The sequence below is a fragment of the Tatumella saanichensis genome (assembly GCF_000439375.1).
Taxonomy (GTDB): Bacteria; Pseudomonadota; Gammaproteobacteria; order Enterobacterales; family Enterobacteriaceae; genus Tatumella; species Tatumella saanichensis.
This window is the reverse complement of record NZ_ATMI01000054.1, coordinates 57,672-115,342: the sequence shown is the minus strand read 5'-3', so window position 1 is coordinate 115,342 and position 57,671 is coordinate 57,672. Positions and strand designations below refer to the sequence as shown.

General features: G+C 52.1%; 52 protein-coding genes, 11 tRNA genes and 5 other RNA genes (3 of these 68 running past the window's edge). 42 read left to right on the top strand and 26 right to left on the bottom strand.

Annotated features, from left to right (window positions below; translation table 11 throughout):
• Window positions 1-2: a 2-nt sliver of an apolipoprotein N-acyltransferase gene (gene lnt, locus DW47_RS0115430; RefSeq protein WP_241430779.1), read on the bottom strand. The gene continues 1,576 nt to the left of window position 1, outside the view; just 2 of its 1,578 coding nucleotides fall inside the window; the start codon is cut by the window's left edge — 2 of its three bases fall inside, at window positions 1-2; the stop codon falls past the left edge of the window.
• A protein-coding gene (corC, locus tag DW47_RS0115425) for a CNNM family magnesium/cobalt transport protein CorC (protein WP_029687328.1) crosses the window boundary here: on the bottom strand, window positions 1-852 show its 5' portion. It extends 30 nt beyond the left edge of the window; 852 of the gene's 882 nt are visible here — the first part of the coding sequence; its start codon is at window positions 850-852; its stop codon lies off the left edge, out of view. Before corC ends, lnt begins: the two co-directional genes overlap by 32 nt.
• Before the next feature lie 81 nt (window positions 853-933).
• Window positions 934-1,416 carry an rRNA maturation RNase YbeY gene (gene ybeY, locus DW47_RS0115420; RefSeq protein WP_029687327.1) on the bottom strand — a complete coding sequence of 161 codons (483 nt, stop codon included), beginning with the start codon at window positions 1,414-1,416 and terminating at the stop codon, window positions 934-936.
• Between the two features lies 1 nt (window position 1,417).
• Window positions 1,418-2,470 (bottom strand): PhoH family protein, encoded by a 1,053-nt coding sequence (locus DW47_RS0115415; RefSeq protein ID WP_029687326.1) that lies wholly within the window; start codon window positions 2,468-2,470, stop codon window positions 1,418-1,420.
• 176 nt (window positions 2,471-2,646) lie between these two features.
• A complete protein-coding gene (gene miaB, locus DW47_RS0115410) occupies window positions 2,647-4,071 on the bottom strand; it encodes a tRNA (N6-isopentenyl adenosine(37)-C2)-methylthiotransferase MiaB (protein ID WP_038027651.1) in 1,425 nt (474 codons plus the stop codon).
• Between the two features lie 175 nt (window positions 4,072-4,246).
• Here miaB and ubiF point away from each other — a divergent pair, with 175 nt between their 5' ends.
• Window positions 4,247-5,419 carry a 3-demethoxyubiquinol 3-hydroxylase gene (ubiF, locus tag DW47_RS0115405; protein ID WP_029687324.1) on the top strand — a complete coding sequence of 391 codons (1,173 nt, stop codon included), beginning with the start codon at window positions 4,247-4,249 and terminating at the stop codon, window positions 5,417-5,419.
• A gap of 91 nt (window positions 5,420-5,510) precedes the next feature.
• On the opposite strand, the gene DW47_RS0115400 is transcribed toward ubiF, so the two are convergent.
• From DW47_RS0115400 to nagB, 12 genes are all read right to left on the bottom strand, one after another.
• Window positions 5,511-5,585, bottom strand: a tRNA-Gln gene (locus DW47_RS0115400).
• 42 nt (window positions 5,586-5,627) lie between these two features.
• Window positions 5,628-5,702 (bottom strand) — tRNA-Gln (locus DW47_RS0115395).
• Window positions 5,703-5,708: 6 nt separating this feature from the next.
• Window positions 5,709-5,785, bottom strand: a tRNA-Met gene (locus DW47_RS0115390).
• A 19-nt stretch (window positions 5,786-5,804) separates the two neighbouring features.
• Window positions 5,805-5,879, bottom strand: a tRNA-Gln gene (locus tag DW47_RS0115385).
• A gap of 21 nt (window positions 5,880-5,900) precedes the next feature.
• Window positions 5,901-5,975: transfer RNA gene (locus DW47_RS0115380), tRNA-Gln, on the bottom strand.
• A gap of 26 nt (window positions 5,976-6,001) precedes the next feature.
• Window positions 6,002-6,086: transfer RNA gene (locus tag DW47_RS0115375), tRNA-Leu, on the bottom strand.
• Window positions 6,087-6,092: 6 nt separating this feature from the next.
• A tRNA-Met gene (locus tag DW47_RS0115370) sits at window positions 6,093-6,169 on the bottom strand.
• Between the two features lie 274 nt (window positions 6,170-6,443).
• The gene (asnB, locus tag DW47_RS0115365; protein ID WP_029687323.1) at window positions 6,444-8,108 is read right to left on the bottom strand and encodes an asparagine synthase B; all 1,665 of its coding nucleotides are present in this window, start codon (window positions 8,106-8,108) and stop codon (window positions 6,444-6,446) included.
• Window positions 8,109-8,428: 320 nt separating this feature from the next.
• Window positions 8,429-9,181, bottom strand: a complete 753-nt coding sequence (locus DW47_RS0115360; RefSeq protein WP_029687322.1) for an HAD-IIA family hydrolase — start codon at window positions 9,179-9,181, stop codon at window positions 8,429-8,431.
• A 32-nt stretch (window positions 9,182-9,213) separates the two neighbouring features.
• Window positions 9,214-10,434, bottom strand: coding sequence for a DNA-binding transcriptional regulator NagC (gene nagC / locus DW47_RS0115355; protein ID WP_029687321.1), 1,221 nt, complete (start codon window positions 10,432-10,434; stop codon window positions 9,214-9,216).
• Window positions 10,435-10,441: 7 nt separating this feature from the next.
• Window positions 10,442-11,590 (bottom strand): N-acetylglucosamine-6-phosphate deacetylase, encoded by a 1,149-nt coding sequence (gene nagA, locus DW47_RS0115350; RefSeq protein WP_029687320.1) that lies wholly within the window; start codon window positions 11,588-11,590, stop codon window positions 10,442-10,444.
• A gap of 67 nt (window positions 11,591-11,657) precedes the next feature.
• Window positions 11,658-12,458, bottom strand: a complete 801-nt coding sequence (nagB, locus tag DW47_RS0115345; RefSeq protein ID WP_029687319.1) for a glucosamine-6-phosphate deaminase — start codon at window positions 12,456-12,458, stop codon at window positions 11,658-11,660.
• A gap of 334 nt (window positions 12,459-12,792) precedes the next feature.
• Here nagB and nagE point away from each other — a divergent pair, with 334 nt between their 5' ends.
• Both nagE and glnS read left to right on the top strand, forming a co-directional pair.
• Complete coding sequence (gene nagE / locus DW47_RS0115340; protein WP_029687318.1) at window positions 12,793-14,826, top strand: N-acetylglucosamine-specific PTS transporter subunit IIBC; 2,034 nt, start codon at window positions 12,793-12,795, stop codon at window positions 14,824-14,826.
• Window positions 14,827-14,977: 151 nt separating this feature from the next.
• Entirely contained in the window at window positions 14,978-16,645 is a 1,668-nt protein-coding gene (glnS, locus tag DW47_RS0115335) for a glutamine--tRNA ligase (RefSeq protein WP_029687317.1), read from the top strand.
• Window positions 16,646-16,720: 75 nt separating this feature from the next.
• Here glnS and DW47_RS0115330 read toward each other — a convergent pair whose 3' ends face one another.
• The 6 genes from DW47_RS0115330 to DW47_RS0115300 all read right to left on the bottom strand — a co-directional run bounded on the left by DW47_RS0115330 (window position 16,721) and on the right by DW47_RS0115300 (window position 21,468).
• On the bottom strand, window positions 16,721-17,224 hold the full coding sequence (locus tag DW47_RS0115330) for a SemiSWEET family sugar transporter (RefSeq protein ID WP_084689082.1): 504 nt from the start codon (window positions 17,222-17,224) through the stop codon (window positions 16,721-16,723).
• Window positions 17,221-18,633: a D-arabinitol 4-dehydrogenase gene (gene dalD, locus DW47_RS0115325; protein WP_029687315.1), complete on the bottom strand. Its 1,413-nt coding sequence runs from the start codon at window positions 18,631-18,633 to the stop codon at window positions 17,221-17,223. The genes DW47_RS0115330 and dalD overlap by 4 nt, the downstream gene beginning before the upstream one ends.
• Window positions 18,634-18,833: 200 nt before the next feature.
• Window positions 18,834-19,280, bottom strand: a complete 447-nt coding sequence (fur, locus tag DW47_RS0115320; RefSeq protein WP_029687314.1) for a ferric iron uptake transcriptional regulator — start codon at window positions 19,278-19,280, stop codon at window positions 18,834-18,836.
• A 322-nt stretch (window positions 19,281-19,602) separates the two neighbouring features.
• On the bottom strand, window positions 19,603-20,133 hold the full coding sequence (gene fldA, locus DW47_RS0115310; RefSeq protein WP_029687313.1) for a flavodoxin FldA: 531 nt from the start codon (window positions 20,131-20,133) through the stop codon (window positions 19,603-19,605).
• A 134-nt stretch (window positions 20,134-20,267) separates the two neighbouring features.
• Entirely contained in the window at window positions 20,268-20,543 is a 276-nt protein-coding gene (gene ybfE / locus DW47_RS0115305) for a LexA regulated protein (RefSeq protein ID WP_029687312.1), read from the bottom strand.
• A 145-nt stretch (window positions 20,544-20,688) separates the two neighbouring features.
• Window positions 20,689-21,468, bottom strand: coding sequence for an alpha/beta fold hydrolase (locus DW47_RS0115300; RefSeq protein ID WP_029687311.1), 780 nt, complete (start codon window positions 21,466-21,468; stop codon window positions 20,689-20,691).
• A 238-nt stretch (window positions 21,469-21,706) separates the two neighbouring features.
• On the opposite strand from DW47_RS0115300, the gene seqA reads away from it, so the two are divergent.
• From seqA to aroE, 9 genes are all read left to right on the top strand, one after another.
• The gene (seqA, locus tag DW47_RS0115290) at window positions 21,707-22,252 is read left to right on the top strand and encodes a replication initiation negative regulator SeqA (protein WP_029687308.1); all 546 of its coding nucleotides are present in this window, start codon (window positions 21,707-21,709) and stop codon (window positions 22,250-22,252) included.
• Between the two features lie 29 nt (window positions 22,253-22,281).
• Window positions 22,282-23,922, top strand: coding sequence for a phosphoglucomutase (alpha-D-glucose-1,6-bisphosphate-dependent) (gene pgm / locus DW47_RS0115285; protein WP_029687307.1), 1,641 nt, complete (start codon window positions 22,282-22,284; stop codon window positions 23,920-23,922).
• A gap of 142 nt (window positions 23,923-24,064) precedes the next feature.
• Window positions 24,065-24,868 carry a YbgA family protein gene (locus DW47_RS0115280; protein WP_152473190.1) on the top strand — a complete coding sequence of 268 codons (804 nt, stop codon included), beginning with the start codon at window positions 24,065-24,067 and terminating at the stop codon, window positions 24,866-24,868.
• Window positions 24,865-26,307, top strand: coding sequence for a deoxyribodipyrimidine photo-lyase (gene phrB / locus DW47_RS0115275; protein WP_029687305.1), 1,443 nt, complete (start codon window positions 24,865-24,867; stop codon window positions 26,305-26,307). Before DW47_RS0115280 ends, phrB begins: the two co-directional genes overlap by 4 nt.
• Before the next feature lie 8 nt (window positions 26,308-26,315).
• Window positions 26,316-27,059: a type 2 GTP cyclohydrolase I gene (locus tag DW47_RS0115270; protein WP_029687303.1), complete on the top strand. Its 744-nt coding sequence runs from the start codon at window positions 26,316-26,318 to the stop codon at window positions 27,057-27,059.
• Window positions 27,060-27,279: 220 nt separating this feature from the next.
• Window positions 27,280-27,936, top strand: coding sequence for a 5-oxoprolinase subunit PxpB (pxpB, locus tag DW47_RS0115265; RefSeq protein ID WP_029687302.1), 657 nt, complete (start codon window positions 27,280-27,282; stop codon window positions 27,934-27,936).
• Window positions 27,930-28,859: a 5-oxoprolinase subunit PxpC gene (gene pxpC / locus DW47_RS0115260; protein ID WP_029687301.1), complete on the top strand. Its 930-nt coding sequence runs from the start codon at window positions 27,930-27,932 to the stop codon at window positions 28,857-28,859. The genes pxpB and pxpC overlap by 7 nt, the downstream gene beginning before the upstream one ends.
• Complete coding sequence (pxpA, locus tag DW47_RS0115255; RefSeq protein ID WP_029687300.1) at window positions 28,856-29,590, top strand: 5-oxoprolinase subunit PxpA; 735 nt, start codon at window positions 28,856-28,858, stop codon at window positions 29,588-29,590. Before pxpC ends, pxpA begins: the two co-directional genes overlap by 4 nt.
• Before the next feature lie 135 nt (window positions 29,591-29,725).
• Entirely contained in the window at window positions 29,726-30,580 is an 855-nt protein-coding gene (gene aroE, locus DW47_RS0115250; RefSeq protein WP_029687299.1) for a shikimate dehydrogenase, read from the top strand.
• A gap of 51 nt (window positions 30,581-30,631) precedes the next feature.
• Here the strand turns inward: aroE and DW47_RS0115245 are convergent, their stop codons facing one another.
• Window positions 30,632-31,915, bottom strand: a complete 1,284-nt coding sequence (locus DW47_RS0115245) for a citrate synthase (RefSeq protein WP_029687298.1) — start codon at window positions 31,913-31,915, stop codon at window positions 30,632-30,634.
• Between the two features lie 580 nt (window positions 31,916-32,495).
• Between DW47_RS0115245 and sdhC the strand changes: the two genes are divergently transcribed.
• The 28 genes from sdhC to DW47_RS17135 all read left to right on the top strand — a co-directional run bounded on the left by sdhC (window position 32,496) and on the right by DW47_RS17135 (window position 53,495).
• The gene (gene sdhC / locus DW47_RS0115240; RefSeq protein ID WP_029687297.1) at window positions 32,496-32,885 is read left to right on the top strand and encodes a succinate dehydrogenase cytochrome b556 subunit; all 390 of its coding nucleotides are present in this window, start codon (window positions 32,496-32,498) and stop codon (window positions 32,883-32,885) included.
• Window positions 32,879-33,226 carry a succinate dehydrogenase membrane anchor subunit gene (gene sdhD / locus DW47_RS0115235; RefSeq protein WP_029687296.1) on the top strand — a complete coding sequence of 116 codons (348 nt, stop codon included), beginning with the start codon at window positions 32,879-32,881 and terminating at the stop codon, window positions 33,224-33,226. Before sdhC ends, sdhD begins: the two co-directional genes overlap by 7 nt.
• Complete coding sequence (gene sdhA, locus DW47_RS0115230; protein WP_029687295.1) at window positions 33,227-34,993, top strand: succinate dehydrogenase flavoprotein subunit; 1,767 nt, start codon at window positions 33,227-33,229, stop codon at window positions 34,991-34,993. It begins immediately after the preceding gene.
• A gap of 17 nt (window positions 34,994-35,010) precedes the next feature.
• Complete coding sequence (locus DW47_RS0115225) at window positions 35,011-35,724, top strand: succinate dehydrogenase iron-sulfur subunit (RefSeq protein ID WP_029687294.1); 714 nt, start codon at window positions 35,011-35,013, stop codon at window positions 35,722-35,724.
• Window positions 35,725-36,106: 382 nt separating this feature from the next.
• Entirely contained in the window at window positions 36,107-38,914 is a 2,808-nt protein-coding gene (gene sucA / locus DW47_RS0115220) for a 2-oxoglutarate dehydrogenase E1 component (RefSeq protein WP_029687293.1), read from the top strand.
• A gap of 15 nt (window positions 38,915-38,929) precedes the next feature.
• On the top strand, window positions 38,930-40,147 hold the full coding sequence (odhB, locus tag DW47_RS0115215; protein WP_029687292.1) for a 2-oxoglutarate dehydrogenase complex dihydrolipoyllysine-residue succinyltransferase: 1,218 nt from the start codon (window positions 38,930-38,932) through the stop codon (window positions 40,145-40,147).
• A 66-nt stretch (window positions 40,148-40,213) separates the two neighbouring features.
• Complete coding sequence (gene sucC, locus DW47_RS0115210; RefSeq protein WP_029687291.1) at window positions 40,214-41,380, top strand: ADP-forming succinate--CoA ligase subunit beta; 1,167 nt, start codon at window positions 40,214-40,216, stop codon at window positions 41,378-41,380.
• Window positions 41,380-42,255 carry a succinate--CoA ligase subunit alpha gene (sucD, locus tag DW47_RS0115205; RefSeq protein ID WP_029687290.1) on the top strand — a complete coding sequence of 292 codons (876 nt, stop codon included), beginning with the start codon at window positions 41,380-41,382 and terminating at the stop codon, window positions 42,253-42,255. Before sucC ends, sucD begins: the two co-directional genes overlap by 1 nt.
• Window positions 42,256-42,995: 740 nt before the next feature.
• Complete coding sequence (cydA, locus tag DW47_RS0115200; protein ID WP_029687289.1) at window positions 42,996-44,564, top strand: cytochrome ubiquinol oxidase subunit I; 1,569 nt, start codon at window positions 42,996-42,998, stop codon at window positions 44,562-44,564.
• A 16-nt stretch (window positions 44,565-44,580) separates the two neighbouring features.
• Window positions 44,581-45,720 (top strand): cytochrome d ubiquinol oxidase subunit II, encoded by a 1,140-nt coding sequence (gene cydB, locus DW47_RS0115195; protein ID WP_029687288.1) that lies wholly within the window; start codon window positions 44,581-44,583, stop codon window positions 45,718-45,720.
• A gap of 13 nt (window positions 45,721-45,733) precedes the next feature.
• Complete coding sequence (gene cydX, locus DW47_RS17160; RefSeq protein ID WP_071846664.1) at window positions 45,734-45,838, top strand: cytochrome bd-I oxidase subunit CydX; 105 nt, start codon at window positions 45,734-45,736, stop codon at window positions 45,836-45,838.
• Window positions 45,838-46,137 carry a cyd operon YbgE family protein gene (locus tag DW47_RS0115185; protein WP_029687287.1) on the top strand — a complete coding sequence of 100 codons (300 nt, stop codon included), beginning with the start codon at window positions 45,838-45,840 and terminating at the stop codon, window positions 46,135-46,137. The genes cydX and DW47_RS0115185 overlap by 1 nt, the downstream gene beginning before the upstream one ends.
• 242 nt (window positions 46,138-46,379) lie before the next feature.
• Window positions 46,380-46,784 (top strand): tol-pal system-associated acyl-CoA thioesterase, encoded by a 405-nt coding sequence (ybgC, locus tag DW47_RS0115180; protein ID WP_029687286.1) that lies wholly within the window; start codon window positions 46,380-46,382, stop codon window positions 46,782-46,784.
• Window positions 46,781-47,467, top strand: a complete 687-nt coding sequence (gene tolQ, locus DW47_RS0115175; protein WP_029687283.1) for a Tol-Pal system protein TolQ — start codon at window positions 46,781-46,783, stop codon at window positions 47,465-47,467. Before ybgC ends, tolQ begins: the two co-directional genes overlap by 4 nt.
• 14 nt (window positions 47,468-47,481) lie before the next feature.
• A complete protein-coding gene (tolR, locus tag DW47_RS0115170) occupies window positions 47,482-47,910 on the top strand; it encodes a colicin uptake protein TolR (protein ID WP_029687282.1) in 429 nt (142 codons plus the stop codon).
• Window positions 47,911-47,936: 26 nt separating this feature from the next.
• Window positions 47,937-49,307, top strand: a complete 1,371-nt coding sequence (gene tolA, locus DW47_RS0115165) for a cell envelope integrity protein TolA (protein ID WP_029687280.1) — start codon at window positions 47,937-47,939, stop codon at window positions 49,305-49,307.
• 115 nt (window positions 49,308-49,422) lie between these two features.
• Entirely contained in the window at window positions 49,423-50,718 is a 1,296-nt protein-coding gene (gene tolB / locus DW47_RS0115160; protein WP_029687279.1) for a Tol-Pal system beta propeller repeat protein TolB, read from the top strand.
• 43 nt (window positions 50,719-50,761) lie between these two features.
• Window positions 50,762-51,283 (top strand): peptidoglycan-associated lipoprotein Pal, encoded by a 522-nt coding sequence (gene pal / locus DW47_RS0115155; RefSeq protein ID WP_029687278.1) that lies wholly within the window; start codon window positions 50,762-50,764, stop codon window positions 51,281-51,283.
• A 9-nt stretch (window positions 51,284-51,292) separates the two neighbouring features.
• Window positions 51,293-52,072, top strand: coding sequence for a cell division protein CpoB (gene cpoB, locus DW47_RS0115150; protein WP_029687277.1), 780 nt, complete (start codon window positions 51,293-51,295; stop codon window positions 52,070-52,072).
• Window positions 52,073-52,237: 165 nt separating this feature from the next.
• A tRNA-Lys gene (locus DW47_RS0115145) sits at window positions 52,238-52,313 on the top strand.
• A 46-nt stretch (window positions 52,314-52,359) separates the two neighbouring features.
• Window positions 52,360-52,435, top strand: a tRNA-Lys gene (locus DW47_RS0115140).
• A 39-nt stretch (window positions 52,436-52,474) separates the two neighbouring features.
• A tRNA-Lys gene (locus DW47_RS0115135) sits at window positions 52,475-52,550 on the top strand.
• Between the two features lie 34 nt (window positions 52,551-52,584).
• Window positions 52,585-52,660, top strand: a tRNA-Lys gene (locus DW47_RS0115130).
• A gap of 44 nt (window positions 52,661-52,704) precedes the next feature.
• A non-coding RNA gene (locus DW47_RS17155) (RtT sRNA) lies at window positions 52,705-52,827 on the top strand.
• A gap of 44 nt (window positions 52,828-52,871) precedes the next feature.
• Window positions 52,872-52,994, top strand: a non-coding RNA gene (locus DW47_RS17150) — RtT sRNA.
• 44 nt (window positions 52,995-53,038) lie between these two features.
• Window positions 53,039-53,161, top strand: a non-coding RNA gene (locus DW47_RS17145) — RtT sRNA.
• Between the two features lie 44 nt (window positions 53,162-53,205).
• A non-coding RNA gene (locus DW47_RS17140) (RtT sRNA) lies at window positions 53,206-53,328 on the top strand.
• A 44-nt stretch (window positions 53,329-53,372) separates the two neighbouring features.
• Window positions 53,373-53,495, top strand: a non-coding RNA gene (locus tag DW47_RS17135) — RtT sRNA.
• A 112-nt stretch (window positions 53,496-53,607) separates the two neighbouring features.
• Here the strand turns inward: DW47_RS17135 and DW47_RS0115125 are convergent.
• Window positions 53,608-54,795 carry an MFS transporter gene (locus DW47_RS0115125; protein ID WP_029687275.1) on the bottom strand — a complete coding sequence of 396 codons (1,188 nt, stop codon included), beginning with the start codon at window positions 54,793-54,795 and terminating at the stop codon, window positions 53,608-53,610.
• A 157-nt stretch (window positions 54,796-54,952) separates the two neighbouring features.
• Between DW47_RS0115125 and DW47_RS0115120 the strand changes: the two genes are divergently transcribed.
• Window positions 54,953-55,561: a TetR/AcrR family transcriptional regulator gene (locus DW47_RS0115120; RefSeq protein WP_029687274.1), complete on the top strand. Its 609-nt coding sequence runs from the start codon at window positions 54,953-54,955 to the stop codon at window positions 55,559-55,561.
• A 75-nt stretch (window positions 55,562-55,636) separates the two neighbouring features.
• Here DW47_RS0115120 and DW47_RS0115115 read toward each other — a convergent pair whose 3' ends face one another.
• Window positions 55,637-57,094, bottom strand: coding sequence for an AlkA N-terminal domain-containing protein (locus tag DW47_RS0115115; protein ID WP_029687273.1), 1,458 nt, complete (start codon window positions 57,092-57,094; stop codon window positions 55,637-55,639).
• A 158-nt stretch (window positions 57,095-57,252) separates the two neighbouring features.
• Between DW47_RS0115115 and DW47_RS0115110 the strand changes: the two genes are divergently transcribed.
• Window positions 57,253-57,671, top strand: the 5' portion of a protein-coding gene (locus DW47_RS0115110; protein ID WP_029687272.1) for a methylated-DNA--[protein]-cysteine S-methyltransferase. 64 nt of this gene lie beyond the right edge of the window; 419 of the gene's 483 nt are visible here — the first part of the coding sequence; the start codon lies at window positions 57,253-57,255; the stop codon falls past the right edge of the window.

The window sequence follows — 57,671 nt, the reverse complement described above, 5'->3', positions numbered from 1 at the left end:
ATCTTCCGGGATCCTGACATGAACCTGTAGGATACGGCGGCGGTCAGCCATGGCGACCTTAAACTGATAGTTATCGATGGTGATACTTTCACCTCGGGCGGGAAGATGACCGAAGTTCTGCATCACTAGGCCGCCGATAGTGTCGACTTCTTCATCACTGAAACTGGTGCCAAAGATTTCGTTGAAGTCTTCGATAGGGGTCAGTGCGCGCAGTGAGTAGCTGTGGCGGCTGAGCTGGCGGATATCGCTGCTATCTTCTTCATCGTATTCATCTTCAATTTCACCGACGATCAGTTCCAGAATATCTTCAATGGTCACTAGGCCAGAGACGCCACCAAATTCATCGATGACAATCGCCATGTGATAGCGCTGCGAGCGAAACTCTTTCAGCATCCGGTCGACACGTTTACTCTCCGGCACGACCACCACTGGGCGGAGCACATCAGCGATACTGAACGGCTTTGAGTCACTGCGCATAAACGGCAGTAAATCTTTGGCCATCAGAATACCTTCCACATGATCTTTGTCTTCACTGATCACCGGGAACCGTGAGTGGGCGGACTCAATAATCACATCCAGGCACTCATCAAGGCTTTGGTTTTGTTTTAGGGTGATCATCTGAGAACGCGGGATCATAATATCCCTGACCCGCTGTTCGGCGATTTCCATCACGCCTTCCATCATGTCGCGGGTATCCTGGTCGATCAGCTCTTTTTGTTCGGAATCGCGGATTAGCTCCAGTAATTCGTCACGGTTTTGAGGTTCACCGTGGAACAGCTGATTAAGCAGTAAAGAAAAGAATCCCTTTTTACTGGCGGGGGTATCGCTGTTTTGTGAATGGTCATCGCTCATGGCGTATTTTTTTTGTTCTCTCTATCAGGGGAAGTGTTGCTGCCAGGGGAGGTCACTGGCAGCCTGTTGCTGAAAAGGCACTCAATCGTTAAGTGCTTTCTCTGAAATGTACGGGTCAGTATAGCCCATAGCAAGCATTATCTCAGTTTCGAGGCCTTCCATTTCTTCGGCTTCGTCATCCTCGATATGGTCATAGCCCAGAAGGTGCAGGGTACCATGCACCACCATATGTGCCCAGTGGGCCTCGACGGGTTTGCCCTGTTCTGCGGCTTCGGCCTCAACCACTTGGCGGCAGATGATCAGGTCACCCAGTAAAGGGAGATCCTCAATACCCGGTGGAGCTTCGAACGGGAATGAGAGCACATTGGTCGGCTTATCTTTACCGCGATAGGTGAGGTTCAGCTCGTGGCTCTCGGCTTCATCCACCAGACGAATGGTCACTTCACTCTCTGGCTGAAAAGGCGCCACCGCTGCTGTCAGCCAGCGCAGGAACTGCGCTTCATCCGGTAATCCCTGTGTGTGTTCACAGGCATGCTGTAAGTCGAGGGTAACAAGACTGCTCATATCAGGTATTCTCCTGCCCGGCAGCCAGTGCCGCGCGTTTACGCTCTTCTGCCGCTTGGTCGCGGCGTTTTTGGTCAGCTTCCTCCCAGGCTTCATACGCCACCACGATGCGCGCTACCACCGGATGGCGGACCACATCTTCGCTATGAAAGAAGTTAAAACTGAGTTCCGGCACTTCGGACAGCACTTCAATGGCGTGTTTCAGGCCGGAGCGGGCATTACGCGGTAAGTCGATCTGCGTGACGTCACCGGTGATCACCGCTTTTGAGTTAAAGCCAATACGGGTCAAGAACATCTTCATCTGTTCGATGGTGGTGTTCTGGCTCTCATCGAGAATAATAAAAGCATCATTGAGGGTTCGGCCACGCATATAGGCCAGCGGGGCGACTTCAATGACATTACGCTCAATCAGCTTCTCCACTTTTTCAAAGCCGAGCATTTCAAACAGTGCATCGTACAGTGGGCGCAGATAAGGGTCGACTTTCTGACTTAGATCCCCAGGCAGGAAGCCCAGCTTTTCACCGGCTTCAACTGCTGGACGAGTCAGCAGAATACGTCTCACTTCTTGGCGCTCAAGGGCATCCACCGCGGCCGCTACTGCCAGATAAGTCTTACCGGTTCCCGCTGGACCAATACCAAAGGTAATATCGTGGTCGAGGATATGGGCAATATAACTGGCCTGGTTCGGGGTACGCGGCTTAATCACGCCACGGCGGGTTTGGATGTTCACCGCTTTACCGTAGTCAGGCACACTCTCAGCGCTCTGCTCTAGGACGCCACTCTCTTTAATCGCCAGATGGATATCCTGTGGGTCGATATCTTTGCTCTGACCGCGCATCGGTGCGGTATCCACATAGAGTTTTTTCAGGATCTGTTCTGCCGCCGCCACACAGAGCGCTTTACCGGTCAGGGTAAAACGGTTATCACGGCGATTGATTTCAATGCCGAGCCGACGTTCTAACTGTTTCAGGTTATCGTCAAACGGGCCGGTAAGACTCAGTAGGCGTTGGTTATCGGCAGGTTCCAAGGCAATGTCACGGGTTTCGATATTCAAAGTAATCCTCTAGGTCGCTAAGGGCCGGTTAGTCAGAATCAGGGTATCCGGCGGCAACATCGGGCCTGCCGCAGAAAGTCTCTTCTGAGGGATATCGGGGCAGATTATTAAAAATCCACCCCTTTCAGCGTAGCAAATTTACCGCCGCACGGGAGGGCAGCGGCAGGAGGAAGCTGTTAAGGCTGATAGACCCCGACGCCGGACTCATTCTCTTTACGGGTACGGGCAATGACAGAGGCCGGAGATTCGGTGACGCGCAGATCCATCTCCTGCTCGGTACGGACCGCTACCCCACGCAGGGAGTTCGGATAAACATCGACAATTTCTACGTCGACAAACTTACCGACCATCTCTGGAGTGCCTTCAAAGTTGACCACACGGTTATTTTCGGTACGACCGGAAAGTTCCATTAGGTTCTTACGAGAGGTGCCTTCCACCAGTACACGCTGTACGGTACCGAGCATGCGGCGGCTCCAGGCCATTGCCTGCTGATTGATACGATCCTGAAGAATATAGAGGCGTTGTTTCTTCTCATCTTCGCTGACATCGTCTGGCAAATCGGCAGCTGGAGTACCCGGGCGTGCCGAGTAGATAAAGCTGAAGCTCATATCGAAGTTGACGTCGGCAATCAGCTTCATGGTTTTCTCGAAATCTTCTTGGGTTTCTCCTGGGAAGCCGATAATAAAGTCGGAGCTGATTTGGATATCCGGACGCGCATCACGCAGTTTGCGGATTATCGCTTTATATTCCAGCGCCGTGTGGGCACGCTTCATCAGTGTCAGAATACGATCAGCACCACTCTGCACCGGCAGGTGCAGGAAACTGACCAGCTCCGGCGTATCGCGGTACACCTCAATGATATCGTCGGTAAACTCGATTGGGTGGCTGGTGGTAAAACGGATGCGGTCGATACCGTCGATGGCAGCCACCAGGCGTAACAGGTCGGCAAAGGTACATACCGATCCGTCAAAGTTTTCACCGCGGTAGGCATTGACGTTTTGGCCCAGCAGATTGACCTCACGCACCCCCTGGGCTGCCAACTGGGCGATCTCAAACAGGATATCGTCGCTTGGACGGCTGACTTCTTCACCGCGGGTGTAAGGCACCACACAGAAGGTGCAGTATTTATTACAGCCTTCCATAATGGAGACAAAAGCACTCGGTCCTTCAGCCCGTGGTTCTGGCAGGCGGTCAAATTTTTCGATTTCTGGGAAACTGATGTCCACCACTGGGCTCTTGTTGCCACGGACGCTGTTGATCATCTCCGGCAAACGGTGCAGGGTTTGCGGGCCAAACACGATATCCACATAGTGGGCACGCTGGCGGATATGATCACCTTCCTGCGAGGCAACACATCCTCCGACACCGATAATCAGGTCCGGATTGTTATCTTTCAGCTTTTTCCAGCGTCCTAATTGGTGGAACACTTTTTCCTGCGCTTTTTCACGGATAGAGCAGGTATTCAGCAGCAGCACGTCCGCCTCTTCCGCATCTTCGGTTAGAGAGTAGCCGTGAGTATTGTTCAGCAGGTCTGACATTTTCGATGAATCGTACTCATTCATCTGACAGCCCCAGGTTTTAATATGTAATTTTTTTGTCATCGAACTGGCCATTGATTCAGTGCAAGGATGTGCAGGCGGCATATTGTAATGCTTTGGTGCTGTTGTGACCAGTGTAGCGGCTTTTCTGTTTGTGACCGTATTTTCCGGTACACTGGTAAGGATTGACATTAACCCGCTCTCAGACGGGCAGTCTGGTCTTGGAAAGGATAATAACATGCAGGAAGATCAATTTGATGTCGTGATTACCGGTGGCGGTATGGTGGGCGCGGCGCTGGCTTGCGGGTTGGCCCGGCATCAGTTTAAAGTTGCGGTGATTGAGCACCAGACTCCGGCCGCTTTTTCGCCGGAAAGTCTTCCAGACGTGCGCATCTCCGCTATTGGCTGTGCCTCAGTGGCATTGCTGAAAGAGTTGGAGGTGTGGCAGGCGATAACCGCCATGCGCTGCGTCCCTTACCGTCGTTTGGAAACTTGGGAATGGGAAAATGCCCACGCTATCTTTGATGCTGATTCTCTGGGATTACCGGAACTGGGCTTTATGGTGGAAAACAGCGTCCTGCAGTGGGCATTGTGGGAAAAAATGCAGCAGCAGGGGATCACCGTGCTCTGTCCTGCCACCCTGAAAAGCTCGCACTATCAGGACGATTCTTGGACGCTAACCTTGGATAATGGACAGCAGATCCGCACTCGGATGCTGGTCGGGGCTGACGGTGCCAATTCTCAGGTGAGACGGATAGCGGGGATCGGTGTCAGTGGTTGGGAATATTCACAATCCTGTATGCTGATCTCGGTGCGTTGTGAGCAGCTTCCCGGTGACAGCACCTGGCAGCAGTTTACACCGTCCGGGCCACGGGCCTTCTTACCGTTGTTTGATAATTATGCGTCATTAGTCTGGTATGACAGTGTTGAGCGTATTCGCCAGTTATCCAAAATGCCCTCGGCTCAGCTGACCCAGGAGATTGCCGCGCATTTTCCGGCACGCCTCGGCAAGGTTGAGGTCTTAAGCGCAGGATCTTTCCCACTAACACGACGCCATGCCAGCCAGTATGTCCGTCCTGGGCTAGCACTGGTCGGGGACGCCGCCCATACCATTAATCCATTGGCAGGGCAGGGCGTTAATCTGGGCTATCGCGATGTGGATGTGCTGATCGATGTTCTGGCAGAGGCGCGGCAACAAGGTCGCGACTGGTGGCAGTTATCGGTACTCAATCGTTATCAGCGTAAGCGCTATCCGGATAACTTGCTGATGCAAAGTGGTATGGATCTGTTCTATACCGCATTCAGTAACCGCAATCATCCGTTGACGGTCGTCCGTAATCTGGGACTGATGGTAGCGCAACGCGGTGGCTGGCTGAAAAAGAAAGTGCTGAGTTATGCCCTTGGGTTATAAGATACTCTTTGCGCGAAACGGCCTACGGGCCGTTTTTTTATGTTTTTTTTCGGCACAAAGAAAAAAAGCCCACCGTAGTGAGCTTTTAAAATGGCTGGGGTGCAGGGATTCGAACCCCGGAATGCTGGTATCAGAAACCAGTGCCTTACCGCTTGGCGACACCCCAATTGGTGCTTTTGTAATTATGAAACTGGGTGCTACTAAAATTTGGCTGGGGTGCAGGGATTCGAACCCCGGAATGCTGGTATCAGAAACCAGTGCCTTACCGCTTGGCGACACCCCAATAATCTGGTGGCTACGACGGGATTCGAACCTGTGACCCCATCATTATGAGTGATGTGCTCTAACCAACTGAGCTACGTAGCCTGAGTATTGCTGTTCAATGTGGCTGGGATACCTGGATTCGAACCAGGGAATGCCGGTATCAAAAACCGGTGCCTTACCGCTTGGCGATATCCCATTTCATGAGGCACATCGAAATTGGCTGGGATACCTGGATTCGAACCAGGGAATGCCGGTATCAAAAACCGGTGCCTTACCGCTTGGCGATATCCCAGTTGCTGCCTTAAAGATAACGTAAAATGGTGCGGGAGGCGAGACTTGAACTCGCACACCTTGCGGCGCCAGAACCTAAATCTGGTGCGTCTACCAATTTCGCCACTCCCGCATATTATGGTGGCTACGACGGGATTCGAACCTGTGACCCCATCATTATGAGTGATGTGCTCTAACCAACTGAGCTACGTAGCCATAATATTTTGCGTTACCTTCAACGGCGTTGCGGGGCGCATTATGCGGAGTTGGCCCCTGATCGTCAACACCTTTTTTGACGTTTTTTAGCGTAAAAGCGTTGTTTGACTGGTCAGTAACCATAATGATTATTTATTGTGCAGATTTTACGATAAATAGGGGGTTGTCCCTGATAATTCAAAGAAAACCGTGGTAACGCTGATGAATGGGGGAAAGTCACAGACATAAAAAAAGGCCGTGCTGAACACGGCCTTTTCGTCACTAACAATCAGTATTAGTAAGCGGACTGGTGTACGCCTACCGCACGTCCTGATGGGTCATCCATATTTTTAAAGGCTTCATCCCACTCGATGGCTTTGGCAGACGAACAAGCGACAGACGGACCACCTGGTACACATTCTGCTGCGGTTGCCACTGGGAACAGCTCTTCAAAAATTTCACGGTAAAGATACGCTTCTTTCGAGGTCGGCGTATTGTGCGGGAAACGGAAGTGCGCCATTTCCAGTTGCTGATCGGTGATCTGTTCTGCAGCCACCGCTTTCAGGCTATCGATCCAGCTGTAGCCGACACCGTCAGAAAACTGCTCTTTCTGACGCCATGCGACGTTGTGTGGCAGGTAAGAGGAGAAACATTCACGTAGGATGTGTTTTTCCATTTTACCGTTGTTGCCACACATTTTATCTTCAGGGTTAATTCGCATTGCCACATCAAGGAATTTTTTATCCAAGAACGGCACCCGGGCTTCAACTCCCCAGGCAGACATCGCTTTGTTGGCTCGGGCACAGTCATACATGTGCAGGGCGGCCAACTTACGCACGTTTTCTTCGTGGAACTCTTTGGCGTTCGGTGCTTTGTGGAAATAGAGGTAACCGCCGAATACTTCATCAGCCCCTTCACCAGACAACACCATTTTGATACCCATTGCTTTAATTTTGCGAGACATCAGGTACATCGGGGTCGAGGCTCGGATAGTGGTCACATCGTAGGTCTCGATGTGATAAATCACATCACGGATCGCATCCAAACCTTCCTGAACGGTGAAGTTAATTTCATGATGCACGGTGCCTAGCGAGTCAGCCACTTCTTTGGCCGCTTTCAGGTCAGGTGCGCCTTTCAAACCGACGGCAAAAGAGTGCAGCTGTGGCCACCACGCATCGCTCTTATCTTGATCTTCCACACGTTTACCGGCAAAACGCTTGGTCACGGCAGAGATGATCGAAGAATCCAGGCCGCCAGACAACAGGACGCCATAAGGTACATCTGACATCAGGTGGCTCTTCACTGATTCTTCAAGGGCGTTTTTCAGAGCCTCTTTATCGGTTTCGTTGTGAGCAACGTTTTTGTATTCCATCCAGTCGCGTTTGTAATACTGATGGATCTCGCGATCGGTGCTGGACATGTAACTTCCTGGCGGGAATTCACTGATGGTGCGGCATACTGGCACCAGCGCTTTCATTTCTGACGCTGCGTACAGGTTACCGTGTTCGTCGTAACCAATGTATAACGGGATGATACCGATATGGTCACGACCAATCAGCCAGCTGTTTTTCTCTTTGTCATACAGGATAAAAGCAAACATCCCCTGCAGTTCGTCGAGGAAATCGACCCCTTTCTCTTGGTATAACGCCAAGATCACTTCACAGTCTGAACCGGTCTGGAATTCGTAGCGGTCGCTTAATTGCTCGCGCAGCTGCTGGTGGTTATAAATTTCGCCGTTAACGGCCAGCACATGGGTACCGGCGGCGTTGTACAGTGGCTGAGCACCATTATTGACATCAACGATAGATAAGCGTTCGTGGGCGAGGATAGCATTGTCATCAGCATAGATCCCTGACCAGTCTGGGCCACGATGACGCATCAGGCGGGAAAGCTCCAACGCCTTTTTACGCAATTCAACCGGATCGGTTTTCAGATCCAGAACACCAAAAATCGAACACATAATCTACTCCTGAGTCCCTGTAACGGTAATGTTGTTTATAAGATTATTGCGGCCTGTCCGGCGCGATACATAAGAAAATGCGCTATTTCCCCCAACCATTGCAAGCATTTTAACCCCGCAATAAAAAATAGTTGTTGCTGAGGCACTAATGTTAGAATTTATTCAATAAAATGGCTGTTTTTTTAGATGAAAATCAATAAAACCCCAAAGCTGTTTGTTTTTTGCCCGATACTAGAAAAGGGAAGAAGAGTGAGAAATACCGGCCTGTCAGGGAGGGAGAGGGGGAGAACTGCGGCCGGTAGTATTAGAAAGGGCTATGACTAAAACAGGTCAATATCGGCGACTGAAGGATAGATCCAATCTGGGCGGAACGGCATTACATCCACATCGTCGGGGCCGGACACTCCAGAGAGTACGAGGATAGTTTTTAGCCCCGCTTGGAAGCCTGCCAGAATATCGGTACGCAGGTTATCGCCGATGATTACGGTATCTTCCGAGTGGGCATGCATCTTATTCAGGGCTGCCCGCATAATGTAAGGGCTGGGTTTACCCACCACGAACGGGGTACGGCCAGTAATGCGTTCAATACCCGCACAAAGGGCTCCACAGGCGGGGACATAGCCGCGGGCATGGGAATCGGGGTTGGTGGCAATAAAACGCGCCCCGTTGGCCACAAAGCTGGCAGCCTTGTGCATCATCTCCCAGTTAAAGGAGCGGGTTTCACCGACGATCACAAAGTCAGGATTAATATCGGTAATGGTGAATCCGGCTTTGTACAGTTCATGGATCAGCGCACCTTCACCGATCACATAGGCTTTTTTGCCTTCCTGACGGCGCAGGAAATCAGCGGTCGCCATCGCTGAGGTATAGAAGATGGACTCCGGCAGGTTGATCCCGGCAGAGGAGAAACGGTTAGCCAGGTCCTGCTCGGTCTGAGAAGGGTAGTTAGTCAGTACCACCAGCGGTACTTCTTTCTCCAGCAGACCATGCAGGAACTCCTTCGCCCCTTTCACTGGGGTATTGTCGTGCATCAGCACGCCATCAATGTCGCAGATTACGTTTTTAAGGGTCATTAGGTCATTCCGCATCAGTAATAATAGGTCATCTACTCACCGAGTAGATGTTGCAGCAGCAGACCGTTAAGCATCGCCCGTTTTGCCAAGGCAAAGGCACCGATGGCTGAACGGTTGTCGAGACGGGAACGAACCACCGGCAGATTGCGGCGGAAATCGTTTAATGTCTGAGTATCAATACAGCGCTGGATCACCGGAAATAGGATAGCGTCGGCGGCGGTCAGTTCACCGGCCAGCACCACTTTTTGCGGGTTAAACAGGTTAATGCTGATAGCGATCACTTTACCAAGTTGCAGCGCCACGTCTTTGATCAGCAGTTCTGCCAGCGGGTCTCCTCGGTTAGCGGCCTGACAGATATCGCTGATCTGACAGTCGCTCTCTCGCAAGCTGCTGGGATAGCCCTGTTCCAGCAGTTTTTTAGCGCGTTGAATAATCGCCGTATTTGAGGCAATGGTTTCCAAGCAACCAAAGTTACCGCAGTAACAACGCTCGCCCAGTGGATCGACCTGAATATGGCCGATCTCGCCGACATTGCCGTGGCAACCGAGAAAAATATTGCCGTTAATAATAATTCCGGCACCGGTTCCACGGTGGATACGCACCAAAATGGAGTCAGAACAGTCGCGGCTTGCGCCAAAATAGTGCTCTGCTAAGGCCAAACTGCGGATATCGTGGCCGACAAAACCGGGAATTGCGAAACGGCGGGTCAGATTTGCGACCAGAGTCCAGTGTACTTCACCGAGGTGCGGCATAAAACGCACCACGCCTTGGTCAGGGTCGACCAGTCCTGGCAGGATCACGGAGATGGCAATCAGTTCCTGTAAGATATCCTGTTGCGCGGCAATAAAATGGTCGATGGCGTTAAACAGCGCCTCTTCCAGGGCTGGTAGGCTGTCAGCCGGTAGTGGATAATGATGTTCCGCCAGCTGACTGCCGCCAAGGTCGAACAGGGCCACGGTGGTGTCCTGGCGTCCGAGCCGGATCGCGATGGTATGAAAACCCTGATGTTCGCTGATAATCGAGATTGCCCTGCGGCCGCCGGTTGAAGCCTGCTGCTCAACTTCTTTGATCAAACCACGCTCAATCAGTTGGCGGGTAATTTTGGTCACACTGGCCGGCGCAAGCTGGCTGATTTCAGCCACCCGGATCCGGGAAATCGGTCCCTGTTGATCAATAAGCCGGTAGACCGCGGCGCTGTTTAACTGCTTTACCAGATCGATATTACCAATTTGCGTTTGTTTGCCGGTGACCATTCAATGCTTACCTGCTGAAAACCTCGTTACCGTTAACGATGGTTTTAATTATGTCAAAGTTGCGTGTGAAAACCGTCAGGTTAGCGACTTTACCGCGCTGCAGTGAGCCTAGCTGTTTTTCGACGCCGATAGCCCGAGCGGGGTAGAGAGTCGCCATTCGCAGGGATTCGTCGAGAGGGATCCCCAGATGCTCAACACTGTTACGCACCGCTTCAATCATGGTCAGAGAGGAACCACTGAGCGTACCGTTTTCATCCACGCACAAACCGTCCCGATAGTATATGGTTTTGCCGGCAAAAATGAACTGATCAATCTCTGCTCCGGCAGGGGCGGTTGCATCAGTCACCAGGATCAGCTTATCCCCTTTGATGCGCTTGGCATTACGCAGATTGGCGTAATGCACATGTAGGCCGTCGGCGATAATGCCGCAATAGACATCAGGGGAATCAAAGACGGCACCGATAAGCCCCGGAGTACGGCCAGCAAAGGTTGGCATGGCGTTATACAGATGGGTGGCAAAGCTAACGCCAGCGGAGAAACCGGCCATAGCCTGGTCGTAGCTGGCATTAGAGTGTCCGGCAGACACCACAATACCGGCTTGGCTTAAGGCGGCAATCGCCTCCGCGCTGACATTTTCCGGTGCTAGGGTGACCTTGCGCACCGCCGCCGCATTACGACAAATTATCTCTAGCAGTGCGGGGTCACAGGGGCGGATCAGAGCCGCATCATGGGTCCCTTTTTTCGCCACATTCAGCCATGGCCCTTCGATATGCAGACCCAGCGCCTGATGGGGATGCAGAGAAAGCCACTGATTCATGGTGTCGATGGCTTTGATGATCATCTCATCGCTACTGGTGATCAGGGTCGGCAGAAAGCTGGTACAACCAGATTTTTCATTGGCCTGTTGCATGGTGGTCAGGGTCCGCAGACTGAGTGCGTCTAGGCTGTCATTAAACTGCACACCGCCGCAGCCGTTAAGCTGCAGATCGATAAAGCCCGCCGAAACATAGGCACCAGCGGTGTCCACCCGACGAACGGTGGCCGGTAGCTGGTCTGTGGGGCAGATGGCTTCGATCAGGCCGTTATCGATCACCACCGCGTGATCATCCAGCATCTGCATTCCGGTATACACCCGGCCATTGACTAACGCATACATTCGGTTTTCTCCCGGGTTCTTCCCGTTGATCCAGGCTGTACCTGTGATCGTCATTAGACTGGCAAATTTAGGAGGCGTTAATCGCCTCGGCTTCCATTTCGCGGAAGTAATTGACGGTTTTTACTTTCAGCTCTTGGGTGGAGGCGTCGTCACAGACAATAATGCCGCGCGGGTGAAGCTGCAGGCAACTGATGGTCCACAGATGGTTCACATTGCCTTCCACCGCAGCTTGTAGTGCCAGGGCTTTCTGTCGCCCGGTCACCAAGATCATAATTTCTTCGGCATCCATCAAGGTACCGACACCCACGGTCAGCGCATGACGGGGCACTTTATCGACCTCGCCATCAAAAAAACGTGAGTTCGCAACACGGGTTTCCTGGGTCAGGGTTTTGATCCGGGTCCGTGACGCCAGAGAGGAGGCCGGCTCGTTAAAGGCAATATGCCCGTCATTACCGACCCCGCCCATAAACAGATGGATTTTTCCATAGTGGCGGATTTTCTCTTCATAGCGGCGGCATTCCGCCTCGGTGTCTACAGCGTTACCGTCCAGTAAATTGATATTCTCCGGCTGAATATCAATATGGTCAAAGAAATTCTCATGCATAAAATGATGATAACTTTGCGGATGATGTTTGGGTAATCCCACATATTCATCCATATTAAAGGTCACGACATGTTGAAAACTGACCTCGCCGCGCTGCACGCTATCAATCAGGCAGCGGTAAGTCTGTAACGGAGTGCCTCCGGTGGGGAGCCCGAGGACAAAAGGGCGTTCAGCGGTAGGCTGGAAGGCATTAATACGTTGTGTGATATGGCGAGCGGCCCAGCGCGAAACATCGGCGGACGTTGCCAGCGGAAGGAGTCTCATGCATTACCTCATAGGTCCGGAATCAGTCAGCGGTGAGCATGGCCGGTGTCGTCATTAGCCGCTCACCCGACACCATAGCATCCCGATAATCATACTGTAACGATAATTCGCAGAATAAAATAAGTCACCGATTGTTACCAGTGGCATCACTCTTGCAAAGGAAATTATCTTGATGTGTATCACGTAAAAGTGCGATTTAATTTGCGGTGAAAATTAAAATCTTCATACACTCCACTGCACAACGCTGTATCCGACGCTAACAAACCCTGTCTGGCAACGCCAGACAGTACACTAATAAGATGATGGCCTGGTTTATGAGGGGGAATGAGTGAATATATTAAGTTATATGCAGAAAGTGGGGCGGGCACTGATGGTGCCGGTGGCAACACTTCCTGCCGCAGCGATCCTAATGGGCATCGGCTACTGGCTGGATCCCGATAGCTGGGGGGCCGGAAATGCCTTCGCGGCCTTGCTGATTAAATCCGGCTCGGCCATCATCGATAATATGTCGGTGCTGTTTGCGATCGGTGTCGCCTACGGCATGTCCAAAGATAAAGACGGTGCTGCTGCCCTGACCGGTTATGTCGGTTTCTTGGTGGTCACTACTCTCTGTTCCCCTGCCGCGGTGGCCATGATCCAGAAAATCCCCGTTGATCAGGTGCCAGCCGCCTTCGGCAAAATTAATAACCAGTTCGTCGGTATTTTAGTGGGGGTGCTGTCCGCCGAAGTGTATAACCGATTCAGTCACGTCGAGTTGCCCAAGGCTTTCTCCTTCTTCAGTGGGCGACGTCTGGTGCCGATCCTGGTCTCTTTTTTGATGATCTTGGTGGCCTTTATCCTGATGTACATTTGGCCGATGATTTTCGGTGCTCTGGTAACCTTTGGCGAGCATATTCAGAAATTGGGTGCGGTTGGGGCAGGGATCTATGCGTTCTTTAACCGTCTGCTGATCCCCGTCGGTCTACATCACGCCCTGAACTCGGTGTTTTGGTTTGATGTCGCCGGGATCAACGACATTCCAAACTTCCTCGGTGGCGAACAATCTATCGCTAAAGGCACCGGTATCCCAGGGATCACTGGCCGTTACCAGGCCGGTTTCTTCCCGATTATGATGTTTGGCTTACCGGGAGCAGCGCTGGCCATCTGGCGCAGTGCGCGCCCGGAAAACCGCGCCAAAGTCGGTGGTATTATGCTGGCTGCAGCCTTCGCTGCTTTCTTTACTGGCATTACCGAGCCGCTGGAATTCTCCTTTATGTTCGTCGCGCCGGTACTGTTCTTTATCCATGCGGCGCTGACCGGTATTTCGGTGTTTATTGCCGCCCATATGCACTGGATTGCCGGCTTTGGATTTAGCGCAGGGCTGGTGGATCTGGTGCTCTCCAGCCGTAATCCGCTGGCGACCCACTGGTATATGTTGATCCCGCAAGGGCTGGTGTTCTTCGTGATTTACTATGTGGTGTTTCGCTTTACTATCGTCAAATTCGACCTGAAAACGCCGGGCCGTGAGCTGGCGGTATCCGGGGATGAGACGGAAGGTTATGATGAAAACCTAATGCCACAGCAAGACGGTGAATCTGAAACCGAAATGCTGGCACGCCGTTATATCAGTGCCATCGGTGGCTCGCAGAATCTGACCAATATCGATGCCTGTATCACACGATTACGTCTCGGGGTGGCTGACTCGTCACAAGTCAATGATCAACTGGCGAGAAAATTGGGCGCGGCCGGGGTGATCCGTCTTAATCAGCAGAGCGTGCAAATTGTGGTCGGTACCCGTGCCGAAACCATTGCCAGCGCCATGAAAACCGTGCTGGCCAAAGGGCCGATCGCCGCGACAATCGCCCAACCTGCGGTTGCCGAACCGGTCGCGCCATCTCCTGCCCAGTCGGTAGTGAGCACCACAACGCCGGTCGTCGCCACCTTGCTGGCTCCGGTCAGCGGTGAAGTGGTGGCCTTGGAAGCAGTGCCGGATGAGGCCTTTGCCTCTAAAGCGGTGGGTGACGGTGTAGCCATCCGTCCGACAGGACACCTGGTGGTCTCCCCGCTGGCAGGCACAGTAGTGAAAATTTTTGCCACCCGCCATGCTTTCTGCTTGGTGTCCGAGCAGGGGGTTGAGGTAGTGGTACATATGGGGCTGGATACCGTTGCCCTAGAAGGTAAAGGCTTCCGCAGTCTGATCAGCGAAGGGGACAGGGTAATCGCCGGTCAGCCTGTGTTGGAGATGGATCTCGACTATCTGAACCAGCATGCCCGCTCAATGATAAGCCCAGTGGTGATCAGTAATATGGATGAATACAGCGGACTTACTCTGCTGGCAGGTCACCAGGTCGTGGCCGGTGAAACCGCGCTGTTTGAAATAAAAGGCTGATAGCCTCCTCATGATGTGAGGCAGGAAGAGATTCCTGCCTTTTTTTATCGTTGTTTATCAACAAACGGTTGTTTCCCGAGGCCGCTTTGTGGATCATAGCCGGTAACTTTTTTGGGTGATCTGCCCTGATATACGTACTGAGGATCTTGAGATGAGTGAGGCTGAAGCCCGCCCAACGAACTTTATTCGTCAGATCATTGACGAAGATCTGGCGAGCGGTAAGCACCAGAGTGTGCATACACGTTTTCCACCTGAACCTAATGGCTATCTGCATATCGGTCATGCGAAATCTATTTGCTTGAACTTCGGTATTGCCCAGGACTACCAGGGGAAATGCAATTTACGTTTTGATGATACCAACCCGGTAAAAGAAGATGTCGAATTCGTTGAATCCATCAAACGTGATGTGCAATGGCTAGGGTATCAATGGGATACACAGGTTCATTATTCTTCAGACTACTTTGACCAACTGTACAGCTTTGCTTGTGAGCTGATCACCAAAGGGCTGGCCTATGTCGATGAACTGACGCCCGATCAGATCCGTGAATACCGAGGTTCACTGACTGCGCCAGGCAAAAATAGCCCATACCGTGACCGTACACCGGAAGAAAACTTGGCACTGTTTGAGAAAATGCGTGCTGGGGGCTTTGCAGAAGGGACTGCCTGTCTACGTGCCAAAATCGATATGGCGTCCAGCTTTATGGTGATGCGTGATCCAGTGTTGTACCGCATTAAGTTTGCGGAACACCATCAGACCGGCACTAAGTGGTGCATCTACCCGATGTATGATTTTACCCACTGCATTTCCGATGCGCTGGAAGGGATCACTCACTCGCTGTGTACCTTGGAATTCCAAGACAATCGTCGTCTGTATGACTGGGTGCTGGATAACATTACTATCGATGTCCATCCGCGTCAGTACGAGTTTTCACGTCTGAATCTCGAATATGCGGTAATGTCAAAGCGTAAACTGACCCAGCTGGTGGCAGAAAACGTCGTGGAAAGTTGGGATGACCCGCGCATGTTGACTATCTCTGGTCTTCGCCGTCGCGGTTATACGGCAGCGTCACTGCGTGAATTTTGCCGCCGTATCGGCGTGACAAAGCAAGACAATATCGTGGAAATGGCGTCACTAGAATCCTGTATCCGTGATGACCTTAACGAAAATGCCCCGCGTGCTATGGCGGTATTGGACCCGGTTAAAGTGGTGTTGGAAAACCTGCCACAAGGCTACAGCGAAGTGGTGACGATGCCGAACCATCCAAACCGTCCGGAGATGGGGACCCGTGAAGTGGTCTTCAGCCGTGAAGTATGGATCGACCGTGCTGACTTCCGTGAAGAAGCCAATAAGCACTATAAGCGTCTGGTCACTGGCAAAGAAGTGCGCCTGCGTAATGCCTATGTGATCAAAGCTGAGCGTGTTGAGAAAGATGCCAACGGTGAAATCACTACCATTTATTGTCAGTGTGATACCGATACGCTGAGTAAAGACCCAGCTGATGGCCGCAAGGTCAAAGGGGTGATCCACTGGGTTTCTGTAATGGCGGGTGTGAGCGCGGAATTCCGCCTCTATGATCGTCTGTTCAGCGTCCCGAACCCAAGTGCAGAAGAGGATTTCTTGTCAGCGATCAACCCAGACTCCTTGCAGATCCGTCAGGGGTATGTTGAACAGAGCCTGAGCACTGCTGAAGCTGAAGTCTCCTACCAGTTTGAACGTGAAGGCTACTTCTGTGCCGACAGCGTCTACTCTTCTCCAGAGAAACTGGTCTTCAACCGTACCGTCGGGTTACGTGATACTTGGGCGAAAGCCGGAGCCTGAGTCGTGTAATAACGAAAAACGCCACATTGCTGTGGCGTTTTTTTTGACTTTTATCCCCAAAGGCTGCGCTGTGGGTTACGCAGATTGACGTTTCTTCTTCCTGATTTTTTTCAGCGGGATCACTTTTGCTTTTTCCGGGAGGTCAGTGCTCGTGGTCATCGGTGTCTCACCTGGTGTATAGGGGTGCAGACGACGAATACGCGGCCGTAAGATAACCCCTGGCATTGCCCGCAGTTTGCGGCGTAGGCGGTTTTTGCCCGGACGTTCATGGTAAAGCTTAAGCATGATCACCGAAAAGGCCAGCAAGGCAGTCAGACCATTGGCGGTCATGACCGGCACGTCGTGGACCCGATAACCGTACCAAGTCCAGCAGGAAACACCGAAAAACAGGGCCGACCACATACCCAGTGACAGCGCCTTGGTATCGCGGTTACGAACAATGTGCAGCACCTGCAAAAAGAACGATCCGGTGGTCACCCAAGCGGCAACCGTTCCCAGCGCCACCGGCCAAGGCGACAAAAAATAGACCGCTAACAGAGCCAGCATCGCCGTTACCACCACGATATAAATACTTTTCATGGTTTATCATTCTCCAATGCGGCAATTCCCTCGCGGGCAGAGACAACTGCCTGCCTGAGGTCTGCGGTAAATACAGGGTTACCCGCCAAAGAACCAAACAGTTTTGACTCTGCGGCAAAGGCAGCTAACGGATCTTTCTGGCGGTAGATCGAAGCAAAGTCGACACTTTCTCCTGCACGATCCTGATAGCTAAAGGGCAGACTATTATTTGCATAACGCTGCATAAACAAATAATAGAGCGCAATCAGCCGTATCGTAGCCTCGGGAGTCTGCTGTTGTTGATAGCGGGCTTTCAGGGTTGGCACTAGGAACTCGTGTAACTTGGCAATGCTGTCCGATGAGACACGCTGGCAGGTATCTCGCACCCGAGGATTACTAAAACGTTGCAGAACGGTCTGGCAATACTGCTTCAGGTCGAGGGGGGAGTCTTCCAGTGCTGGGATGACATCCTGTTCCACGTAAGCGGTGATCCATTGGCGCACCTCCGGCAGCAGGCTTTGATCGATAAACTCCTTATTGAGCAGACCGCCGGCCCAGGCGATACCACTGTGGCTGGCGTTGAGCACGCGGATTTTCGCCTCTTCATAAGGCAGCACATCCTCGACAAACTCCACTCCAGCCTCTTCTAGGGCAGGGCGACCAGCAATAAAGTCATCGTGGATCACCCACTGACTGAAGGACTCACAGCACACTGGTACCAGATCATCGGTGATATTCTGCTGACGCACCCGTTCAATCAGTTCATCGCCGGTGGCCGGGGTAATACGGTCAACCATTGAGTCTGGGGTACTGACATTGTGCTCCAACCATTCCAGCAGCGGCTGATCCTGGCGGGCGGTCACAAATTCCATCAGTCCGCGACGGAAACTCTGGCCATTACTGCGTAGGTTGTCACAGCAGAGTAAGGTCACTGGACCACTGTTCTTCTCACGGCGGGCGGTCAGTATCTTATACAGAGCACCATACAGGGTAACCGTGTCCTGTTCAGCGGCAAGATCACTTTGTATAGGTGCTGCATTCAGGTCAAGGTGACCCTGATCGTTAAGAAAATAGCCGCCTTCCGTTACAGTGAAGGAAATAATACCTGTTTCTGGACGTGAGCCTTCATTCACCAAGGCGGTGAGCTGGGTATCGTAAGGAAGAACATGTTGTACGGAAGTGATGGTCTGATAGTCTATGTGGCCATCAGGAGAGATAATTTCGAGGGTATAACGCCCTTGTTGACGAGCCAATTGCTCAAGCATTTTCTGTGTGCTGCTGTTACGGATATTGGCCAGAGATATTGACCAACGGCTATCGCCTTTCTGATGTAATTTATTCAGATACCAGCACTGATGAGCGCGGTGAAAGGCACCTGCACCGAGATGCAGCCAGAGGGATTGTTCAGTTCTTTTTGTATTCAAATGCATTCCTTAATCTGTAACAGATAGTCATGATGTTACCGATAAACATAACATGAATACGATTAAGATTAAAATAAGTACAGAAAAGGACCAATGGCGGGCAACTGGAAAAGCACGAAACGGCGAGGAGCAGGCATAAAAAAACCACGTCAGGCGTGGTTTGATTACATCAGGTGGTCAGCGGCCCGGATAAGGGAACGCAGGCATTAGTCGTCGTTATGCAGCCCCTCGTTCTCACGGCAATCGCCTTCGGCGCAGTGACCATATAGGTATAGGCTGTGGTTAGACAGTTTGATACCGAAACGTTTAGCGATTTCACGCTGGCGTTGTTCGATAAACTCATCGCGGAACTCGATCACTTTGCCACAGTCGAGGCAGATAAGATGATCATGGTGCTGCTGTTGTGTTAACTCAAAGACTGACTTACCGCCTTCGAAATTATGGCGTGTCACGATACCTGCATCGTCAAACTGGTTCAGCACACGGTAGACCGTTGCCAGCCCAATTTCCTCACCGATATCGATCAGACGCTTATACAGGTCTTCCGCACTGACATGATGGCAGTTAGGTTCCTGAAGCACTTCCAGAATTTTCAGTCGGGGAAGCGTGACCTTCAGACCAGCCTTTTTCAATGCGGAGTTGTTGTCAGTCATGCAGTTATTGTCCTGTTACTTTTGATAATGACTCTGGCAAGTGCCATGAAGCTCGGTAATGACCTTATTTTTTTGGGTTCATTATAGAACCGATATATCGAAATTGAAACCACGGACCGCCGGACGGGAATGCCTGAAACTGTACCGGTTGACGGCGGGAGAACCGCGGGACATTTTTATAAGCAGCTGAAATTTCCGAGCATTACTGAAGGGAGGGCTACAGCCCTGACTGCCGGAAAACAGTACAAAACCTGCGGGTCATTTACGCAGGTTTTGCGGATGCCGGAGTGAACATTATCACAACTGTGATATAAAAACCTTACTAAGCGTTAAGGATTTCTTTCAGTTGCAGTTCGTCAGAGATCTGCGCAACCCATTGGCTGACGCGCTCATTAGTCAGTTCTGGCTGGCGGTCTTCATCAATGGCTAGACCCAAGAAGTGGTTATCGTCCGCCAGGCCTTTGGAGGCGTCAAAATGGTAACCCGCGACCGGCCAGTGGCCGACGATCACCGCGCCTTTTGGCTCAATAATGTCGCGCAGGGTACCCAGGGCATCACAGAAGTATTCTGAGTAGTCTTCCTGGTCACCACAACCGAACAGGGCAACCAGTTTGCCGGTAAAATCGATCTCTTCCAAGGTTGGGAAAAAATCGTCCCAGTCACACTGTGCTTCACCGTAATACCAGGTTGGGATACCCAGCAGCAGGATGTCAAAGGCATCCAAGTCTTCTTTGGTACTTTTCGCGATGTCGTGCACTTCAGCAACGTCTTTACCCAATTGTTTTTGGATCATTTTTGCGATGTTTTCAGTGTTGCCGGTATCGCTGCCAAAAAAGATGCCTACGATTGCCATGTGGGTATAACCTCTTGAATCTTCAAATCAGATGAATGTAATTTCACTACAGATGCGCGAATAATAGCAGACCCGGCGGTAGGGCGGTACTTGTAAACACGCCGGATTTGTCCCTGAGTGCGCATAGTGGGGAGTCAGCGCTTGTTAAGTTGTGACAGAATAATTTGCTCAATAAGCTCACTACGGCTCATCTGGCGCTCAGCAGCCAGTGAATTGAGTATTTCGACCACATCGCTGTTCATTTTCAGCTCGACTCGCTGCAATCCCCGCACCCGATCCCGTTTTAACTGATTGCGCTTGTTGATGCGCAATTGTTCGTCGCGAGAAAGCAGGCTGGTTTTGGGACGCCCCGGTCGCCGTTCATTGGCGAATAAGTCGAGCGTAGTACGATCCGTATTTTCTTTTGCCATGATTTTTGAAACTGAACATCTGCGGGTATCAGATACCCCGAGCTGAGTGATGAATGAATACGGTTATCATGTTAACAACACACGATAAAATTTTAGCGCGCAATCATACTCCAGTGCGCAGGCAGACGCCAATGTTTAAACACGATTACCCTTCAGCCGCGTGACTGTTAAGGAAACGTTGTACCGCACTGATCACTGCTTGAGGTTTTTCGGCATGTACCCAGTGACCTGCCGCAGCGATGATGTGGGCACGTGCGTGGGGAAACTGTGCTAACAGGGCTTGGCGATAACAGGGGGCGAGGTAGGATGATTCGGCACCACGGATAAATAGCGCTGGCTGCGGGCAAGGTGCAACCGGTTGCCAGCCAGAAATACCGCTATAGTTGTCCAATAATGCGGGGACATTAAACAACCACTCTCCTTGGCGGAAAGATTTTAGTAGAAACTGAACTACCATTTCATTACCGATGAAAGGTAGCATCACTTGGGCTGCCTCTTCACGGGTGGTGATCCCCCTGGCACTGACCGCATTCAGGGCGGCGAAGATATCATCGTGCCGGCGGGTTTCATAGATGACTGGCGCAATATCAATCACAACCAGTCTGCGAACTCGTTGCGGTGCTAATGCGGTTAGCGCCATGGCAATTTTACCGCCCATCGAGTGGCCGATAATATCCACCTGATCTAAGTCATGACTCTCAAGGGTTTGCAACATATCTGCCGCCATGGCGGAGTAGTCCATTGAGGGGGCCCGTGGGGAGAGTCCGTGGTTACGCACGTCGACTTGTAACACATCTCGGTCTGTTTTCAGGGCGCGAGCCAGTATTCCTAGGTTATCGAGACTTCCGAACAGACCGTGGATCAGCAGTACAGGGGGTAATTTTTCACCAACCTGTACAGTTTGCAGTCGACTGTTTAAAATCATGGCAAAGTTCTTAAGGTTGAAACCCTGGCTTAGGGTATTATGGTCAGAGGTTTTATAATGCCGACAGACACTTGCAGCGCAGCGAAACGCGGTGTCTGGCACAATACAGGTGTGATGAATACCTGTCAGGGTGACACTTTATCATCCGCGGATCACTCAGCGCAGCAGAATATCAGATTAATTCCGGTATACTGCTATTGTTCGGAAATTTACATTATCCATTACAGTACGGAAAAAGATGAAAACGATTGAAGTAGACGATGAGCTTTATCGCTATATTGCCAGCCAAACACGTCATATTGGTGAAAGTGCCTCTGATATTTTGCGCAGGATGCTGAATGTTTCTGCACAAACCATCAAGGAAGCGAAAGAAACCCAGGCTGCAGATAGCGAAACACCGTCACTGGCAACGTCGCACAGTGAGTCACGTCCCCAGGATCGTGTCCGCACCGTCCGCGAGCTGTTATTGTCCGATGAATATGCGGATCAAAAACGGGCAGTGAACCGCTTTATGATGGTGTTATCGACGCTTTATCGTCTCAGCCCGCAAGAGTTTCAGGATGCGACCCATACCCTGCAAGGCAGAACCCGAGTCTACTTTGCCGGTGATGAGCAAACCCTGTTACAAAACGGGACTCATACTAAGCCGAAACATATTCCCGGCACCCCGTACTGGGTAATCACCAATACTAACACCGGCCGTAAATGCAGCATGATTGAACACATTATGCAGTCAATGCTGTTCCCTCAGGAACTGGCTGACAAAGTTTGCGGAACGATTTAACCGATCATTAGCGTTAGGGAGAAACGGCAATGGCCAGCCACCCAAGAGCCGGAAAACCGGCTCAGCAGAGCGATCTGATTAACATCGCTCAACTGACATCACAATATTATGTCCTTAAACCGGATCTGTCCGACAGTGACCATGCGGTCAAATTCGGTACCTCCGGACACCGTGGCAGTGCTTCCCGTTACAGCTTTAATGAGACACATATTCTGGCTATTGCGCAGGCAATCGCCGAAGAGCGTCAGAAAAACGGGATCACAGGCCCTTGCTACATCGGTAAAGATACCCATGCCCTGTCCGAACCGGCGATGATTTCGGTGCTGGAAGTCCTGACTGCCAACGGCGTGCAGGTCATTGTTCAGCAGGACAACGGCTATACGCCGACCCCGGCAATCTCTAACGCTATCCTCGAGCATAATAAACACAGCCAGCAATTGGCGGACGGTATTGTGATTACCCCTTCCCATAATCCACCGGAAGATGGGGGCATCAAGTACAATCCGCCAAATGGTGGCCCTGCAGACACCAATGTTACCAAAGTGGTCGAAGCGCGGGCTAACCAATTGATCCAAGATGGCCTGAAAGAGGTGAAACGCTTTACGCTATCACAAGCCGAAACTAGCGGTTTGATCATCAGCAAAGATCTGATCCAGCCTTATGTGGAAGGTTTAGCTGAAGTCATCGATTTTGAGGCGATCAAAAAAGCGAATCTGACCCTGGGTGTTGATCCGTTAGGTGGCTCTGGTATTGCCTATTGGCAGCGGATTGCTGAGCATTATCAGCTGAATATCACGCTGGTCAATGATGCTATCGATCAGACTTTCCGCTTTATGCATCTCGATAAAGACGGTGCTATCCGTATGGATTGCTCCTCTGAATCGGCGATGGCAGGTCTGCTGGCGTTGCGTGAACAGTTTGATTTGGCCTTCGCCAACGACCCTGACTATGACCGCCATGGTATCGTCACCCCAGCTGGTCTGATGAACCCGAACCACTATCTGGCGGTTGCCATCAGCTATCTGTTCCGTCACCGTCCACAATGGGGCGATGAGGTTGCGGTCGGTAAAACCCTAGTGTCCAGTGCCATGATTGACCGTGTGGTTGCTGATCTGGGACGTAAACTGGTGGAAGTCCCGGTAGGCTTCAAATGGTTCGTCGATGGGCTGTTTGATGGCAGCTTCGGTTTCGGCGGCGAAGAGAGCGCCGGTGCCTCCTTCTTGCGTTTCGATGGCACCCCGTGGTCGACCGATAAAGACGGTATCATTATGTGCCTGCTGGCGGCAGAGATCACCGCCGTGACCGGACTCAACCCGCAGCAGCACTATGACGCACTGGCCGCGAAATTTGGCTCACCCAGCTATAACCGTATTCAGGCCTCTGCCACCAGTGCGCAGAAGGCCGCGCTCTCTAAACTCTCCCCAGAGATGGTCAGCGCAGAAACCCTGGCCGGTGACCCGATTACTGCCCGTCTGACCGCAGCACCTGGCAATGGCGCAGCGATTGGCGGCCTGAAAGTGATGACGGAAAATGGCTGGTTCGCCGCCCGTCCGTCCGGCACTGAAGACGCCTATAAAATTTACTGTGAGAGCTTCCTCGGTGCAGAGCATCGCGAAAAAATCGAGAAAGAAGCGGTGGATATCGTCAGCGAAGTGCTGAAAAACGCCTAATCTCTCTACCCAGTCAAACGAGGGGTGCCGTCAGGTGCCCCTTTTTATGCACAAAATAGCAGATAATTCTGGCTCTCTGCCCCTTCCTGGGAGGGCTGCTATACTCTAAACTTGTACAAGTTTTAAAATAAGGTACAGGTTTATGTCACAGTTTCCTCAGATAGCAGTACCCGGAGAACCCCTTTCTACACGGGGCATGGCCTCACTGGCAGCCAATTTGCCACCGGAGTTTCGTTTGCAGACACTGCCTATGTCGGCGTTTCGTAAGCAGCTTACGCCATCGGCGTCACAGCTCAATGCCCTCAATTCACGGCAGAAATTGCTGCGTTGGCCGGTCAGTGGCATCGTTCTGCCGTGCGCTGACAGCAGTGAGGTACTGGAAGCCGAGGTACAACACTCTGAGGAAGACCTGCCGGTGATCACCGAACAGGCACTCTCTTCGCCGCAGTCTCGTCAGCAGTTTATTGAGGCGGTTTCCGCACGGACAGAGTTTGATGCCGTCTGTGCCGATGGCTGTAGCGCCCACGATTTGATCCGTTTTCACAGTCGCTACAAATACCTGCTGCTGTCTCACTCGCAGCCACTATACCGCGAGCTGGGCCCCTTGGTCGCTGACATGGCGTCTTGGCCTTCACCGGCTGCCTTTGCCCTGATGTACCGCCATAAATTAATGGCGCTGTTGCGCTGTCCGCCAACCCGCGAGAATCACACTAATGTGTTGATGCATATCCAAGGGTATTTCCGTCCCCACCTTAGCGGTGAACAGCGTCAAGCGCTGGCGGCAACCATTGATCGTTTTCGATTAGGGGAGCTACCGTTATCTGTGCCGATTGCGGCCTTGAAAGCCTGTTTGGCAGAGTTTCCCCATGAATGGATCGCCTCACAGCGCTACCTGTTCCCTTATCTGTCGTCTGAGGCCGATAAAACGTCTGTGGAGGAAGAATGAAAACTCATCTTGTCTGGCTGAGGAATGACCTCCGTACCTTGGATAATCCGGCCCTGTATGCAGCCTGTCAGGATCCGCAAGCACGGGTCATCGCACTGTTTATCCCCACTGTCAGTCAGTGGCAGCAGCACGGTATGGCGGGTAGGCAGGCGGCGTTTATTCGCGATGGCTTACGCCTACTCAGTGAAGAGCTTCAGCATCTCGGGGTGCCGCTGCTGATCCGTGAAGCAGAGATGTTCAATGATAGTATTGAAGTACTGTATCAAGTGGTGGAGCAGTTTCAGGTTAATGCCTTGTTCTACAACTATCAGTATGAACTGAATGAGCATCAGCGTGACCGCCAGGCTGAGCAAAAATTGAATGAGCAGGGCATTGCTTGCCAAGGGTTTCATGATGGCACCCTAGTGCCCCCCGGCTCGGTACTTACCGGTAAAGGCACCATGTATCATGTCTACACACCGTTCAGTAAAGCACTGGCAGCGAAGTTACGTCAGGAACTCCCCGAGTGCTACCCGGCACCGCAAGGGCGTACTGCACCGAAAGATATCAGTGCCGATAAGGTGCCTGATTTTACGCCAATGGCGGAACATTATGATCAACAGCTGTTCCCGGCAGGGGCACGAGAAGCCTTGCGCCGCCTGCGAGAATTCAGCCTGCACAATGCTGCCGACTATGATAAGCAGCGGGATATTCCGGCCAAAAAAGGAACCAGCGAGTTATCTCCGTATCTGGCTACTGGTCAGCTATCGGCCCGTCAATGTCTGCACCGTATTTTACGGGATAACCCCGATGCACTCAGCGGCGGTAAAGGCGCAGTGTGGTTGAACGAGATTTTTTGGCGCGAATTTTATCGGCATTTGCTGGTGGCTCATCCCCGCTTGTGCCGTCATCAGCCTTATACCGACTGGACCCGTCATATTGAGTGGCGCAAGGATAAAAAGCATTTGTCCGCTTGGCAGCAAGGAAAAACCGGTTATCCGATTGTCGATGCCGCCATGAAACAGTTGAACACCACCGGCTGGATGCATAACCGCCTGCGGATGATTGTCGCCAGCTTTCTGGTAAAAGATCTGCTGATCGACTGGCGGGAAGGGGAGCGTTACTTTATGTCACAGTTGCTGGACGGCGACTTAGCCGCCAACAACGGTGGCTGGCAATGGGCAGCTTCAACCGGCACCGATGCCGCCCCCTATTTCCGTATCTTTAATCCCCAATTGCAGGGCGAACGTTTTGACCCTGAAGGGGAGTTTATCCGTCGTTGGATCCCTGAGTTGGATCAAGTTCCGGGTAAAGCTATCCATGACCCTTGGACATGGGCGAAAAAGCATCAGGTTACGCTGGATTACCCGCAACCGGTTGTCGAACACAAAAAGGTGCGTCAAACTACGTTGCAGGCCTATGAGGCCGCCCGTAAGCAAGGTCAGAACTCAGAGGAATAACAGTACTGATGAACAATATCCAGTTAGAAGCCGTCATTAATCAACAACTGAACAGCAAAACTTTCAGTGATTACGCCCCTAATGGTCTGCAGGTCGAGGGTCGCCCGGAGGTACAGAAAATTGTTACCGGCGTGACTGCCTGTCAGGCATTACTTGACGAAGCCGTCAGGCTGAAGGCAGATGCGGTGATCGTTCATCATGGTTACTTCTGGAAAAATGAAGCGCCGCAAATCACTGGTATGAAACGCCAGCGTCTGCGCACCCTGTTGAGCCACGATATCAACCTTTATGGCTGGCATCTTCCGCTGGATGCACATCCGCAGTTAGGCAACAACGCACAATTGGCGGCGCTGCTAGGTATTCACGTGCAGGGAGAGATTGCCCCGCTGGTACCCTATGGCCGTCTGGATCAGCCGCTGGATGGCGCTGCTTTCGGCCATCTTATTGAGCAGAAATTGGGACGTAAACCGCTGTGGTGTGGCGATAATGCCCCGCAAAAGATTGAGCGGATTGCTTGGTGTACTGGGGGCGGACAGGGCTTTATCGATGAGGCCGCTGACTTCGGGGTGGACGCCTTTATCACCGGTGAAGTCTCGGAGAAAACCATTCATGTTGCCCGTGAGCGTAGCCTTCACTTCTATGCCGCTGGCCACCATGCCACTGAGCGTGGCGGTGTACGAGCTCTGGGAGAATGGTTGGCAGCGGAACAGGGCCTTAACGTGACCTTTGTCGATATTGATAACCCAGCGTAATGCGACTGTTATGGTCTCTGCCTCATCCGCCGCACAGTGGCGGATGATCGCTATATTGCCTCACTGAACTTCCCACCAAAAGATATTTCATTTTCAGTTAATTATTAAAAATGTTGACACAAAACCTGTCGTTACGGATAACGGTAGAGACAAACTTGTGTGCGAAAAGCACCGATTCAGGTAATCGCCCTGAAGGGCGAGGGTTGTACGGAGACAGGTTGTGCAGCAAATCAAATACTATATGTTGGGAGAGCAGGCACTGGTCATGGAGTTATCTCCACCGGTCACCTTGGCCTCGCAGCAAAAAATTTGGGGATTGGTACGCCGACTTGGTAGCCAACCGCAGGTGCGTCAGGCTATTCCGGGTATGAATAATCTGACCGTGATCCTCTGGGATATTCCGGCAGATGCTGAACAGGCTCTGGATCAGCTTCGCCGTGACTGGGAGGGGAGCAGTGCGGATATTCCTGAGTCCCGCACCATTGATGTGCCAGTAATTTACGGTGGCGACGGCGGTCCGGACCTGCAGGAGGTGGCACGCCACAGTCAACTGAGCCCCTCTCAGGTGGTGGAGTTACACAGCAGCGGCCAGTATACGGTCTATTTTATCGGCTTCCAGCCGGGCTTCCCTTACATGGCGGGACTCAACCCGAAAATTCACTGCCCGCGTCGCGCTGAACCGCGTGTTGCTGTGCCTGCAGGCAGTGTAGGGATTGGTGGCAGTCAGACCGGAATTTATCCATTGCCGACTCCCGGGGGCTGGCAGCTGATTGGCCTCGCATCAGTACCGCTGTTTTCCCCTGAACGTGACCCGGCGGTGTTACTGGCACCGGGGGACACTGTGCGTTTTGTCCCGCAAAAGGAGGGCCAATGCTAACGCTCCTTCGGGCCGGAATGGCCACTTCCGTTCAAGATGCCGGACGTTTCAGTTATGGGCAATCGGGTGTCAGCCTCAGCGGCGTACTGGATTTACCGGCGATGAAAACCGCTAACTTATTGGTCGGCAACCCAGAAAGCAGCGCAGTACTGGAAATCACCTTCGGACAGTGTCGTTTTCGTTTTGAACGTGACAGTTGGTTTGCACTGACTGGAGCTGGCTGTCAGGCCGAATTGGACGGTGCGACGGTCTGGACGGGCTGGCGGACCTTTGCCCGCGCCGGGCAGGTATTGACCCTGACCCGGGCTATCCGTGGTGTCCGCAGTTATCTGGCGATTAACGGTGGCTTTGACTTGCCGCAGGTGATGGACTCCTGCAGCACCGATCTCAAAGCCGGATTCGGTGGCTGGCAAGGGCGATACCTCAAAGACGGCGACAGTTTGCCATTACATCCCGCGACGCGGCGTTTTTCGGCTTCTGTTGGCGTCCGCCAGTTATTGTGGGGGAACCGGGTCAGGGTGATCCCTGGACCGGAATACCATGAATTTAGCGCCGAATCACAGCAGGCCTTCTGGCGCACCGGTTGGGTCCTCTCCACACAAAGTAACCGCATGGGTTACCGCCTGCAGGGACGCCAACTCCATCGCCCCGAAGGCCGAGAGCTATTATCCCATGCCGTGTTGCCTGGCACTATTCAGGTGACCAACGGTGGGCAACCGGTGGTACTGATGGCGGATGCCCAGACGACCGGGGGCTATCCGCGGATCGGATCGGTGATCGCCAGTGATCTGTATCATCTGGCACAGATCCGTCCGGGAGAGCCGATCCACTTTGTCCACTGCACCTTGCAGCAGGCCCGTGAGGCCAAGCAGCACCAGCAACATGTACTTGATATGATGAAATGGGGGCTTTCAGAGTCATGAAGATTGATTTAAACGCCGATTTGGGTGAGGGCGCAAGTGGCGACCAGCAACTGTTACAACTGGTGAGCTCAGCCAATATCGCCTGTGGCTTCCATGCGGGCGATGCGCTGACCATGCTACAGTCTGTGCGCTGGGCAAAACAGTACGGGGTCAGTATTGGGGCCCATCCATCCTTTCCGGATCGGCAGAATTTCGGACGTACTGCCATGACATTGCCACCGGAGGAGGTTTATGCGCAGCAACTCTATCAGATTGGTGCACTACAGCAGATTGCCGTCAGCGAGGGAATGACCTTAGCCCATGTTAAACCTCACGGTATGCTCTACAACCAGGCAGCGGTAGAACCACAGCTGGCGGATGCGATCGCCGCCGCGATCCATGCTGCCAATCCATCACTGGTACTGGTGGGACTGGCGGGCAGTGAACTGATCACTGCCGGTCAGCGTTATGGTCTAGTCACCCGCGAGGAAGTGTTCGCTGACCGTGGATATACCGCCTCGGGACAACTGGTGGCACGCAGTCAGCCCGGTGCGCTGCTTAGCGATAGTGCGCAGGCGATAGCGCAAACACTGAGTATGGTGAAGCACGGTGAAGTCCGCGCCATTAGCGGAGAAACCGTCAAGGTCAATGCACAAACGGTTTGTCTGCACGGTGATGGCGAGCATGCCCTGGAGTTCGCCCGTCATTTACGTGATGCGTTCAGCCGCGAAAAGATCGACGTTACTGCCTAACAGGGCTCCCTGCTCCCGGTTTCGTCTGAGCGCGTGACCGGGAAATATTATGATTCATAATATAAAATTTCGGTTGGTTGACAGGGTGACTATTCTGTTTAAGGCTTAAAGAAGTTTCTCAACAAGGAGTTTCTGATGGCCGAACAAGAAAATTTTCTTAGTGAACTGACCGGATCTTTCTCATCCCCCTGTTCCGAAAACCCCACGGTTGCCGTAATGGAAGCCGCCTACCAGCACCAAAATATTCCCGCCCGCTATATCAACTGTGATGTCGGTAAAGCGCAGTTACAGGCCGCTGTGGCCGGCGCTAAAGCCATGGGCTGGCGTGGCTTCAACTGCTCTATCCCGAATAAACAGGCGATCATTGAGTATATTGATGAGTTAGGCACCTCCGCCAAAGTGATCGGTGCCGTCAACTGTGTGATTATTCGTGACGGTAAACTGATTGGTGAGAATACTGACGGTAAAGGATTTGTTGAAGCGCTGATTGAACAGATTGATATTAACGATAAATCTTTATCGCTGCTCGGTGCTGGTGGCGCGGCGCGGGCGATTGCGGTGGAATCCGCCTTAGCCGGAGCAAAATCGATCACCATTATTAACCGAGATAAAGAGAAGGGCCAGGCACTGGCCGATCTGATCAAAGACAATACGTCCGCAGATGCCCATTTTGTCCACTGGACGCCGGGGATCAGCATTGCTGAAGACCAAGACATTTTGGTAAATGCCACCTCTGTTGGCTTAGACGATGCTGAAGCGATGCCGGAAATTGATGCGAATAGCCTGCGATCTGCGCTGTTTGTCGCCGATGTGATCCCTAACCCGCCACAGACCCGTTTGTTGCGCTTAGCAGAGGAGAAAGGCTGTCGCACCCTCAATGGGCTGAATATGCTGGTTAACCAAGGTGCACTCAACCTGACTTACTGGTTTGAGGTGGAGGCCGATAAGGCGCCGATGCGCAAGGTTCTTGAGGACTTATTCACCGGATAACGTGGCCGGACGGTGACAGACTGAAGGTGCCTGCAGGCACCTTCATAAAGGTTATTCAGATAGGTTTGAGGTAAATTCACGCTCGTTATAGCCGGTATACAACTGACGTGGTCGGGCGATTTTCATACCTTCTTCATGCATTTCAATCCAATGAGCAATCCAGCCAACGGTCCGAGCCATGGCGAAAATGACCGTAAACATTGAGGTCGGGATACCCATTGCTTTGAGGATCAAACCGGAATAGAAATCTACGTTTGGATAGAGTTTGCGCTCGATAAAGTAAGGGTCATTGAGGGCGATATGCTCAAGCTCCATGGCCACTTCCAGCAGATCATCTTTCATATCCAATTCTTTAAGGACTTCGTGGCAGGTTTCCCGCATCACAGTGGCCCGCGGATCGTAGTTTTTGTAGACGCGGTGACCGAAGCCCATCAGGCGGAAAGAGTCATTTTTGTCTTTGGCGCGGCGGATAAATTCAGGGATATGCTCAACAGTCTGGATCTCTTCAAGCATGTGCAGGGTCGCTTCGTTAGCACCGCCATGGGCCGGCCCCCAAAGAGAGGCGATCCCTGCGGCGATACAGGCGAACGGATTGGCACCAGAAGAGCCTGCCGTTCTCACGGTCGAGGTTGACGCATTTTGCTCGTGATCCGCATGCAGGATAAGGATACGGTCCATGGCTTTTTCCAACACAGGATTGACCACATACTCTTCGCAAGGGGTGGCAAACATCATATGCAGAAAGTTTCCGGCATAGGAAAGATTATTCTTCGGATACACGAACGGCTGGCCGAGGGAATACTTGTAACACATGGCTGCTACCGTTGGCATTTTTGACAGTAAACGGAAAGCGGCGATTTCACGGTGGCGTTCATTGTTCACGTCCAATGAGTCATGATAGAAGGCAGCCAGTGCCCCAGTGACGCCGCACATTACTGCCATCGGGTGTGAATCGCGGCGGAAACCGTGGAACAACCGAGTAATCTGCTCATGGACCATGGTATGACGGGTTACCGTGGTGCGGAAGTTTTCATACTGTTCAACAGTCGGGGTTTCCCCGTACAGTAGGATATAACAGACTTCGAGGTAGTTAGAATGGGTCGCTAACTGTGAGATAGGATAGCCGCGATGCAACAGGATACCGGCGTCACCGTCGATAAAGGTGATCTTCGATTCGCAGGAGGCGGTCGAGGTATAGCCCGGGTCAAAAGTGTATAACCCACTGTTTCCCAAAGTACGAACATCCACTACCTGCTGACCCAATGTCCCTTCTAGAACATCGAGGACTAACGGCTCTGCACCGTCATGAGTCAGCGTTACTTTCTTGTCTGTCATTTTGGTCTCCTTTAGCGTCGGCAGGTATGCCGCAAACGCCAAATTATGCGTGTTACTCGCTTTTTAAAAAACAGGCACAACTTACCACTCTGTATAACAACGCCAGCCATCCTCTGTGCCGACAAAGTCAATGACATTGCGTCTGTCTGCTGACATTTGGGGTTCAGTTATCATTGCCTTAGCATTTTCTTCCCCAATCAGTTATATAACTTACAGGTCTGGGAAAGTCTATCCCCGTCGCCTAAGCTATCATAATGGTAATACCATCGCATTTGTGAAATATATGTTTTATTTATGTAAAATCGAGGCAAGGCGCGGCATGATGTGCTTATATCGTGATGCGGATCACTATTTTGGCGAAAGATGACCAAACAATTTGTAGGTCAATTGTAATCAGAATGTGATCTCCCTATACTCGCAATAGGTCTCCGGAAATCCTGTGATCAGGAGCCACCCAGCGTTTTTACCCGTCATTTAACACTGGATGTGACTGAACTGGTTTCGTGAAAGTCAGAGAAGTGATGCAGATTTTTGCGTTTCCGGCAGGGCCGGAGGAAGCTAAAATAATAAAGAGCTGTGTGTGGGCAAAATCGTGAAAAAACAAAGACCTGTCAATCTGGATCTGTCGACGATCCGCTTTCCCGTGACGGCAATAGCCTCTATCCTCCACCGTATCAGCGGTGTGATTACGTTTGCTGCCGTCGGTATTCTGCTTTGGTTACTCGGACTTTCTCTCTCTTCCCCTGAGGGGTTTCAACAAGCATCGGCCATTTTTAGCAATCTGTTTGTCAAACTGATCCTGTGGGGCATTGTCACCGCACTGGCCTATCATATTGTCGGCGGTATCCGTCATTTGCTGATGGAAACTGGCGTACTTGATGAAACACTGGCCGCGGGGCAACGTTCTGCAAAAGCATCTTTTATTATCACGATCGTACTAGCGGTTCTGGCGGGGGTTTTAGTATGGTAAACAGCGCATCAGCACTGGGGCGTAACGGTATTCATGACTGGTTACTGCTACGGGGCGCAGCCATCGTGATTGCCCTCTACGTGTTCTTTATTATTGGCTTCTTGATCATTTCAGGGCCACTCACTTATCAGAGTTGGCACGGCTTTTTCTCCCACACCTTTACGCGGGTATTTACCCTGCTGACCTTACTGTCAATTTTGGTCCATGCCTGGATCGGCTTATGGCAAGTACTGACAGATTATATTAAGCAAGTGGCAGTGCGCCTAGTATTACAGGGCCTGATCGTCGTGGCGTTACTGACGTATGTCCTTTATGGAACCATTATTGTGTGGGGTGTGTAAATGAGTTTGCCGGTCAGAGAGTTTGACGCTGTAGTTATCGGGGCGGGTGGTGCAGGTATGCGCGCAGCCTTACAGATTTCTCAGTCAGGACAGAGTTGTGCATTGTTGTCGAAAGTGTTTCCTACCCGTTCACATACTGTATCCGCGCAAGGGGGGATTACCGTTGCCCTCGGCAATACCCATGAAGATAACTGGGAATGGCATATGTACGACACCGTAAAAGGGTCGGATTACATCGGTGATCAGGATGCCATTGAATATATGTGTAAAACCGGCCCAGAAGCGATTTTGGAACTGGAACATATGGGGCTGCCATTCTCCCGCCTTGACGATGGCCGGGTCTATCAGCGCCCATTTGGTGGACAATCTAAGAATTTTGGCGGTGAGCAGGCAGCCCGTACTGCGGCCGCCGCCGACCGTACCGGTCATGCGTTACTGCATACCCTTTATCAGCAAAACCTAAAAAACAAAACCACCATTTTCTCAGAATGGTATGCACTGGATCTGGTGAAGAATACCGATGGCGCCGTTGTCGGCTGTACTGCGCTGTGCATCGAAACCGGTGAAGTGGTCTATTTCAAAGCCAAAGCCACCATCCTAGCGACCGGCGGTGCCGGACGTATTTATCAGTCGACCACTAATGCCCATATCAATACCGGCGACGGTGTCGGTATGGCGCTGCGGGCAGGCGTCCCGGTGCAGGATATGGAAATGTGGCAGTTTCACCCGACCGGCATCGCCGGAGCCGGGGTACTGGTGACCGAAGGTTGCCGAGGGGAAGGCGGCTACCTGCTGAACAAACACGGTGAGCGCTTTATGGAGCGTTACGCGCCGAACGCCAAAGATTTGGCAGGTCGTGATGTGGTAGCCCGCTCGATGATGATCGAAATTCGTGAAGGCCGTGGCTGTGACGGTCCTTGGGGACCACATATCAAGCTGAAGCTGGATCACTTAGGCAAAGAGGTACTGGAATCTCGCTTACCTGGCATCCTCGAGTTATCGCGGACCTTTGCCCATGCGGATCCGATTAAGGAACCGATTCCGGTGATCCCAACCTGTCACTATATGATGGGTGGTATTCCGACTCGTGTCACAGGTCAGGCGTTAACGGTCGATGAACAGGGCAACGATGTGGTGATCCCAGGTCTATTCGCCGTAGGGGAGATTGCCTGTGTATCGGTGCACGGTGCGAATCGCCTCGGCGGAAACTCGTTGCTGGATCTGGTGGTCTTTGGACGTGCTGCGGGCCTACACCTGCTGGAGTGTATCGAACAGCAGGGTCCACTGGTCGATGCCACGGATGATCAGATCGCGGCGGCAATGGCCCGTTATCACCGCTGGGATAACAACACCTCTGGCGAAGATCCAACGGAGATCCGTAAAGCCTTACAGAAATGCATGCAGCACAATTTCTCGGTGTTCCGCGAAGGGGACGCCATGGCCAAAGGGTTAGAAGAACTGAAACAGATCCGTGAGCGTTTGAAATTTGCGCGGCTGGATGACCGCTCACCGGACTTCAACACCCAGCGAGTGGAATGCCTGGAGCTGGATAACCTGATGGAAACCGCTTATGCCACAGCAGTGGCGGCCAACTACCGTACCGAGAGTCGCGGGGCGCACAGTCGCTTCGATTACCCTGATCGCGATGATGAAAACTGGTTATGCCACAGCCTCTACTTACCGCAATCTGAGAGCATGACACGACGCGCTGTCAATATGCAGCCTACTTTACGCGCGGCATTCCCGCCAAAAGTACGCACCTATTAACCGGCGGAGAGAGACTGATGAAATTAGAATTTTCGCTGTACCGTTACAATCCAGAAACCGATGATGCGCCGCGCATGCAGGATTATACCCTGGAGGCGGAAGACGGCCGCGATATGATGCTGCTGGATGCGCTGATCCTATTGAAAGAGCAGGATCCTACTCTCGCGTTTCGTCGCTCCTGCCGTGAAGGGGTCTGTGGATCTGATGGCCTTAATATGAACGGTAAAAACGGGCTGGCCTGTATCACCCCGGTTTCTGCACTGCAGGGTAAAGGCAAAATTGTTATCCGGCCGTTACCGGGGCTGCCAGTGATCCGCGACCTGGTGGTCGATATGGGGCAGTTTTATGCTCAGTATGAAAAAATTAAACCTTTTCTGCAGAACAATGATCCTCATCCGCCGGCGCGGGAAAACTTGCAATCCCCAGAGCAGCGGGCGCATCTGGATGGATTGTACGAGTGTATCCTCTGCGCCTGTTGCTCAACCTCTTGTCCGTCATTTTGGTGGAATCCGGACAAATTTATCGGCCCGGCTGGGCTGTTGGCCGCTTACCGCTTCCTGATAGACAGCCGTGACAGTGAAACCGATGCACGTTTGGATGATCTCGGCGATGCCTTCAGTGTGTTCCGCTGTCACAGCATCATGAACTGTGTCAGTGTCTGTCCAAAGGGGCTTAACCCGACCAAGGCCATTGGTCACATTAAATCAATGTTGCTGCAACGTAATGCGTAAGGCCCTTGCCGGGAAGGGAAGCCTTCCCGGCAGAGTCTGCAGTCTCTGGTAAAGCCCTTTGACGTTGTGACAGCCAGAGGTTTTTACCAGGGATTCGCCCGGTCAGTGGGATAACATCCGTGACAGGGTGTGGTGAATAACGTGATTCTTACGTGTTAATGTCACCCTGTTTAATGATATAAAACAAGGCGATGATGCTTTCCGGCAACGTGAAAACTGCCCGTTAATCTAGGCACAGGCAGGGTAAGCAGGGGCACAGAATCCATTGAGACACTGGAAATTCTGCGACGGGAGTCTTAGCGGGCTCAACCACTGTCCCGGAACATCCGTATAAACAGCAACAATAACTACGAAAAGCATGAATAATGCTTAAGGGATCACCATGCAGAACAGCGCAATGAAGCCCTGGCTGGACTCCTCCTGGCTGGCAGGCGCGAACCAGTCTTATATCGAACAACTGTATGAGGATTTCCTCACTGACCCTGACCAGGTTGACCCTGTCTGGCGTGAGCGCTTCGAGCAGTTTGCAGCCAATGATTTGCGACCGGAACAGTTTCATTCGACAACCCGTGATTACTTCCGTCGGCTGGCGAAAGATTCTGCCCGCTACACCTCTTCGGTCACCGACCCCTCGACCAACTCCCGTCAGGTGCGTGTCCTGCAGCTGATCAACGCCTTCCGCTTTCGTGGTCACCAGGAAGCCCGGCTTGACCCGTTGGGGATTTGGAAACAGGAACCGGTCTCGGATCTGGACCCAGCATTTCACGGCCTGACCGCCGAAGACTTCCAAGAAAGTTTCAATGTCGGTTCCTTTGCCATCGGCAAAGAGACTATGAAACTGGCTGACCTGTATCAGGCCCTAAAGCAGACCTACTGCGGCTCGATTGGTGCTGAATATATGCACATCAATAATACCGAAGAGAAGCGCTGGATCCAGCAGCGACTTGAGTCGGTAGTCGGGCAGGCGAGCTTTACCGCGCAAGAGAAAAAAGGCTTTCTGAAAGAGCTGACTGCTGCAGAAGGGATCGAAAAATACCTCGGTGCTAAATTTCCCGGGGCTAAGCGTTTCTCGCTGGAAGGGGGCGATGCCCTGATCCCGATGCTGCGTGAGATGATCCGCCATAGCGGAAAACACGGTACCCACGAAGTGGTGCTGGGGATGGCCCACCGCGGACGTCTTAATGTACTGATTAACGTGTTGGGTAAAAAGACCCAGGACCTGTTTGACGAGTTTGCTGGGAAACACAAAGAGCACCTTGGTACCGGAGATGTGAAGTATCATATGGGCTTCTCCTCCGATGTGGAAACTGAAGGCGGCCTGGTGCATCTGGCGCTGGCGTTTAACCCCTCGCATCTGGAAATTGTCAGCCCAGTGGTGATGGGCTCGGTGCGTGCGCGTCTTGACCGAGTGGCTGACCGTTCTCATGATCAGGTATTGCCGATCACTATCCACGGTGATGCTGCCGTTACCGGTCAGGGTGTGGTGCAGGAAACCCTCAACATGTCGCAGGCCCGCGGCTACGAAGTAGGCGGTACCGTGCGGATTGTCATCAACAATCAGGTCGGGTTTACCACTTCCAACCCGCTGGATGCCCGATCCACGCCTTACTGTACTGATATCGGTAAAATGGTGCTGGCCCCGATTTTCCACGTCAATGCCGACGACCCGGAAGCAGTGGCTTTTGTTACCCGTCTGGCGCTGGATTTCCGTAACACCTTTAAACGCGATGTGTTTATCGATCTGGTTTGTTATCGCCGTCACGGCCATAACGAAGCGGACGAGCCAAGTGCCACCCAGCCGCTGATGTACAAGAAAATCAAAAAGCATCCGACGCCGCGTAAGATCTATGCCGACCGCCTACTGGAAAGTGGCGTCATCAGCAGTGCTGATGCTACTGAGATGGTTAACCTGTATCGTGATGCATTGGATGCCGGTGAATGCGTGGTCGAAGAGTGGCGGCCGATGTCCTTAAATTCTTACACTTGGTCTCCGTATCTCAATCATGACTGGGATGAAAGTTATCCGGCGCAGGTCAAAATGTCCCGTTTGCAGGAGTTGGCCCGCCGTATCAGCCATATTCCGCAGGGCATTGAGGCGCAATCGAGGGTGGCGAAAATCTATCGTGACCGTGAAGAGATGGCGGAAGGTACCAAACTGTTCGACTGGGGCGGGGCAGAAAACCTCGCCTATGCCACCTTGGTTGACGAAGGCATTCCTATCCGTCTCTCCGGTGAAGACACTGGCCGCGGGACCTTTTTCCACCGTCATGCAGTGATACATAACCAGACAAACGGCTCGACCTACACGCCGCTACAACATATCCATTCCGGGCAAGGTGATTTTAAAGTCTGGGATTCGGTGTTGTCTGAAGAGGCGGTACTGGCCTTTGAATACGGGTATGCCACCGCGGCGCCGCGAACCCTGACCATTTGGGAAGCGCAATTTGGCGATTTTGCCAACGGTGCCCAGGTGGTTATCGATCAGTTTATCAGCTCTGGTGAACAGAAATGGGGACGGATGTGTGGCCTAGCGATGTTACTGCCGCATGGTTACGAAGGTCAGGGGCCAGAGCACTCTTCTGCACGCTTGGAGCGGTATCTGCAACTCTGTGCAGAGCAGAATATGCAGGTCTGTGTCCCGTCAACGCCGGCTCAGGTCTACCATATGCTACGCCGTCAGGCGTTGCGCGGAATGCGTCGTCCGCTGATTGTCATGTCACCAAAATCATTACTGCGTCATCCTCTAGCGGTGTCCAGCCTCGAAGAACTGGCAAACGGCCATTTCTTACCGGCTATCGGGGAAATTGACGATCTGCTGCCGGAAAATGTCCGTCGTGTAGTGATGTGTGCCGGTAAGGTCTATTACGATCTATTGGAGCAGCGCCGCAAAAATAACCAGCAAGATGTGGCGATCATCCGTATTGAACAGCTGTACCCGTTCCCGCACCAAGTGGTGCAAGAAATACTGGCACCTTACGCCCACGTTACTGACTTTGTCTGGTGTCAAGAAGAGCCACTGAATCAGGGGGCTTGGTACTCCAGTCAGCATAATTTCCGTGAAGTGGTCTCGCAGGGAGCCTCCCTGCGCTATGCCGGTCGTCCAGCTTCGGCCTCACCGGCGGTGGGCTATATGTCGGTTCACCAGCAACAGCAACAACAGCTGGTCAATGATGCGCTGAACGTTGATTGATTATAAGGATAAATAATGAGTAGCTTAGAAATTCTCGTTCCCGATTTGCCGGAATCTGTTGCCGATGCCACCGTGGCAACATGGCATAAAAAACCGGGCGATAGCGTCCAGCGTGATGAAGTGCTGGTGGAAATCGAAACTGATAAAGTGATCCTTGAAGTGCCGGCCATTGCCGACGGCATCCTCGAAGCCGTTCTAGAAGAAGAAGGGGCGACGGTAGTATCACGTCAACTGCTGGGACGTCTGTCAGAAGGTGACAGCAGCGGTAAGGCATCAGCGATCAAACCGGAGCCACAAGAAACGACCCCCGCTCAGCGCCAGACTGGCTCCCTTGAAGAAGAGTCAAATGATGCCCTCAGCCCGGCGATCCGCCGTCTGATTGCTGAACATTCACTGGATGCTACCAAGATCACCGGTACCGGTGTCGGCGGCCGTCTGACCCGCGAAGATGTTGAAAAACACCTTGCTGCGCAGGCCAAACCGGCCACGCCCCCTGCGGCACCGGCTGCAAGCGATGCGCCAGCATTAAGCAACCGTAGCGAAAAACGGGTGCCAATGACCCGTTTACGTAAGCGGGTCGCGGAACGTCTGCTGGAAGCCAAAAACAGTACGGCCATGTTGACCACCTTCAATGAGGTCAACATGAAACCGATCATGGATCTCAGAAAGCAGTACGGTGAAGCCTTCGAAAAACGCCATGGTGTGCGTCTTGGCTTTATGTCCTTCTACCTGAAAGCGGTAGTCGAAGCCCTGAAACGTTTCCCAGAAGTGAATGCGTCTATCGATGGTGAGGATGTGGTTTACCACAACTACTTTGATATCAGCATCGCAGTGTCGACACCACGCGGGCTAGTGACGCCGGTGCTTAAAGATGTCGATGCATTGAGCATGGCGGATATCGAGAAGAAAATTAAAGAGCTGGCGGTTAAAGGCCGTGACGGCAAACTGACGGTGGAAGAATTGACCGGCGGTAACTTTACCATCACCAACGGCGGTGTGTTCGGTTCGCTGATGTCGACACCGATTATCAACCCACCACAAAGCGCCATTCTCGGGATGCATGCCATCAAAGATCGTCCAATGGCCGTTGACGGCCAGGTGGTGATCCTGCCGATGATGTATCTCGCTCTCTCTTACGATCACCGTCTGATTGATGGTCGTGAATCTGTCGGATATCTGGTCGCCATTAAAGAGATGCTTGAAGATCCGACCCGTCTGTTACTGGATGTCTGATTTTGCGCCAGGCGCACTCTGCTGCGCCTGATCTTTATTCTTTTCTGAACTGAATGGAAGAACACCATGAATCTACATGAATATCAGGCAAAACAATTATTTGCCCGGTACGGCTTGCCCGCACCTGTTGGCTATGCCTGCACCACTCCCCGAGAAGCAGAAGAAGCCGCCTCTAAAATCGGCGCCGGTCCTTGGGTGGTGAAGTGCCAGGTCCATGCCGGTGGCCGTGGTAAAGCCGGCGGTGTCAAGGTGGTTAATAGCAAAGAAGCGATCCGTGCTTTCGCGGAAAACTGGCTCGGTAAATCGCTGGTGACCTACCAGACCGACGCCGGTGGTCAGCCCGTCAATCAGATCTTAGTGGAAGCCGCCACCGATATCGCCAGCGAACTCTATTTGGGCGCAGTGGTGGATCGCGGTAGCCGACGTGTCGTCTTTATGGCCTCTACCGAAGGTGGCGTGGAAATCGAAAAGGTGGCGGAAGAAAGCCCACACCTGATCCACAAAATTGCCATCGACCCACTCACTGGTCCTATGCCTTATCAGGGACGTGAACTGGCATTTAAACTGGGTCTCAGCGGTAAGCAGGTCAGTCAGTTCGCCAAAATTTTTATGGGATTAGCGACCCTGTTCTTAGAGCGTGATCTAGCACTGGTGGAAATTAACCCGCTGGTGATCACCAAAACCGATGACCTGATCTGTTTGGACGGCAAACTGAGCATCGACAGTAATGCGCTGTTCCGTCAGCCGGAATTGCGTGAAATGCATGACCCAAGCCAGGAAGATGCCCGTGAAGCCCAAGCGGCACACTGGGAACTGAACTATGTGGCCCTAGAAGGCAATATCGGTTGTATGGTCAATGGCGCCGGTCTGGCGATGGGGACCATGGACATTGTTAAACACCATGGTGGTCAGCCAGCAAACTTCCTCGATGTGGGGGGGGGAGCCACCAAAGAGCGTGTGACCGAAGCCTTTAAAATTATTCTCTCCGACGATGCGGTAAAAGCCGTGTTTGTGAATATCTTCGGGGGCATTGTCCGCTGTGACCTGATTGCTGATGGCATTATCGGTGCGGTGGAAGAGGTCGGGGTGAGTGTTCCGGTGGTGGTACGTCTCGAAGGAAATAATGCCGAATTGGGCGCGTCAAGGTTGGCGGAAAGTGGGCTGAACATTATTGCAGCCACCAGTCTCAGTGATGCAGCACAGCGTGTGGTTGCCGCAGCGGAGGGCAAATAATGTCAATTCTCATCGATAAAAACACCAAAGTGATCTGTCAGGGTTTTACTGGCGGGCAGGGGACCTTCCACTCTGAACAGGCGCTGGCTTATGGTACCCAACTGGTCGGCGGCGTGACGCCAGGCAAAGGGGGCACTACTCACCTTGGGCTACCTGTGTTTAATACGGTGCGCGAAGCGGTTGAACAGACCGGCGCCACAGCATCGGTGATTTACGTACCGGCACCGTTCTGTAAGGACAGCATCCTCGAAGCCATCGACGCCGGGATACGCTTGATCATTACTATCACCGAAGGGATCCCGACCCTGGATATGCTGACGGTTAAAGTGAAGCTTGAGCAGGCGGGTGTACGGATGATCGGTCCGAACTGCCCGGGCGTGATCACCCCAGGTGAGTGCAAAATCGGCATTATGCCAGGTCACATCCATAAACCGGGCCGTGTGGGTATTGTTTCCCGCTCCGGTACCCTGACCTATGAAGCGGTAAAACAGACCACTGATATCGGTTACGGTCAGTCTACTTGCGTCGGTATCGGTGGAGACCCAATCCCAGGTTCCAGCTTTCTCGATATCTTGGCACTCTTTGAACAGGATCCGCAGACCGAAGCCATTGTAATGATTGGTGAAATCGGCGGCAGTGCAGAAGAAGAAGCCGCCGCGTTTATCAAAGAGCATGTTACTAAACCGGTGGTCAGCTATATCGCGGGTGTCACGGCGCCAAAAGGTAAACGTATGGGCCATGCTGGTGCCATTATCGCCGGGGGTAAGGGTACCGCAGATGAGAAGTTTGCAGCACTGGAAGCGGCTGGGGTAAAAACCGTCCACAGCTTGGCCGATATTGGTGATGCCGTTAAGGCAGTATTACCGGCCAAATAATCAGATCTCTTTTCTGTCTAAAGACCATCGCTTTATCGCGATGGTCTTTTTTAACTGAACCGCGTAACCGCTAATTAATACCACGACTAACTCCACCACATTACCACTGTTATTTGATAAAACAATTAGGCAGATAATGTTTCCGGTAACAGTATGGAGGGTACCGTTTTGATATTTTCCGAATTGTGAAATAAATGTTTTCTAAATAGTGTAATAGCGGTTAGTATCACTCCAACTACGGAGAGTATTGCTTCTCACCCGTGCGCGTCACTTCCAATCGTTGTCTGGCTACAACACGACCTCCTCCCCCTTCACTATTGCTGCCAACGTCTGTAGGGCAGGGCATCAGCCCATTGCGTCATAGCAAAATTTATTCTACAAAATGACGATTCAGATCAATAAACCGCGAGTTATATCTATTTTATCCACTGGCTATAGATCAGGATTTTGGATTTAATTGTTCTGCGTCAATAAGAGAGTTGTCTATCATTCCTTACTTCACTGAAAAAATTGACAGTGGGTTTTTTTATTACATTTATGTAACTCAAAATATCCCAGCGACCAGGAAATGACACAGTGCACACAGCAACAAAAACGTGATTCTCCGTCACGAGTCAAATTTCTGCTGAAGAAAAGAAAATATAATTCACTGCGACACACACGGCTTATTCTCAGAGTACCTGGCGCAGTAACAGGGTTGATGAAGAGAATGTTTTTATTAAAAAGAGCAAGGAGTCAGGATGTTTGATATCGTCGAACTGTCTCGCCTACAGTTTGCCTTGACTGCAATGTACCACTTTCTGTTTGTGCCACTGACGCTGGGGATGGCGTTTCTGTTGGCAGTAATGGAAACCGTATATGTGCTGAGCGGCAAACAAATCTATAAAGATATGACCAAATTCTGGGGCAAACTTTTCGGGATCAATTTCGCCCTCGGAGTCGCCACGGGTCTGACCATGGAGTTCCAGTTTGGTACCAATTGGTCCTACTACTCCCATTACGTCGGAGATATTTTCGGTGCGCCGTTGGCTATCGAAGGTCTGATGGCGTTTTTCCTTGAATCCACCTTTGTCGGCCTGTTTTTCTTCGGCTGGGATCGCCTAGGTAAAGTTCAGCACCTGACCGTCACTTGGTTAGTGGCCTTGGGCTCCAATATGTCAGCCCTGTGGATCTTGGTAGCTAACGGCTGGATGCAAAACCCGGTCGCGTCGGAATTTAACTTTGAAACTATGCGTATGGAGATGGTCAGTTTCTCGGAACTCATCCTCAACCCAGTGGCTCAAGTTAAATTCGTCCATACCGTCGCGTCTGGCTATACCACCGGTGCCATGTTTATACTCGGTATCAGTGCCTTCTATATGCTGAAAGGTCGCGACATGGCTTTTGCCAAACGCTCCTTCGCGATTGCCGCGAGCTTTGGTATGGCGGCAGTGTTATCGGTGATAGTGCTCGGCGATGAATCTGGCTATGAAATCGGTGATGTGCAAAAAACCAAATTAGCGGCTATCGAAGCTGAATGGGATACCCAACCAGCACCGGCCGCCTTTACTCTGTTTGGTATCCCTGATCAGGATCAGGAAACCAACCATTACTCCATCCAGATCCCTTATTTACTCGGCCTGATTGCCACCCGCTCGGTGGACACGCCGGTGATTGGTCTGAAAGATCTGCTGGCGCAACATGAAGTGCGCATCCGTAATGGTATGAAAGCTTACGCGCTGTTGAATGAATTGCGCAGTGGTAACACTGATCCGGCGGTACGGGCAGCTTTTAACGCCTCTAAGAAAGATCTTGGTTACGGCTTGTTGCTGAAACGCTATACCCCGAATGTCAGTGATGCGACCGATGCCCAGATCCAGATGGCAACTAAAGATTCTATTCCGCGAGTGCTGCCACTCTACTTTGCGTTCCGTATTATGGTGCTGTGTGGTGTGTTATTACTGGCGATCATCGCGCTCTCCTTCTTTAGTGTAGTGCGTAACCGTATCGGTAAATGGCGCTGGTTGCTGAAAGCGGCATTGTGGGGCATTCCTTTACCGTGGATCGCGGTAGAGTCTGGCTGGTTCGTCGCAGAATATGGCCGTCAACCGTGGGCTATCGGTGAAGTATTACCGACCTCCGTGGCGAACTCTTCTTTGACTGCGGGTGATCTGCTGTTCTCCATGGCACTGATTTGCGGACTCTATACGCTGTTCCTGATTGCGGAAATGTATTTGATGTTTAAGTTTGCTCGTCTGGGTCCAAGCAGCCTGAAAACCGGCCGTTATCATCACGAGAAACTGGCTGCATCCTCACAGCCGGCCCAATAATTCAGGAGAACATACAATGTTTGATTATGAAGTATTGCGCTTTGTCTGGTGGTTGCTGGTCGGGGTGCTTTTAATCGGGTTCGCGGTGACTGACGGTTTCGATATGGGGGTTGGCATGCTGACCCGCGTGATCGGTCGTACCGATACCGAACGCCGGATTATGATTAACAGTATCGCCCCGCACTGGGACGGCAACCAAGTATGGCTGATCACGGCAGGGGGCGCATTGTTCGCTGCCTGGCCGACTGTCTATGCGGCTGCCTTCTCTGGCTTTTACATTGCGATGATCCTGGTGTTGGCGTCCCTGTATTTTCGTCCGATTGGCTTTGATTACCGGTCGAAACTGGCAGACAACCGCTGGCGCGGTATGTGGGACTGGGCAATCTTTATCGGTAGCTTTGTTCCGCCGCTGGTGATCGGTGTGGCATTCGGTAACCTGTTGCAGGGTGTCCCTTTCCATATGGATGAATACCTGCGCCTGTTTTATACCGGTAACTTCTTTATGCTGCTCAACCCGTTTGCTCTGTTAGCGGGCATCGTCAGTCTGACCATGATCTTGACGCAAGGCGCGGCCTATTTGCAGATGCGTACCACCGGTGAGCTGCACCTACGTACCCGTACGGTGACCCAGGTTGCTACGCTGGTCATGATGGTCTGCTTCCTACTTGCCGGGATCTGGGTTGCTTACGGTATTGAAGGCTACGTGCTGAAAAGTGTGATTGACCATCATGCGGCCTCTAACCCGCTGGATAAAGAGGTAGCGCGTGAAACCGGTGCTTGGCTGGCAAACTTTAAGGCATCGCCAGTACTGTGGCTGTTCCCGCTGCTGGGCGTGGTCCTGCCACTGTTCACCGTGTTGATGACACGCATGAATAAAGGTGGCTGGGCATTCATCAGCTCATCGCTGACCATTGCTTGCGTGATCATGACCGCCGGTGTGGCTATGTTCCCGTTCATTATGCCTTCAGTGACTAATCCGGGTATGAGCCTAACCATGTGGGATGCAACCTCAAGCTTACGCACGCTGACCACTATGACGTTTGCCGCCATCATCTTTGTACCGATTATTCTGGCCTACACCAGCTGGTGTTACTACAAAATGTTTGGCCGTATCACCAAAGACGATATCGAACGTAACTCTCATTCATTGTACTAAGAGGACGATTATTATGTGGTACTTTGCTTGGATACTGGGCACCCTGCTGGCTTGTTCATTCGGTGTGATGACAGCCCTGGCGCTGGAACATATCACTGACGATCAGGAAGAGATCTGATGTCAGAAATGATCGGCATTTACCGGTTAGCGGATAAGGGCCCTGTACGGGTCCTTTCCCTGTTACTCGCTCTGCTGGTGGCGGGTTGTGTACTGTGGGACCCGTCCCGCCTGGCCATCGTGCCTGAGCCTTATGCTGTTTTATGGGTACTGGCATTAATTTGGGCGGTGTGTAGCGGGGTGATCCACGGCAGTGGTCTACGCTTGCAAACCAGACGCTGGCAGTTGCTGTTTAACCCGTTACCGGGTTTGCTGATTTTACTGGCGGCCGTGTTCTGTTTTTTCTTTAACGGCCATTAGCCGTTATGATGCCCCGTAATACTATGTGCGCGGGGCAGTTTCGTTATTCACTGTCGCAATCCTCCGCGAATAATCCCCTGAACAAAAAGTAAAAAATCTTAAGGCTTTGTCAGCATATCCTGCAAAACCCTGCTGCGGAGTGTCATCAGAAATAATTATTTTCTAAGCTCAGTGTTGTCCCATTCCAAAGGTCAATTCTCTTGCGTATAGTAGGCGGGTTTGAAGCTAATGCTAGGTGCAGCATGAGTCAGTTAAAATTTCAATGGCCGGTCAGGGTCTACTATGAAGATACCGATGCCGGCGGAGTGGTTTACCACGCCAGTTATATTGCCTTCTATGAACGAGCACGTACAGAGGCCTTACGCCAATGCGGCTTTACACAGCAAACGCTGTTAGAACAGCAAGTAGGGTTCGTGGTACGGCGGATGAACGTGGATTTTATTGCTGCCGCACGTCTTGATGACCTTCTTCAGATTGAAAGTGAGGTTGTAGAGATGGGGCGCGCCAGCATGACTTTCCGTCAGCGTATTGTGAATTCACAAGGCAAGGTGATCAATGAAGCTGACGTGCTGATTGCCTGCATTAACATACATCGTATGAAGCCGATTGCGCTTCCTGAATCCATTGTCGCGGAGTTCAAGCAGTGACTGACATGAACATCCTTGATTTGTTCCTGAAGGCCAGCCTTCTGGTCAAATTCATTATGTTGATTTTGATTGTGTTTTCCATTGCCTCTTGGGCAATCATTATTCAGCGTACCCGTATCTTGAATGCTGCTGGCCGTGAAGCCGAAGCCTTTGAAGATAAATTCTGGTCTGGTGTTGATCTCTCTCGTCTCTATCAGGAGAGCCAGGGACGTCGCGATGAGTTGACCGGTTCCGAGCAAATTTTCTATGCGGGCTTTAAAGAGTTTGCCCGTCTGCATCGAGCCAATGGTCATGCACCGGAAGCGGTGGTAGAAGGTGCCAGCCGTGCAATGCGTATCTCCATGAACCGCGAACTGGAAAGCTTGGAAAATCACATTCCTTTCCTGGGCACCGTCGGTTCCATCAGTCCGTATATCGGTCTGTTCGGTACAGTCTGGGGGATTATGCATGCCTTTATCTCCCTCGGCGCTGTAAAACAAGCGACCCTGCAGATGGTTGCGCCAGGTATTGCGGAAGCACTGATCGCAACGGCAATTGGTTTGTTCGCCGCCATCCCTGCGGTAATGGCCTATAACCGGCTTAACCAGCGCGTAAATAAACTGGAGCAGGGTTACGACAACTTTACCGAAGAATTTACCGCAATCCTTCATCGTCAGGCTTTTACCAGCGACAGCTCAAAGTAAGCAGAGGTTGATTTATGGCCAGAACGCGTGGTCGCGCACGTCGCGAGCTGAAGTCTGAGATAAATATCGTACCGCTGCTGGACGTTCTGCTGGTGCTGCTGCTGATCTTTATGGCGACAGCACCGATTATTACCCAGAGCGTAAATGTTGACCTGCCGGATGCGACTGATTCGAAAACAGTGTCGACGGATGATAATCCTCCGATCATTGTTGAAGTTTCCGGGGTAGGGCAGTACAGCATTGTCGCTGATCATCAGCGGATGGATCAGTTACCTCCGGAACAGATTATCAGCGAAGCACAACGGCGTCTTGAGGAAAACCCCAAGGCGGTGTTCTTAATCGGCGGAGCCAAGCAGGTGCCTTATGACGAAATTATCAAGGTACTGAATCTGCTCCATCAGGCAGGTGTTAAATCTGTCGGCCTGATGACGCAACCGATTTAACTTTAATCCGTTTTTGGGAACCGAGAGTGTCGAAGGCAACCGAGCAAAACGATAAGCTGAAACGGGCGATCATTATTTCGGTGATACTGCACATTGTGCTGATCGCCATACTGATCATCAGCTCGTTAAATGAAAAACTCGAAACCAGCGGTGGCGGTGGCGGCAGTGATCTCGATGCGGTAATGGTTGATCCGGGAGCCGTTGTCGAACAGTACAACCGCCAGAACTCACAGCAAAGTGCTAAGCAGTCCGCGCAACAACAGTCGCAGCAACCGAACACGTCGCCAGCACAGCAGGATGATGCCGAACAGGCTAAAGCGGGGGCTGCGGAACAGGCTAAACAAGCCGCTCAGGCCAAGGCTGAAGCAGAACAGCAGCAAAAAGCGGCTGCTGCCGAGGCGAAAGCCGAAGCGGCACAGCAGGCCAAAGCCGCCGCTGCCGCCCAAGCGAAAGCCGAAGCAGAACAGCAGGCTAAAGCCGCTGCCGCCCAAGCGAAAGCCGAAGCAGAACAGCAGGCTAAAGCTGCCGCCGCTCAAGCGAAAGCCGAAGCAGAACAGCAGGCTAAAGCTGCCGCCGCCCAAGCGAAAGCTGAAGCGGCACAACAGGCCAAAGCCCAAGCGGCAGCAGAAGCTAAAGCGGAACAACAGGCCAAAGCCCAAGCGGCGGCAGAAGCCAAAGCTAAAGCAGAGCAACAGGCCAAAGCCCAAGCGGCAGCAGAAGCCAAAGCTAAAGCAGAGCAACAGGCCAAAGCCCAAGCGGCGGCAGAAGCCAAAGCTAAAGCAGAGCAACAGGCCAAAGCCCAAGCGGCAGCAGAAGCCAAAGCTAAAGCAGAGCAACAGGCTAAAGCCCAAGCGGCAGCAGAAGCCAAAGCTAAAGCAGAGCAACAGGCTAAAGCCCAAGCGGCAGCAGAAGCCAAAGCTAAGGCAGAGCAACAGGCTAAAGCCCAAGCGGCAGCAGAAGCCAAAGCTAAGGCCACGGCGAAAGCGAAAGCTGCCGCCGCCGCTAAAAACAGCAGTGAAGTTGATGATCTATTAGGTGGTCTGTCTTCCGGCAAAAATGCGCCTAAGAGTGGCAAAACTGCCGGTGCTTCTGCAGCTGGCCAGGGTGCCCAGAAAAAATCCGGGGCATCCGGTGCGGCGATACAGAGTTATATCGGCCAGGTCCAAGGTGCGATTCAGAGTAAGTTCTATGACTCTGATAATTATGTGGGTAAAACCTGTGACGTGAGTATCCGATTGGCACCGGACGGACTCCTGATTTCTGCCACCGCGGCAGGAGGGGATCCGGCACTCTGCCAAGCAGCGATTACCGCGGCTAAAATGGCGCGGATACCAAAGCCACCTAGCCAGGAAGTTTGGCAGGCGGTAAAAGAGGCGACACTGGAGTTTAAACCTTGACCGTGTCGTGATGGATAGGATCGGCTATGCTCAGACAGGTAGTCGCTCTTTCCTGAGAGCATGATCGGAAATTATACGAATTATCGTGAGCGTGGGTTCAGATAAGGGAGAGAAGATGAAGCAGGCATTTCGTATAACCTTAGGTGTATTTCTGTTGCTGTGGGTGGTGGTCTCCCAGGCAGAAGTGCGTATTGAAATCACCCAAGGGGTGAATACCGCCCGTCCAATCGGTGTTGTGCCGTTTCAATGGACTGGAGGTGGAGCAGCACCCGCAGATATCGGCGGTATTATTGCGGCTGACTTAAGAAACAGCGGTAAGTTTAATCCGTTAGACACTTCCCGTCTGCCACAGCAACCGACCAGCGCTCAACAGGTACAACCTGCAGCATGGTCAGCACTGGGCATCGACGCGGTTGTGGTCGGCCAGATCCAAGGGAATGCTGATGGTAGCTATCAGATCTCCTATCAATTGGTGGATACTGCAGGGGCTCCGGGCACCGTTCTGTCTCAGAACAGTTACAAAGTCACCAAACAGTGGCTGCGTTATGCTGCACATACCGCCAGTGATGAAGTGTTCCAGAAGCTGACCGGTATCAAAGGTGCGTTCCGTACTCGTATCGCCTACGTTGTCCAGTCTAACGGCGGACAGTTCCCGTACGAATTACGTGTCGCCGATTACGATGGTTATAATCAGTTTGTGGTCCATCGCTCCCCTGAGCCATTGATGTCTCCGGCTTGGTCTGCGGACGGTAACGAACTGGCTTATGTCACCTTTGAAACCGGACGCTCCTCACTGGTGGTACAGAATCTGTCGAATAGTCGTATCCGTACCATTGCTGACTTCCCACGTCACAACGGTGCACCAGCGTTCTCCCCAGACGGTAAGAAACTGGCTTTCGTTCTGTCGAAAACCGGCAGTCTGAACCTGTATGTGATGGATCTGGCCTCTGGTCAAATCCGTCAGCTGACCAATGCGCGCTATAACAGTACTGAACCAACATGGTTCCCTGATAGCCAGACTCTGGCATATACTTCCGATCAGGCAGGTCTGCCTCAGATCTACAAGCTGAACATTAACGGTGGAACACCGCAACGTATTACCTGGCAGGGCTCACAGAACCAGGATGCGGATGTCTCTCCCGATGGTAAATTTATGGTGATGATCAGTACCAATAGTGGTAAACAGAACGTCACTAAACAGGATCTAGAGACCGGAGCCGTTCAACGATTAACGGACACGTATCTGGATGAGACGCCAAGTCTTGCACCTAACGGCACCATGGTGATCTATGGCTCAACTCAGGGCTATGACTCCGTATTGCAGTTGGTTTCAACTGACGGGCGTTTCAAAGCGCGTCTTCCGGCGACTGATGGACAGGTATCTTCGCCTGCCTGGTCTCCGTATATGTGATGCATGTGTAAATATGTATGGCAAACTATAATAGGATGTTGAAATGCAACTGAATAAAATGCTGAAAGGTTTAATGCTGGCTCTGCCTGTACTGGCTGTAGCAGCTTGTAGCTCACACAAAAATGACAATGACCAGACCGGTTCTACTGTGGGTGCTGACAGCGCATACGGCGCGAACGGTGCTAACGGCGGTAACATGTCTTCTGACGAACAGGCACGTCTGCAGATGCAGCAACTGCAACAGAACAACATTGTTTACTTCGGTCTGGACAAGTATGACATTCAGCCTGAGTACGCTCAGATGCTGGATCAGCATGCTAACTTCCTGCGCAGCAACCCTTCATACAAAGTGACCATCGAAGGTCATGCGGATGAGCGCGGTACGCCGGAATACAACATTGCACTGGGTGAGCGTCGTGCTAGCGCAGTTAAAATGTACCTGCAGGGCAAAGGTGTTTCTGCAGACCAGATGTCTATTGTCTCTTACGGTAAAGAGAAACCAGCCGTTCTGGGTCACACCGAAGCTGCATGGGCTAAAAACCGTCGTGCCGTGTTGGTCTACTAAGAGAGTAATATGATTAGTAACTTCAGACTTCATACCCTGAGTCTGTCGTTACTGATTGGTGTAGCGGCCATTCCGGCCGCTCATGCCCAGGCGTCAATCAGTAGCGTTGGCTCTGGCTCGATTGAAGATCGGGTCACTTCCCTTGAGCGTATTTCTAATGCTCAGTCACAACTCCTTCAGCAGTTACAGCAGCAACTGAGTGATACTCAGAATGACATTGATTCTCTGCGTGGTCAGATCCAGGAAAACAGCTATCAGCTGAACCAGGTGGTTGAACGCCAGAAACAGCTGTATCAGCAGATTGATACCCTAAGCAGTAATAACAACGGCAACAGTGCGGCGACAACCGCTCCTGCTGCTGGCACTGACGGTACTGCTACCGCCGCAGACAGTGCTGCGCCTGCGACCCAGTCTGGGGACGCTAACAGCGACTACAATGCCGCAGTTGACCTGATACTGAAGCAAAAACAGTATGATAAAGGGATTGCTGCCCTGCAGGCATGGGTGAAGAAATACCCAGACTCGACCTATCAGCCTAACGCCAATTACTGGCTGGGACAGCTGTATTACAACAAAGGTCAGTTGGATGATTCAGCCTATTATTTTGCGACCGTGGTGAAAAGTTATCCGAAATCACCTAAAGCTCCAGAAGCCCTGTTTAAAGTGGGTGTGGTGATGCAGGATAAAAAAGATACCGATAAAGCGAAAGCCGTGTTCCAGCAGGTCATTAAACTTTACCCTGGTACTGCGTCGGCCAAAGCAGCGCAAAAACGACTGGCAGGTGGCTGATTTGTCTGGTTGTGACCAGGGATCGCGTGATTTCTGGTCTTAACGGATGAAAGGTAGGCAACCGGACAGTTTTTTTTAAATAAGAGTTGCGCTACCCAGCTAAATCAGTAATATATGCCGCCGTTGCCGGGAGATATGCAGACAACTACCGGTGGCATTAAAAGAGGGTCGTTAGCTCAGTTGGTAGAGCAGTTGACTTTTAATCAATTGGTCGCAGGTTCGAATCCTGCACGACCCACCATTTCAAGTAAGTGGTGAGTTATTCTCTTTTAAGGTTTTGTCTTGATGGGTCGTTAGCTCAGTTGGTAGAGCAGTTGACTTTTAATCAATTGGTCGCAGGTTCGAATCCTGCACGACCCACCACTCAATAGATGAGTGCTCAAAGACAAAACGTCCCGCGAGGGGTCGTTAGCTCAGTTGGTAGAGCAGTTGACTTTTAATCAATTGGTCGCAGGTTCGAATCCTGCACGACCCACCATTCCTGATGAATGTATCGCAGACTGTCCCGCAAGGGGTCGTTAGCTCAGTTGGTAGAGCAGTTGACTTTTAATCAATTGGTCGCAGGTTCGAATCCTGCACGACCCACCAATTCAGAAAAAAGCACCTTATGGGTGCTTTTTTCGTTTCTGTGCACCGTCGATAAATCGTGTTGGATGAGAACCTGCAGCAGGTTTGGGTCTCACGCAGTGAGACAACGTTGCCTCCGGCAACGACCCGTAGGGCGAGCGTAGCGAGTCATCCTGCACGACCCACCAATTCAGAAAAGAGCACCTTATCGGTGCTTTTTTCGTTTCTGTGCACCGTCGATAAATCGTGTTGGATGAGAACCTGCAGCAGGTTTGGGTCTCACGCAGTGAGACAACGTTGCCTCCGGCAACGACCCGTAGGGCGAGCGCAGCGAGTCATCCTGCACGACCCACCAATTCAGAAAAAAGCACCTTATCGGTGCTTTTTTCGTTTCTGTGCACCGTCGATAAATCGTGTTGGATGAGAACCTGCAGCAGGTTTGGGTCTCACGCAGTGAGACAACGTTGCCTCCGGCAACGACCCGTAGGGCGAGCGCAGCGAGTCATCCTGCACGACCCACCAATTCAGAAAAAAGCACCTTATGGGTGCTTTTTTCGTTTCTGTGCACCGTCGATAAATCGTGTTGGATGAGAACCTGCAGCAGGTTTGGGTCTCACGCAGTGAGACAACGTTGCCTCCGGCAACGACCCGCAGGGCGAGCGCAGCGAGTCATCCTGCACGACCCACCAATTCAGAAAAGAGCACCTTATGGGTGCTTTTTTCGTTTCTGTGCACCGTCGATAAATCGTGTTGGATGAGAACCTGCAGCAGGTTTGGGTCTCACGCAGTGAGACAACGTTGCCTCCGGCAACGACCCGCAGGGCGAGCGTAGCGAGTCATCCTGCACGACCCACCAATTTAGGAAAAAGCACCTTATGGGTGCTTTTTGCTCTATGTTTAGGGGGATCACGGCTTTCTCTGGATGACGGAGTGAAAGGAGAAGTAGTACTTTCTCTTAGGCCGATTAGCTAAAGGCGTTTCCCCACCGTAAAGCCAGCTTTGCGGGCTTTGAACGCAATCAGTAAGGCTATCCCTAACAGTACCAACATGACCCAAGGAAAAGATCCTGCACCAGCGTGTTTCAGCAGTAAGCCGCCGCTCAGGCCACCTAGAGCAATTGCACAGTTCCATGTCACCACGTTAAGAGAAAGTGCAATATCTGCCTGTTCACCGGCTGAATCTGCCAGTGCAGTCTGCAATAAGGTTGCTGCACCGCCGAACGTCAGTCCCCAGATCAGTACTCCCAAGTAGATGATCCACGGGGATACGGCAGCCACAGCGAAGGATGCTGACATCAACGCAAACATCGCTAGGGAAACCAGCACCGCATGACGCAGGTGGGTATCGACAACTTTGCCGGTGATGAAAATCCCCGCAATCGCTGCTACACCAAACTCTAACAAGATTTTACCGACCTCGTCTGCAAGTCCGGCTTGGGCGATAAACGGCGCGATATAGGTATACAGAATATTGTGGGCCAGCATCCAACTCAGGACTACGCCTAGTACGGGGCGAATGCCAGGAAGTGAGAGTACCGGACTCGAGGGCTTAGTGTGCGAGCGGGCCTGGCCTGGATAATCAGGGACGGCCAACAGGATCCAAGCAATCAGCAGCACACACAGCCCGGACATCACTGCAAAGCTCAGACGCCAGCCTATAAATTCGCCTAGCCAAGTGCCGGCGGGGACCCCTAGAGAAAGGGCTACCGGGGTACCGGTCATCGCCAGTGTCAGTGCTCGCCCTTGAAGAGGGGCGACCACCATTCGTCGTGCATAGCCGGCAATCAGGCTCCATGCCAGGCCTGCCGCGGCCCCCGCCAGAAAGCGAGCGTTCAGGATAACGACGGGTGATGTGGATATGGCCGTCAGGCTATTAAACAGTAAAAAGCCAATGACAGTACTGAGTAAGACCCGCCGTCTGGGCCAACTGCGGGTGAGCAGGGTAAGGGGGATCGCGGTAAGCAGTGAACCCGCGGCATAGGCGGTGACTAACTGCCCTGCAATTGAGGGGGAGATAGACAGTCCGGCGCTTATCTCCGGCAAAAGTCCGGCAGGCAGGGTTTCAGTCAGAATACAGATAAAACCGGTCATTGCGAGGGCCAGTAATGCTAAAACGGGGAGGCTGCTTGCCCGATCTGGGTATGGATTTTGTTTCATGACGTCTCATTCTCCGGCGTTTTACGTGACACAGTTGATGTCAAAGTCAGGCGTAGGATAAACTTAATATGTATCGACCGGTACATATACTTCCCGGAGGAAGGGTTGTTGTCAATAAGTTTTATATCAATTAGTATATTTGAAAGGGGGAAAGACGATGAAAACAGGTAGACCAAGGCAGTTTGATAGGGATAAAGCCGTAGTCCAAGCAATGCATCTGTTCTGGGAACAGGGCTATGAAGCCACTTCACTGACTCAGTTGAAAGCCGCCATTGGCAAAGGGATCACTGCCCCCAGTTTTTACGCCGCCTTTGGCTCTAAAGCGGCACTGTTCAATGAGGCAGTGCAATGTTATCTCAATACTCATGCCCAAGTGACAGCCCCCCTGTGGGATAACCGCTTGGCACCCCGACAAGCACTGGAAACGACCTTAACGCAATCTGCATCTATGCAGTATGAATCGGGGCACCCGCGCGGATGTATGGTAGCACTTAGTGCAATGTCCTGCAGTACAGAGGAGAGCCGTCTGCTGCTGAAACCGCTGGAGAACTCAAGACGGCACACCCGACAGGGGATTCGACACTGTATTCAGCGAGGGATTGATTGCGGCGAGCTCGTCAACAGTGACCAGACGCAGGCCCTGGCGGTGAGCTTTGACAGTTTTCTGCTGGGTATTTCAACGCTGGCCCGCGATGGTGTCCCTCTGATAGAAACCCTACAGGGCATTAAACAGATAATGACATTATGGGAGGGGGCACGACGATAACGACGTGCAGCACTAGGTCTCGATATTGCTGATGTTCTGACACTCAGTCAGTGGAGGTCAATAGTCTCCCTTCTATCAGACCTGCTGTGCCATTTTCTGCCATAACAGCATTACTGCATAACTGCGCCACGGGCTCCAACGCTGTGAATAGGCCTCGCACTGCCGGGGACTGAGTCCCCCCAGCGCATTGCGCAACGCAATATCTTCTTTGGGAAAAGCGTCCGTCTGGTTAAAAGCGCGCATTGCAATATAGCGTGCCGTCCAAGGCCCAATCCCCGGTAGGGCGGTCAGAGCAGTAAACTGCAGTTCCGCTGTTTGAAACTGTAAGCGTTTAAAAAAACCTTCGCGTTCAGCGGTTGCCAGAGCCAATATCGCCGTGATCCGTTGTCGAACAATGCCGAGACCCTGAAAATCCTCTTCGCAAGCCTCACGAAAATCCTCCGCCGTTGGTGGCAGACGGCATAATTCAGTAAAAGGGGTGGTGATGGGTTTGCCGAAACGATGGGCTAAACGTCCGCTCAGTGTAGTGGCCGCTGCGACTGTTACCTGCTGGCCAAGAATTGCCCGCAGCGCCAGCTCAAAAGGATCACAGCAGCCCGGAACCCGAATACCGGGATACTCTGCCAACACGGGTCCCAGAAGCGGGTCACTCCCTAAATAAGCGTTAATGACTTCTGGATTGGCACCAGTATCAAAGAGTTGACGGACTTTCTGTAATACTGCCGGAAGCACAGTCACTAACGAATTGCTGACTTCTACCATGAGGCAGTGGCGCTGTGGTCGACAACCGACGCGGATCCAGCCCTGATGACCGTCCACAGCCAGAGTTCGCAGATAGTGATCATCGTTGATGGATTCCACCTCGCTGATGCGCCTTTTTTCGAGAAACCCAAGCAGTGTCGGCCAGTCAAACGGAGGGCGGTAGGCGACCTGCAAAGTCAGGCTTTGGTGATCATGCACCGCTTCGCCGAGACGGTGATCGTTGCGGTAGGCCCGTGGGCTAAGAGGGTAGCGTTCTGCAAATACAGCATTAAACTGCCGTAGGCTGCCAAAGCCGCTGGTGAATGCAATGGTAGTTACTGGCAACGTCGTTTCACACAGCAACTGACGGGCGATTTTCAGCCGTAAGCTTTTCCACAGTTCGATAGGCGTGGTGCCAAGTTGCTGCTGAGTAATGCGCCGCAACTGACGTTCGCTGAGACCGACTCGCTCGGCCAGATGGCTGAGGCGGAAATCTTTATCTGCCAAGCTCGCTTCCATTATATCAGTCAGTTGCTGACAGAGTATCGCGGCCTGATCGACCGGTGCATTGCCGGGAGCCAGTTCAGGGCGGCATCTCAGACAGGGACGAAAACCAGCCTGCTCAGCCTGAGCCGCATATTGGAAAAAGCGACAGTTCGCACGTAGTGGTTTTCGCGCCGGACAGACTGGGCGACAATAGATCCCGGTGGAAAGTACCCCCGCATAGAACAATCCGTCAAAGCGGGCATCGCGGCTAATCAGTGCCTGCCAGGCACTCTCATCATCAGTCATGGTTAACTCCCTGTGTTTGCCCAAGCTTGCCCGTTTTGTGTCAGGATGACCGGCGGTTTTCGGCCAGCTAAATAAACATAATCCACTGTCCGAAAACCGCCAGAAACTGATGTCGCTGATGGCATAATAGACCTACCTTTCACCATCAGGAAAGTCGCATGCATTATCATTTTTCCATTGTCACGACCCCGGTTGGCGAATTAACGCTGATTGTGGGTGAACAAGGGCTGGCAGCTGTCGCATGGCAGAATGATCGGCCAGCACGTATTCGTGCGACGCAAGACCGGTACACTCCCGAACATCCGCTGTTAATCGAAGCCACCCGTCAGCTCAGTGAGTATTTTGCTGGAACACGTCAGCAATTTGAGTTGCCATTACAGCCAGAAGGTACCCAGTTTCAGTTGCAGGTCTGGCAGGCCCTCAGCAGTATTCCCTATGGCGAGACCCGCAGCTACGCACAGATTGCCCAGCAGATAGGGCGGCCCAAGGCAGTCAGGGCGGTAGGGGCCGCCAACGGGAGAAACCCATTGTCTATTATTGTTCCCTGTCACCGAGTGATTGGTGCCAATGGTAAGCT

Bases quoted from the DNA above. Each gene is read 5' to 3' on its own strand.
- ybeY (WP_029687327.1), bottom strand. From the start codon at position 1,416: ATGAGCAGTCTTGTTACCCTCGACTTACAGCATGCCTGTGAACACACA.
- miaB (WP_038027651.1), bottom strand. From the start codon at position 4,071: ATGACAAAAAAATTACATATTAAAACCTGGGGCTGTCAGATGAATGAG.
- ubiF (WP_029687324.1), top strand. From the start codon at position 4,247: ATGCAGGAAGATCAATTTGATGTCGTGATTACCGGTGGCGGTATGGTG.
- asnB (WP_029687323.1), bottom strand. From the start codon at position 8,108: ATGTGTTCGATTTTTGGTGTTCTGGATCTGAAAACCGATCCGGTTGAA.
- DW47_RS0115360 (WP_029687322.1), bottom strand. From the start codon at position 9,181: ATGACCCTTAAAAACGTAATCTGCGACATTGATGGCGTGCTGATGCAC.
- nagC (WP_029687321.1), bottom strand. From the start codon at position 10,434: ATGGTCACCGGCAAACAAACGCAAATTGGTAATATCGATCTGGTAAAG.
- nagA (WP_029687320.1), bottom strand. From the start codon at position 11,590: ATGTATGCGTTAGTCAATGGCCGGGTGTATACCGGAATGCAGATGCTG.
- nagB (WP_029687319.1), bottom strand. From the start codon at position 12,458: ATGAGACTCCTTCCGCTGGCAACGTCCGCCGATGTTTCGCGCTGGGCC.
- glnS (WP_029687317.1), top strand. From the start codon at position 14,978: ATGAGTGAGGCTGAAGCCCGCCCAACGAACTTTATTCGTCAGATCATT.
- DW47_RS0115330 (WP_084689082.1), bottom strand. From the start codon at position 17,224: ATGAAAAGTATTTATATCGTGGTGGTAACGGCGATGCTGGCTCTGTTA.
- dalD (WP_029687315.1), bottom strand. From the start codon at position 18,633: ATGCATTTGAATACAAAAAGAACTGAACAATCCCTCTGGCTGCATCTC.
- fur (WP_029687314.1), bottom strand. From the start codon at position 19,280: ATGACTGACAACAACTCCGCATTGAAAAAGGCTGGTCTGAAGGTCACG.
- fldA (WP_029687313.1), bottom strand. From the start codon at position 20,133: ATGGCAATCGTAGGCATCTTTTTTGGCAGCGATACCGGCAACACTGAA.
- ybfE (WP_029687312.1), bottom strand. From the start codon at position 20,543: ATGGCAAAAGAAAATACGGATCGTACTACGCTCGACTTATTCGCCAAT.
- DW47_RS0115300 (WP_029687311.1), bottom strand. From the start codon at position 21,468: ATGATTTTAAACAGTCGACTGCAAACTGTACAGGTTGGTGAAAAATTA.
- seqA (WP_029687308.1), top strand. From the start codon at position 21,707: ATGAAAACGATTGAAGTAGACGATGAGCTTTATCGCTATATTGCCAGC.
- pgm (WP_029687307.1), top strand. From the start codon at position 22,282: ATGGCCAGCCACCCAAGAGCCGGAAAACCGGCTCAGCAGAGCGATCTG.
- DW47_RS0115280 (WP_152473190.1), top strand. From the start codon at position 24,065: ATGTCACAGTTTCCTCAGATAGCAGTACCCGGAGAACCCCTTTCTACA.
- phrB (WP_029687305.1), top strand. From the start codon at position 24,865: ATGAAAACTCATCTTGTCTGGCTGAGGAATGACCTCCGTACCTTGGAT.
- DW47_RS0115270 (WP_029687303.1), top strand. From the start codon at position 26,316: ATGAACAATATCCAGTTAGAAGCCGTCATTAATCAACAACTGAACAGC.
- pxpC (WP_029687301.1), top strand. From the start codon at position 27,930: ATGCTAACGCTCCTTCGGGCCGGAATGGCCACTTCCGTTCAAGATGCC.
- pxpA (WP_029687300.1), top strand. From the start codon at position 28,856: ATGAAGATTGATTTAAACGCCGATTTGGGTGAGGGCGCAAGTGGCGAC.
- aroE (WP_029687299.1), top strand. From the start codon at position 29,726: ATGGCCGAACAAGAAAATTTTCTTAGTGAACTGACCGGATCTTTCTCA.
- DW47_RS0115245 (WP_029687298.1), bottom strand. From the start codon at position 31,915: ATGACAGACAAGAAAGTAACGCTGACTCATGACGGTGCAGAGCCGTTA.
- sdhD (WP_029687296.1), top strand. From the start codon at position 32,879: ATGGTAAACAGCGCATCAGCACTGGGGCGTAACGGTATTCATGACTGG.
- sdhA (WP_029687295.1), top strand. From the start codon at position 33,227: ATGAGTTTGCCGGTCAGAGAGTTTGACGCTGTAGTTATCGGGGCGGGT.
- DW47_RS0115225 (WP_029687294.1), top strand. From the start codon at position 35,011: ATGAAATTAGAATTTTCGCTGTACCGTTACAATCCAGAAACCGATGAT.
- sucA (WP_029687293.1), top strand. From the start codon at position 36,107: ATGCAGAACAGCGCAATGAAGCCCTGGCTGGACTCCTCCTGGCTGGCA.
- odhB (WP_029687292.1), top strand. From the start codon at position 38,930: ATGAGTAGCTTAGAAATTCTCGTTCCCGATTTGCCGGAATCTGTTGCC.
- sucC (WP_029687291.1), top strand. From the start codon at position 40,214: ATGAATCTACATGAATATCAGGCAAAACAATTATTTGCCCGGTACGGC.
- sucD (WP_029687290.1), top strand. From the start codon at position 41,380: ATGTCAATTCTCATCGATAAAAACACCAAAGTGATCTGTCAGGGTTTT.
- cydA (WP_029687289.1), top strand. From the start codon at position 42,996: ATGTTTGATATCGTCGAACTGTCTCGCCTACAGTTTGCCTTGACTGCA.
- cydB (WP_029687288.1), top strand. From the start codon at position 44,581: ATGTTTGATTATGAAGTATTGCGCTTTGTCTGGTGGTTGCTGGTCGGG.
- cydX (WP_071846664.1), top strand. From the start codon at position 45,734: ATGTGGTACTTTGCTTGGATACTGGGCACCCTGCTGGCTTGTTCATTC.
- DW47_RS0115185 (WP_029687287.1), top strand. From the start codon at position 45,838: ATGTCAGAAATGATCGGCATTTACCGGTTAGCGGATAAGGGCCCTGTA.
- ybgC (WP_029687286.1), top strand. From the start codon at position 46,380: ATGAGTCAGTTAAAATTTCAATGGCCGGTCAGGGTCTACTATGAAGAT.
- tolR (WP_029687282.1), top strand. From the start codon at position 47,482: ATGGCCAGAACGCGTGGTCGCGCACGTCGCGAGCTGAAGTCTGAGATA.
- tolB (WP_029687279.1), top strand. From the start codon at position 49,423: ATGAAGCAGGCATTTCGTATAACCTTAGGTGTATTTCTGTTGCTGTGG.
- pal (WP_029687278.1), top strand. From the start codon at position 50,762: ATGCAACTGAATAAAATGCTGAAAGGTTTAATGCTGGCTCTGCCTGTA.
- cpoB (WP_029687277.1), top strand. From the start codon at position 51,293: ATGATTAGTAACTTCAGACTTCATACCCTGAGTCTGTCGTTACTGATT.
- DW47_RS0115125 (WP_029687275.1), bottom strand. From the start codon at position 54,795: ATGAAACAAAATCCATACCCAGATCGGGCAAGCAGCCTCCCCGTTTTA.
- DW47_RS0115120 (WP_029687274.1), top strand. From the start codon at position 54,953: ATGAAAACAGGTAGACCAAGGCAGTTTGATAGGGATAAAGCCGTAGTC.
- DW47_RS0115115 (WP_029687273.1), bottom strand. From the start codon at position 57,094: ATGACTGATGATGAGAGTGCCTGGCAGGCACTGATTAGCCGCGATGCC.